The organism is Pseudomonas sp. SDO5271_S396 (assembly GCF_054071795.1).
Window position 1 is genome coordinate 1 of record NZ_JBSVWB010000028.1, and the last position, 55,039, is coordinate 55,039.

The window sequence follows — 55,039 nt, forward strand, 5'->3', positions numbered from 1 at the left end:
TACCGGCCTGTCACGCCGGGGGTCGCGGGTTCGAGTCCCGTCCGCTGCGCCATATCTGCTTCAAGGACCACTGAACGCCTTGAAGCACAAAGCAAGCCACAGGCAGCTTTGATCCGATAGCAAAGACCCTGGTCGAAAGACCGGGGTTTTTTGTTTCCGGGATTTGATCCTGAGATCACCTTGATCAGCAATGTGGGGGCGGGAGTTATGTGGGAGCAACTGACTTGATGATCGATCGTTCCCACGCGTGGGAACAATCAAATGTGGCAAGCTGTCGAGCCCCGGCGAGGCTGCGAAGGCAGTGGGTCAGGCGGTATCTGTGTCGGCTGTGCCGCCGTCTTCGCAGCGATGCGGCGACCCGACAAGCCAGCTCCCACATTGGTTCTCTATCGTTGGTGAGAAAGTGCTCGATGCGATGGCCCTGCTGATAGAGTTTCTTTGGCCACTGGCAACCTCTGTGGGAGCTGGCTTGCCTGCGATGGCATCACCGCAGTGTGACTAACACACCAAGGTTTCTGCATCGCGGGCAAACCACGCAACCCCCGTCCCAGGGTATGTTGGGGTCAGAAGCCCAGCTTATCGCGCAGTCCGTAGTACCAGGCTCCCAGCGCCGCAAACGGCGTGCGCAACAGTTGCCCGCCCGGGAACGGGTAGTGCGGCAGGTCGGCAAACGCATCAAAACGCTCTGCCTGGCCTTTGAGAGCCTCCGACAATACCTTGCCTGCCAGGTGTGTGTACGTCACGCCATGGCCGCTGCATCCCTGTGAGTAATAGATGTTGTCGCCCAGGCGGCCGACCTGCGGCAAGCGCGACAGGGTCAGCAGGAAATTACCGGTCCACGCGTAGTCGATCTTCACGTCCTTGAGTTGCGGGAACGCCTTGAGCATCTTCGGTCGGATGATCGCTTCGATATTCGCCGGATCGCGCGCGCCATACACCACACCGCCACCGAAGATCAGGCGCTTGTCGGCCGTGAGGCGGTAGTAGTCGAGCAGGTAGTTGCAGTCTTCCACGCAATAATCCTGCGGGAGCAGGGTCTTGGCCAGTTCATCGCCCAACGGCGCAGTAGTGATGACTTGCGTGCCGCAAGGCATCGACTTGGCCGCCAGCTCCGGCACCAGGTTGCCCAGGTAGGCATTGCCCGCGACGATGATGAACTTGGCCCTGACCTTGCCCTCGGCGGTGTGCACCACCGGGTTGGCGCCGCGCTCGATGCGCACCGCCGCCGATTGCTCGTAGATCGTGCCACCCAGGGACTCCACTGCCGCCGCTTCACCCAGCGCCAGGTTAAGCGGATGGATATGCCCGCCGCTCATGTCGAGCAGGCCGCCGACATAGTTGTCACAGGCCACCACCTCGCGAATGCGGCGTTCGTCGAGCAGTTCCAGTTGTGTGTGACCAAAGCGTTCCCAGAGGCGCTTCTGCGATTCCAGATGGCCCATGTGCTTGCTGTTAAGCGCTGCGAATACGCCACCGTCCTTCAGGTCGCACTGGATCTGATATTTGGCCACACGCTCGCGGATGATCCTGCCACCTTCGAACGCCATCTGCCCCAGCAACTGCGCCTGTTGCGGTCCGACGCTGCGCTCGATGACGTCGATATCACGGCTGTAGCTGTTGACGATCTGTCCGCCATTGCGGCCTGACGCGCCGAAACCCACCTTGGCGGCTTCCAGCACCGTCACGCGAAAACCGCTTTCCAGCAGGAACAGCGCGCTGGAGAGGCCGGTATAGCCAGCGCCGATGACGCACACATCGGTTTCAACCTCGCCTTGCAACGCCGGGCGTGGCGGCACCGCATTCGCGGATGCGGCGTAATAGGACTGGGGGTAGGGGGTGTTCGCCATCCTGGAACCTCTGTTTTATATTTTTTACGAGTGGCCCGATCCTACCTGAGTTGAAAATTGCCCGCCAGCCACCCGAAAAACACGGATGCACCTGCCGCAAATAAAAAATTCGCATATTCATAGGGTTAGCTGCAAAAAAGATGTTGACACCCCTCCGGAATTCCGTAGAATTCCGCCTCACAGCAGGCACGTAGCTCAGTTGGTTAGAGCACCACCTTGACATGGTGGGGGTCGTTGGTTCGAGTCCAATCGCGCCTACCAAACAAAATCCGCTCTGCTGGGCGGTCTGGAAGGGCTCACCGAAAGGTGGGCCCTTTTTTGTTGCCTGCGATTTGCAAGACAGTCATTCATTCTTCGCGAGTGATGTCGTGCATGGCTGAGTATCGTTCTGTCCCGGGGGAGGTCATGACGGTGTGCGGTATCAAAGACTAGTTTTCTGGCGCCTCTCTGGGTTTATTTTTGAGTTACAAGACGTTGATGGGGAGCGCTTTTAACCTCTGCTCCAACTCACCGCGTCTGCGTCACCTTCTTCAAAAACCTCGGCTGATCAGGATCGCGCCCGCGTGCCACGGCTAGTTGTGCGGCGTTCAGGTAAAAGCCCTGGATCATCGTGAACGGCTCCAGCAGTGGATGCGCGGTCGACACACTGGGCAGTAGCCCTTTGCAGGGGGTGCCGCGTGGCGCCACGACCAGTACCCGGGCACCGCGCGCGCGCATTTCGTCGGCGAACGCCAGGGTGCCGGGTTGTTCCGGACCGGACGGGGCGAAGACCAGCACGGGGTAGCCGGCTTCGATGATTTCCATGGGGCCGTGGCGCACTTCGGCGCTGGAAAATGCTTCGGCCTGGATGCCGGCGGTTTCCTTGAGCTTGAGGGCGGCCTCCTGGGCGATGGGCAGCGCGGCGCCTCGGCCGATGACGATCATTTTGTCGGCATTCGCCAGCACTTCGAGCATTGGCGCCCAGTCGCCAGCGGCGACGTCGCGCAGTTGCCCGGGCAGCTGTTGCAGGGCTGCGCTCAGGCCATTATCGAGGTCCAGCGCGTTGGCCAGATGGGCCACCACTTGCGCGCCGGCCATCAACATTGCCATGTAGCTTTTGGTGGCGGCCACGCTCTGCTCGTGGCCTGCGGGCAGCAGCACGGCATGATCGCTGGCAGCGGCCAGCGGCGAGTTGTCGGTGTTGACCAATGCCACCGACTGCGCGCCGCGCTGTTGCAGGTAGCGGACGCTGTCGATCAGGTCGGGGCTTTTGCCGGACTGGGAAAATGCCGCCACCCAGGTTTTTTTCAAGCGCAGCGGTGGCTGCTGCAAGCTGACCAGTGACAGCGGGATCGACAGGCTGGGCAGGCCGATCTGGCTCATCAGCGCATAGCCGAAATACGCCGCGGCGTGGTCCGAACTGCCCCGCGCCACGGTGATCACCAGCTCGGGTAGTGCCTGCGCCCATTGTTGGCTCAGGGTGCGCAGGGTCTGGTCATCGTCGAGCATGCGTTGCACGATCGACGGGATGGACAGGGTCTCACTCAACATGAACGACATGTTTGACTCCAGTAGCGTCAAGGGATTCGCCGGCGGCGAGCACTTGGTGGGCAATTGCGTTCAGCCCTGCTGCCTCCATGGCCATGCTCAAGGCGCCCCAGAGCGGCGCATCGTGGGTGAAATGGGCGGCAACGATGTCGGGCGGGAAGGGCACCACGCGCTGGATCAACTGCTCGATGACCGGCGCCAGTGTCGCCGCCTGACGGTACAGGCCGCCGCCGATGGCGATGCGCTCGACATCCAGGGCCACCGCCAGGTTGGCCACCTGCACCGTGCAGGCGGCGATACGCCGTTGCAGCGCCAGATTCACGACCGGGTCGGCGCTGGCGAACAGGTCCAGCGCCTGGTTGCCGTGCCCGAGCAGGTCGCTGGCCAATTGACCGAGGGCATTGCCCGAGAACAGTTCTTCCAGCGGCGCGTGGCCGTTCTGGTAAGTGGCCCATTGCTCGGGCTGCGCCGGATCGAGAAAGGGCGACAACAGGTAACCGATCTCCATGGCCGCGCCGTTGTGCCCGCGTACCAGCTTGCCATTGATAATGGCGGCGGCGGACAGGCCGGTGCCGAGGTTCAGGTAGAGCCCATTGTCGATGCCTGCCAGCGAACCCCAGCGGACTTCCGCCAGGGCGCCGGCCTTCACGTCGTTGTCGAGGTTCACGGCGATGTTGCCGAAGGCTTGGGCGATCAGCGCCTGCAAGTCCAGGCCCTCAAAGTCCGGTGTGTTGGGCGCCATCAGCAAAGCAGGGCCACGCACCACCCCGGGGAACACCGCGGCCACGCTCAGGACCTGGGCGTTGTCGAACTCGGCCACGCAATCGCGTGCCGCGCACAGGATACGTTCCAGCGCGGGTACGCCGGACAGGCCGTCGGAGTGGGTCGCCAGGATCCGCGTATTCATGCGCTGGCGGGCGGTGTCGTAGCAGGCGACCTGGGTCTTGGTGCCGCCCACATCGATGGCCAGCAACACGCCTCGCCGGGGTGTCGCAGCGCCCGTTGATTCCAAAGGTTCGTGCATTGCATTGATCACTTATTGAAAGGCCACAGCCGTTGGATGCGTGCCCAGAACAGATAGGCCACGCTGCCCGCCAGTACCCACACCAGCGACCACTGGATCGGGTAGGCGCCGGGCGCATTGTGGTTGGACGCCAGATAGATATAGACCCAACCCAGCAGCGCAATCACGGCAGGAATGGGGTAAAGCCACATTTTGTAAGGCCGTGCCAGGTGCGGCTTGGTTTTGCGCAGCACCAGCAACGACACGATCTGCGCAACGGACTGCACCAGGATCATCACAGTGGTCAGCAGTTGGATCAGCGTGTTCAGGTCGGTCAGGCGCCCGATCATGAACCCCACTGACGTCAGCAGCCCCATGCTCAGGATGCCCCAGGTGGGGAACGCGTGCTTGGGGTGGGTCTGGCTGAAGGCGTTGAAGAACACCTTGTCCTTCGCCGCTTCGAACGGCACGCGCGAGCCGCCCAGCAAGCCGGCGAATACCGAGGCGACAGCGGTGATCAGGATCAGCACGGTGACGATGCCGGCGGCGGTATTGCCCCAGGTTTCGCTGAGCACCACCGAGGCCACGGATTTGTAGGCGGCGGAGTCGGGATCGAGCATGCGGTGCCAATCCACCACGCCCAGCACGCTCACTTGCATCACCAGGTAGATCGCGAGGATGCCGATGATCGACAGAATGATCGACTTGGGAATCACCCGACCCGGCTGTTCGACTTCACCGGCCAGGTACGCCGAGGTGTTGTAGCCCAGGTAGTCATAGATGCCGATGGTCAGGCCGCCGGCCATGCCGAACCAGAAGCCGCTGTCGGCCAGGTTGAACGCGCCTTCGGGAAAGGTGAACGCCAGGTCGGCGTGGAAGTTCGACAGGGCGGCGGCGATCAGCGCGCCGATGCTCACCAGCATGATCACCCACAGCACGATGCTCAATTTGGCGATGGATTCGATCTTGCGCCAGAGCATGGCGACGATCAGCCAGATCACTGCCAGACCGATCAGGTTGCCGGCGGTAGGGCTCATGTCCGGCCAGAACCAGGTCAGGTATTGCACGAAACCGATGATGCCGGTGGACATGATCAGCGGAATAAACAACATCGCCGTCCACACGAACAGGAAAGGCAACAGCTTGCCGGTGCGTTTGCCGAACGCTTCACGCAGGTACACATAGGTACCGCCGGCTCCCGGCAACGACGCGCCGAGTTCGGCCCAGACCAGGCCGTCGCACAGCGCCAGCAACGCGCCGAGGATCCAACCCAGGTAGGCCTGGGGACCGCCCATGATCACGATCATGGCCGGGATGGTGATGAAGGGCCCCACGCCGCACATCTGGCTCATGTTCAGGGTGATGGCGGGGAAAAGGCCGATCTTGCGCTTGCCGTTGGGCAAATCCGGATCGACGGGTGTCAGCGTACTCATGGGGACGACCTCTTGTTCGGGCGACAGAAGCGAAGGGCAGTCAGCAAGGGGCATTCCGTGCCATCGAGGGTTCTGTCGACCCGTCATTGTTGTTATGGGACGTAACCGGTGTTCGCATTGGCTGCGGGACCGAGGCGCCTAGAAAACCACAGCACAAGTATTAATTCAACTTGATTTAATTAATCAAGGGCACGGATGATCGCCCCATGAAAAGTCCCCGGATCCAACGCACTGTCACCACCGGCACCAATGCCGAACACGCCCGCTTGCATAACCGCCGGGTAGTTCTCGAAGCCATCCGTCAGAACGGCCGCTTGACCCGCGCCGACCTCACGCGGCTGACGTCGCTGACGGCGCAGACCATTTCCAACATCGTCACCGAGTTGCAGGACGAAGGCATCTTGCTGGCCCACGCTGCCGAAAAGGGCGGGCGCGGCCAGCCGCCGGTACCCTTGTCGCTGAACCCTGAGGGCGGGTATTCGATTGGCATTCATGTGGAACAACACCGCATCATTGGTGTGCTGCTTGACCTGCTGGGCGAGACGGTGGGGCAGGTCAACCTGACAGTCAGCTATCCGACGTTCGAGCAGGCGCTGCCGCTGATGCTCGACACCGTGAACGGCTTTCGGCAGCAACGCCCGGCAGGGCGTTTCCTCGGCGTTGGCGTTGCCTTGCCCGGCCCGTTCAGTGTCGAAGGCATGACCGCAGTGGGTCCTACGGCAATGTCTGGGTGGGATGACCCGAACATCCCACAGCACCTGCAGCACGCCATCGGCCTACCGGTGCTGATCGAAAACGACGCCACCGCCGCCACCATGGGCGAGCGTCTGTATGGCCTTGCCAGCGACTTGAACCATTTTGTGCATTTGTTTATCGGCAGTGGGCTGGGCGCGGGCTTGTACCTGGATAACCGACTGTATTCCGGGCATTGGCACAACGCTGGTGAGATCGGTCACATGACGGTCATCCCGGGCGGCAAGACCTGCTATTGCGGCAATCAGGGTTGCCTGGAGCGTTACATCTCGATTGCCGCGTTGCTGGAACACCTGGGCTATCCCACCGAACATGACCTGCATGCCTGGGACGCCGAGGACCCGGCGCTCAACCAGTCCATCGAGCGCTGGCTGGACGAGGCCGCGCCAGCACTGCGCCAGGCCATCAACATTCTCGAGTCGGTGCTCGACCCGCAGACCATCCTGATCAGCGGCTTTCTGCCCGAGGCGTTGTTGGCCCGCCTGATCTCCCGGTTGGAGCCGCTGAGCCGTTCAATCAGCAGCCGCTCCGACCGCCGCTACCCGCGCATTCAAATGGGGACCGCCGGCCACGATGCGGTAGCGTTGGGGGCGGCGGCGTTGATGATCCTTGCGGAAATCAGCCCGGACTACGAGGCGCTGCTCAAGCCGGAGTAGGCCGGGCAAGTTTCAGTTGACCACCGTGATCGCGCCGATCGCAATGGCGACGACCAGCATCACCAAGACCGTGCCCACCGTCCATTTCAGCGATACGCGCTGGTTGTCGCCGTAGTCGATGTCCAGCAGCCCGCACAGCAGATAGGTCGACGCCACCAGCGGGCTGAGCAGGTGCACCGGTTGACCGATCAATGAGGCGATCGCCATTTCCTGCCCGTCGATCCCGTAATGCGCAGCGGTCTGTGCCCAGATGGGCAGCACGCCGAAGTAGAAGGCATCGTTGGACAACACGTAAGTGAACGGCATGCTCAGCAGCGCGGTAATCACCGACAGGTAGGGGCCGGACTGCTGCGGGAGGATTTCGATAAGGTTGTCGGAAATCGCCTTGACCATACCCGTACCGCTCATGATGCCGACAAAGATACCCGCCGCGAAAATCAGCAGGCTCACCGCCATGACGTTTTCCGCGTGCCGCGCGATCACTTCTTTCTGCTGCTTGAGGGACGGGAAGTTCACCAGGCACGCCAGGCCGAAAGCGATCATGAACAGAATCGGCAACGGCATCAGGTTGATCATCATGCAGGTGATCAGCGCCACGGTCAGTGCCACGTTGAACAGGAAGCGCGGGTCGTTCAGACGAACATGGGCGTAGCCCTTGAGTACCTCGTCGGCACTGATGTTCACCACGCCCAGGCGACGAAACTCCATGCGGCCCAGCCACCACGCCGCGAACAACACCCAAATGCCGCCGGCCAGCATGATCGGCACCATGGCGATGAACAGCTCGGTGATGTCCACATGCATTGCACCGGCGGCGCGGGAAAACGGCCCGCCCCAGGGCAGGATATTCATCACGCCGATGGCCATCAGCAGTACGGTGGCCATCACCTGCAGGCGAATGCCGGTCAGACGGTACAGCGGCAGGAAGGCAGCGGTGGCGATGATATACGTGGTGGCGCCATCGCCATCCAGGCCCACGCACAGGCCCAGCACGGCGGTGCCTACCACGATCTTGCGCGGGTCGCCCTTGACCAGGCGCAGGATCACTTTGATCAGCGGGTTGAACAGGCCGGCGTCGGTCATCATGCAGAAATACAGGATGGCGAACGTCAGCATGATGCCGGTGGGTGCCAGCATCTTCAGGCCGTCGTACATCATGCCGCCCAACTGCGGCGCGAAGCCCGCGAGGCTACCAAAGACAATCGGTACCAACAGCAGCGCCACCAGGGGCGACAGGCGCTTGCTCATGATCAGGTACATGAAGCAAACGATCATGGCGTAGCTCAGGAATATCAGCATGGGTATACCTTGTGGCGATCTTGTTGTTGTTCTATCAGATAGAACGCTATGCTTTCTGACAGAACAAATGTCGAGGTTAATTTCCTTGGTGTCAACTGAAGATTTTGCGTCCCTACCGTTGTTCAACCGGTGGAGCGCCTGTGTAGTCCGCGTAGGTTGCGCGGATAGGCGAAGGCGTTGACAGCTAAAAATTTGGCGATCATTATTTATTTCAGAACAGTGTTCTGTTGGATAGAACAATTATGAATCGACCGCAAAAGGCCCGGTGATGACCCCTGAAAAACCCATCGACATTCTGATCAGCGAAGTCGGCCCCCGCGACGGCCTGCAAAGCGTCAAGACCACTCTGCCGACCGAGTTGAAACTGCAGTGGCTGACCGCGCTGGCCGACAGCGGCCTGAGGGAAATCGAGATTGGTTCCTTCGTGTCGCCCAAGCTGTTGCCGCAAATGGCCGATGCCGCACAACTGGTGGTGCATATGCGTCAGCGTCCCGAGGTGTTCGTCACCGCGCTGGTGCCCAACCTCAAGGGGGCGCAGGCGGCGTTCGACGCCGGGGTGCAGAAAGTCACCCTGCCGATTTCCGTCAGTGAACCCCATTCCCTGAGCAATATTCGCAAGACCCATCTCCAGGTGTTCGAAGAAGTGCGCGCGGTGGTCGCGTTGCGTAACCAGCACTTTCCCCAGGTGGAGATCGAGGCAGGGTTGTCCACGGTGTTCGGCTGCACGATCCAGGGCGAGGTGCCCGAAGACGATGTCATCACCATGGCCTTGCGCATGGCCGAACTGGGCGTAGATGAAGTGGGGCTGGCGGACACTGTCGGCTATGCGAACCCGACTCAGGTGCGACGCGTGTTCACCCGCCTGCGCACTGAAATCGGCAGCAAGGCCGGCAGTGCGCACTTCCACAACACCCGGGGGCAGGGCCTGGCGAATGTGCTGGCGGCGCTGGATGTGGGGGTCACTACGTTTGATGCGTCGCTCGGTGGCCTGGGCGGCTGCCCGTATGCACCGGGCGCGTCGGGCAATATCGTCACCGAAGATCTGGTTTACCTGCTGGAGTCCATGGGCCTGCGCACCGGGGTAAACATCGACAAGCTGGTGGCTGCGCGCGAATGGCTCAAGCGCGGTTTGCCGGGCGAGCCGCTCTACGGGTTTATCCCCGACGCCGGCGTTGGCAAGAATTTCCATTACGCCGGAGGTGCCCGATGAACGCGTCGAATCAACCCGACCTGGGCCTGCCACTGGCCGGGATCCGGGTGATCGAGTTTGTGCACATGGTCATGGGCCCAACCTGCGGGCTGGTGCTGGCGGACCTCGGCGCGGAGGTGATCAAGGTGGAGCCGGTGGCCGAAGGCGATAATACCCGCCGGCTGACCGGCTCGGGTGCCGGTTACTGGATGACCTACAACCGCAACAAGAAAAGCTTCGCCGTGGACATCAAGAGCGAGGAGGGCATGGCGGCGGTGCGCAAGCTGATCGAGAGCGCCGATGTGGTCACCGAGAACTTCCGGCCCGGGGCCATGGATAAACTGGGCCTGGGCTTTGAGCAGGTGAAGGCGATCAAGCCCGACATCATCTACAGCTCGATGAAGGGCTTTCTGCCCGGCCCCTACGAACACCGCACCGCGCTGGATGAAGTGGTACAGATGATGTCCGGCCTGGCCTACATGACCGGGCCCGAAGGCCGGCCATTGCGTGCGGGGGCCTCGGTGAACGACGTGATGGGCGGCATGTTCAGCGCCATCTCGATCCTGGCCGCGCTGTGGCAACGCAAGGCCACGGGGCAGGGGCAATTTGTGCAGACCGGTCTGTTCGAGAACTCGGCGTTCCTGGTGGGGCAGCACATGATGCAAATGGCGACCACCGGCAAACCGGCGGCGCCGATGCCCAGCCGCTTGTCGGCCTGGGCGATCTACGACGTGTTCAACACCGCCGATGACCAGCAGGTGTTCATGGGCGTGGTGAGCGACAGCCAATGGCAGAGTTTCTGCGAGGTGTTTGGTTTCGCCCAATTGGGCAGCGACCCGGAACTGGCCCGCAACACCCAGCGGGTGCATGCGCGCGCGCGGATCCTGCCGTGGGTGCGCGAGCGCCTGGCCGGCCTGGACAAGGGGGTGATCATGGCGCTGTGCGAGCAGGCAGGCTTACCGTTTTCGCCGATCCAGCGCCCGGAAGACCTGTTTGACGATGCGCACCTGAACGCGTCCGGTGGCCTGGCACACCTGGTTCTGGAAAACGGTGATGAGGTGAAAGTACCGATGCTGCCTTTCGAAATGAATGGCCGGCGGTTCGATACGCGCCTGAATGTGCCAGCGCTGGGCAGCCATTCCCACGAAGTGCTCGAACAGCTCGGCTACAGCGTCGATGAGGTCGACGCGCTGCGCATGCGCGGGGTGGTTCGCTAGGGCGGCTGAAAAAGGGTATGTTACGGCCACCGAGCGTGACCCGCGCCTTGTCGCGACGGCATGAAGCCGTCGCCACCGCGGGCGATGAATACACAATGAGTGGCCATGAGTAACGAACCGCAAACCAGCCTTCCCGCCGAGGGCGGCGTCGCCGCCGTCGACCGTGCCTTTGCCATCCTTGCCGCTTTCGATCAGGAAAGCCTGAGCCTGGCGGAGATCGCACGGCGCACGGGCCTGTACAAAAGCACGATCCTGCGCCTGATCACGTCCCTGGAAAAAGCCGGTTTCGTGCGGCGCCTGAGTGATGGCCAATACTCGGTCGGGCCGGAACCGTTGCGTTTGTCGCAGCTGTATCAAGCGTCGTTCCGCTTGCGGGATGTGATTCATCCGCTGCTTGAGGCGATCACTGAGGAAAGTGGCGAAACGTCCTCGTTCTACGTGTATGAAAACGGCAGCCGTGTCGTATTGTTTCGGGTCGAACCCAAGCGTGCGGTGCGGGTGTCGGTACTCGAAGGCGCACGCTTCCCCCTGCATGCCGGCGCTTCCGGCAAAGTGCTGCGGGCATTCTCGCGCCAGGGTGACGCGGCACTGGAGCAGGAGCGTGAGCAACTCTGGGCCTGTTCGTTCGGCGAGCGCGACCCGGAGACCACGGCGGTGTCGGTCCCGGTATTTGCCATGGGCGGCGAATTGAAAGGGGCGCTGACCTTGTCGGGGCCTTCCGACCGCTTGCTCAAAGAGCATGTCCCTCACGTTGCCTCGATTCTGTTGCGCAATGCCATCATTGCCACCAGTGCTTTGGGAGGCAACAGCCGCGAACTGCGTGCGGCCCTGGACAACCTCAACCGCAGCTGACCCCCTTTTTGCGCCGGTTTTTCCGGCGCCTCTCGCTCACAAGATTTATTGGTGTGCAGCAACAATTTTTCTTGTTGGACACCTCCCGCCTGCAGGCAGCAAAGTTGCCGCCACTGACGCTCGACCTTCCGGGTCAACAATAAAAAACCGAGCCGACTGCACGCCCCATTTACGTTGTGAACCCCTTTGTTCACGTCCTGCCGTAATGGCGCCGCAGCGCGCACTCAAGGACCTTTTCGCCATGCAGACTGTTGTGAACCTATGGCCGCTGATCGGCGTGCTTGTGATCGTCGTTGGCTTTGTCTTGCGCTTCAATCCGTTGCTTGTCGTCACTGCTGCCGCCATTGCCACCGGGCTGGCCGCGCATTTCCCGCTGGAAAAGATCCTCGCCACCATGGGCGATGGTTTCCTTCAGACCCGTGCCCTGCAATTGATCTTGCTGTTGCCCCTGGCGGTCATTGGCCTGCTGGAGCGTCACGGGCTGCGCTTGCATGCGCAAAACTGGATCGCGCGTTTCGAGCGGGCCACGGTCGGACGCTTGTTGATCATGTACCTGTTCGTGCGCGAATCCACAGCAGCCATGGGCTTGACCAGCCTGGGCGGACATCCGCAGATGGTGCGCCCGCTGCTGGCGCCGATGGCTGAAGGCGCGGCGGAGAAACGCTTCGGCAAACTACCGGAAAAATTGCGCCACAAGGTGCTGGCCATGTGTGCCGCTACGGACAATGTCGGGCTGTTTTTTGGCGAAGACATTTTCGTCGCCTTTGGTGCGATCGCCCTGATGCACACTTTCCTGTTGGGGTCGGGAATCGATGTCGAGCCGCTGCACATTGCGGTGTGGGGCATTCCCACGGCGATCTGCGCGTTTATCATCCACGCGATTCGCCTGCACCGCTTTGACCGCAGGCTCAACCGTGAGCTGACGCCCGCTGGCGCTCCCGCCGTGGAGGCCGCGCAATGATCATTTCCATTCAATACCTGTACTGGCTGGCCGGTGTGCTGCTACTGATCACCGCCGGCATGATCCTGATGGACCGCACGCACCCCAAGCGTTGGTCCAGCGCGGTGTTCTGGCTGTTGTTCGCGATTCCGTTCCTGATCGGCGAGCGCTTGCCACCGGTGGCGATCGGCGCAGGTGTGGTGGTGATGGCGTTGATCGCCGGCCTGGGTGGCGTGGGCCGTGGTGCGCATGCCGAGCTGCATGACAAGGCGTCCCGCGCCAGCGCTGGCCGTCTGGGGCATAAATTGTTTATCCCGGCGCTGGCCATTCCGCTGACCACCGTGATCGGCTCGGTCTTGCTCAAGCACACCGAAGTCGGGGGTGTGCCACTGCTGGACCCGAAAAACACCACCTTCGTTTCCCTTGGCATCGGTTGCCTGATTGCACTCGGCCTGGCGTGCTGGCTGACTCGCGATACGCCGGTGCAAGCCTTGCGTGAATCCCGGCGCCTGACCGAAGCCCTGGGCTGGGCCATGGTGCTGCCGCAGATGCTGGCGATGCTCGGGTTGCTGTTCAATGAGGCCGGGGTGGGCACCGCCGTGGCGCACGTCACTACTACCTACATCAACCTGGATTTCAAGTTGGTGGCGGTGATGGTGTATGTGCTGGGCATGGCACTGTTCACAGTGATCATGGGCAATGGCTTTGCGGCGTTCCCGGTGATGACCGGCGGCGTCGGTGTGCCGGTGCTGGTCGGTATCTACGGTGGCAACCCGGCAGTGATGGCGGCCATCGGCATGTTCTCCGGCTATTGCGGTACCCTGATGACCCCGATGGCTGCCAACTTCAATATCGTGCCGGCGGCGTTGCTGGAGTTGCCGGACAAGAATGCGGTGATCAAGGCCCAACTGCCGACGGCGTTGATGATGCTGGTGGTCAATATCGTGCTGCTTTACCTGCTGATGTGAGGTCAGGATGCGAACGTTGCTGCTGACGGGCTTCGAGCCCTTTGATCAAGATTCGGTCAACCCCTCGTGGGAAGCCGTACGCTTGTTGGACGGTGTGCAACTGGCCGAGGGTGTGCAGATTGTTGCGCATTGTTTGCCCTGTGCCTTCTCGACAGCAGGGGAGCGCCTGGTTCAATTGATCGACGAACTGCGCCCCTCGATGGTCATTGCGACTGGTCTCGGGCCTGGTCGCAGCGATATCTCCGTGGAGCGGGTGGCGATCAACATCAACGATGCGCGCATTCCCGATAACCTGGGCGAACAGCCCGTCGATACAGCGGTGGTAGCCGGTGGCCCCGCCGCCTACTTCAGCACCTTGCCGATCAAGGCGATGGTCAAGGCGGTGCGTGAGGCAGGGGTTGCGGCGTCGGTTTCACAAACGGCCGGTACCTTCGTGTGCAACCAGGTGTTTTACCGGCTGCAACACCTGCTTGAAGGGACAGGCATACGCAGCGGGTTTATCCATGTGCCGAACTTGCCGGAGCAAGTGGGCCAATCGGCGCGGTCCTCGATGGCGTTGGATACGATGGTCGAAGGTTTGCAGGTGGCCGTGCGGGCAGCCTGGGAAACCGGCGTGGATGTGACTGAAGCGGGCGGGCAGGTCAGTTGATCTGCTGTCAGTCCTCCCGTCGTGGAAAGAACAGTTCGAAACACGTCACGCCCGCTTCGCTGCTCACGCTGTAACGCCCGTTATGCAATTGCATGATGGTGGCCACGATCGACAAGCCCAGCCCGTTGGATTGCGCCGAGCGCTCGCGTGATTCATCCACGCGGTAAAACCGCTCGAACAGTCTTGGCAAATGCTCTGCCGGAATGGTTTCGCCCTGGTTGCTGACCTTCAGGTGAATGCCCTCGGCATCGGGCATAGCCTGGATCAACAGTTCGGAGTCGGCAGCGCCATACTTGATCGCGTTCGCGCACAGGTTCGCCAGGGCGCGACGCAAGAGCATCGGCTCAGCCCAGATCACCCCGTCGCCTTCGGCGAGGATAGTGATGTTCACATCACTTGCCGGGCCCTCGAAGTAATCGGCCATGCGCTCCACCTCATCCGCGGCGTTCAGCTCCTGGCGTTGGCGCAAGGCGCTGGCCGGGTCGGTGCGGGCGAGGAACAGCATGTTGTCGAGCATGCGTGCCAGGCGCTCCAGTTCTTCGACGTTGGACGCCAGCAGTTGCTGATAGCTCTCGATGCTGCGGTTCTGTTGCAGGGCGACCTGGGTTTCCCCCAGCAAGTTGTTGATGGGGGTGCGCAGTTCGTGGGCCATGTCGGTGGACACCTGGCCCAGTTGCACGAACCCTTTGGCGAGGCGTTCGAGCATGGTGTTGAAGGAATCGATCATCGGCAGCAGTTCCTTGGGCGCGCCCTGGCCGTCGAGCCGTTCGGCCAGGTTGCCCACACCGATCCCCCGGGTGTGCCTGGCCAGGCGCCGCAACGGCACCAGCCCGCGATGCACCAGCAGATAACCCACCAGCGCGAGGATGACCGCCGCGATGCTGGCCAGGATAAAGACACTCAGGCGGTAACTGGCGAGCACGGCGGTGCGTTCGGTCATCAGGCGCCCGGTGGTGATTTGCAGGCTGCCGAGGTCACCGGAGTCGATGGAGGCCGCCACCGCGGCGAACGGTATGCCATTCTCACCGGTAAAGTGATGCACATCGGCAAACACCAGCTCGTGGTTCTTCGGCACGGCGGGCACACTCGGCAATTTCATGTTGCTGGGGTTCACCACCAGCAAAGGCGTTTTACCCGGGGCGGCAATGGTCAGTACCGACTCGCGGTTGCCCAGCATGTTCTGGAACAGCTCGGCCTTGGTCTTGATCAATTCCAGGGTGTTGCTGTCGTTGAGCAGGTTGCGCAGTTGGTCGATGCGATAGATCAGCGCAGCGTCGTCGCGCATGACCAGTTCACGTTCAAGCTCGCGGTACAGCGCCACGCCCAGGGTCGCGAGGAGGGCGAAGGCGAGCAGGGCGAAGATCATCGCCAGGCGCAGGGTCAGGGAATAGGGGCGGCGATTGTTCATGGCTGGGTATCGAAGCGGTAGCCAATGCCCCGCACGCTGTGGATCAACTTGAGCTGGAACGGGTCGTCGATCTTCAGGCGCAAGCGCCGTACGGCCACGTCCACCACGTTGGTGTCGCTGTCGAAATTCATGTCCCATACCCGCGAGGCGATCATCGAGCGCGAGAGCACCTGGTCCTGATGGGTGGCGAACAGGTGCAGCAAGGCGAACTCTTTGTTGGTGAGGGTAATGCGTGTTCCGGCGCGGGTGACGCGGCGCTTCAACACATCGATCTGCAGATCGGCGATCTGCAGTTGCTCGTCTTCACGGGTGGGGCCGCGACGAGTGAGGGTGCGCAAACGTGCCACCAGTTCGGCGAACGAGAAGGGCTTGATCAGGTAGTCATCGGCGCCCAGTTCCAGGCCTTTGATGCGGTCGGCGATGTCATCCCGCGCGGTGAGGAACAGCACCGGGGTGTCGGCTTCCTTGCGCAGACGTCGCAGCACTTCCCAGCCATCCATTTTCGGCATCATCACATCCAGCACGATCACGTCGAACGGCGTTTCCAGGGCCTGGTGCAAGCCGTCCACGCCATCGCGGGCCAGGCTCACCGAGTAACCCAGTTCCTGCAGGCCATTGAGCAGGTAATTGCCGGCCTTGGGTTCGTCTTCGACTACGAGAATGTTCATGGGAAGTGCCCTGGTTCTGTACGTGGCGCAAGTGTAGCCCGATCAATTGTCACTGGCGCAACCGATGCCTTGTACCTGGTAGTCCAGCACGTGCTCGCGGCCCTGATGGTCGAGGTAGTTGAGGCGGGCGGGGACGATGCCGCACTGGCCGTAGGTGTCGGTGCTCGACAGCACTTTGTCGATGTCCAGGTGCACGAAGAAGCCGGTCTTGTCGTGGATCACGTTCGTGGCCGGGGTGGTGTCGGCAGCGAAGGCGGAACCGGTGGCGATCAAAGCGGCGAAGCCCAGGGTAAACAGTTTCATGGTGGTCTCTCTCTTTAAGGGGTGGCTGCCAGGTCGTGGCAGTGAGTTCACGTTAACCAGCGGTACCCAACAGCCAACCAACAGGTTCATTACAAGTTCGTCATTCGGGGGATCAAGGCTGGCGACCGGATGCTTCGAGAATCAGGTCGGTGATTTCCTTGGCGTGGGACACCAGCGACAAGTGGCTCGAAGGCAGTTCGATGGTGCTGGCGTTCATGCGCTTGGCGAGGAAGCGTTCCAGGTCCGGGTTGATGGTCTGGTCGTTGCTCGACACGGCGTACCAGGACGGCTTGGTGTGCCAGGCGGCGTTCACGGTGCGACCGCTGAACAGGGTCTTGGCGATCGGCTGCTGCACGGCGAACAGTTGCAGTGCCTTGGTGCGCGGTACGTCGGCGGCGAAATATTTGAGGAAGGCGTCCTGGTTCAGCGTGAGGTAGCCGTCGTGCTCCTCGACACCGGCCCGCACGGGCATGGTCGGGTACTTGGCGGAGAGGGCGACGAAGTCTTCATTGGCATCCGGCGCACGGGCTGCGACGTAGACCAGCGAGCTGACTTTCGGGTTGACCCCGGCGTCGCTGACCACGGTGCCTGCGTAGGAGTGGCCGACCAGCACGGTAGGACCGTCCTGTTGATCCAGCACACGGTTGGTGGCGGCTACGTCGTCAGCCACCGAGGTCAGCGGGTTTTGTACCGCCGTCACATGCAGGCCGGCGGCTTGCAGGCGGGTGATCACTTCGGACCAGCTCGAACCGTCAGCCCATGAGCCGTGTACCAGCACGACGTTGTTGGCTTTGACCGGCGCGACAGTGCCGGCCATGGCGGTGCCGGTGCCCAGCATCAGCAGGCTGGCGGCGATCAGGCAGAGTTTGCTTGCAGGTTTCATGGAGCGGGCCCTTCTCATCTTAAGTGGGAGATTGCGTCAACCGTTGTGGGTGACTGACGCCGCCACTGTATGAAAGGAGGGTGCTGACAACGCTTACAGCTCCATTACAAACCTGTAATGCAATCGCCTCGACGGCGTCCCGGGTGGTCGCGTCGTTTACAAGCACCGACGTGATCCGTAGATTGCATCGAGCCCATCCCGTGTCTCCGCTCAAGAGGAAGCCCAGCAGTGTCCATCCCAGGTTCAGCCGTACTTGCCCAGCGTTACCGTGCCTTTCTGTTCGATATGGACGGGACCCTGCTCAATTCCATCGCCGCCGCCGAGCGGGTGTGGAGCACCTGGGCTGAACGTCATGGCCTGGATGTGCCCGCTTTCCTGAAGACGATTCATGGCGCGCGGGCCATCGACACCATCACCCGCCAGGCTTTGTCCGGTGTCGATCCCGAGGTGGAAGCCCAGTGGATTACCGAGGCGGAAATCAACGATGTGGAGGGGGTGGTGGCCATTCCTGGCGCTGTCGGATTTCTGAGGCAGTTGCCGGACGATCAATGGGCGCTGGTCACTTCGGCACCCCGTGAGTTGGCCTTGCGCCGACTGCAGGCGGCCGGCATCCATCCGCCGGCGGTCCTGGTGACCGCCGAGGATGTGGCCAGTGGCAAGCCCGACCCGGCCTGTTATGTGCTGGGGGCGCAACGCCTGGGCGTGCCGGTGCAGGATTGCCTGGTGTTCGAGGACGCGGGCGTGGGGATCCGTGCCGGGGAGGCGGCGGGTGCGGATGTGATGGTGGTGACGTCAACGCACCTGACGCCCATGGTCACCCGTCACCCCTCGATCGACGGGTACGAGCGGTTACAGGTCAAGCGCGACGAGGACGGCCTGCTGCGGCTGACACGCTGATACCAAACATTTGGACGCCATCATCCTTCGGGTGGCGTCTGTAACCGGTTGCTGCGCATGCCTTGGCGAGACAGCACCATCTCCCGCAGGATTTCATTGGCGAGGCGGGCAATCGCCTCGGCTCCCCGGTAGTGCGCGCGGACAATGCCGGTAATTGCGAAATGGTCGGTTTCCGGGCCACTGAGCATGGCCGAAAGCGTGCCGTCCGCATGCAGCGTGCAAGCAATTGTGTAGCTGGGCAGGCGAGCGGCCAGGGCCGATTCGATTTCGGATTTTGTAAGGGTGTCCATCTGCGCTAGCGCCTTTGACTGACCGTGCAAGCCCAAGCATAGATCTTGCCGCAGGGCTGTAAATACCAGTAATCCGGTAGTGGATTTTGCAGTGTCAGTCATCGCATTGAATGGCGGGACAAGTTTCTGCCGTCAGGGCAGTTTCGTCTTGCCGCGAAGATGAGGCCTTGTTCTGGTGGTTGAAGTGCGAGAGGACGAAAGGTTTTCGCCAGCCGTTACAGTGAACGAAAAGGCTGGCTACTGAGAGGGGTATTAAGGCGTCTGGTTTTTATCCGGGGCAGTCAGACCGGCCTGGATGCGTTGGTAGATTTCCTCGCGATGCACGGCAACACTCTTGGGGGCGTTGATGCCGAGTCGTACTTGATTGCCGTTGACGCCCAGAACGGTGACTATGATGTCTTCACCGATGTTTATGCTTTCACCAAGTTTGCGGGTGAGTATAAGCATGGACTTCTCCTTGATTACTTTTAAGGACACATGTTTCAGACAGGGCAGATGTCAGATGTGTGTAGCTTACTGCTAAGCGCTTCCCTGTGACTGCCTCCTTTAGGACGCATAGAGGCGGCATTAATTCCCATGGCGGCATCATACAGGTCTGCGATACATCATTCGCATTGTTTAAGCGAACGTTTATGACGGCCAGAATAGACAGTGGATGATAAAGTCGCCTCTTTATCCTCAAAGGAGCAGGGCAGTGCGTAAAGTAGCGGTGGCAATTGCGGTGTTGGCGTTGGCCGGTTGCGGTGAAGGAAAGCCGGTCGATGCCCCCAAGGCCAAGCCTGTCGTGACGGATAGCCAGCCCCAGAGCGGTACGATCGCCGCACAGGAATGGGACGTGCGGGTGGGCCCGCCTGACCACAAATTACAGGCGATCACCGACCTCACGGCCTGGTTGCTGGAACATGGTTTCAATTTTTATATCGTAAAAGTCGATGGCAAGGACGAAGTGCTGTTGGGGCCGTTCGCAACCAAGGCTGAAGCCGAAGCCAAGCAGGCGCTGCTCAACGAGAAGATGGCTCGCGCCAAGAAAACCGACACCGAGTCGCAGGTGATCGAGCACAAGGCTGCACAGTAACAGGCGGAATGCGGGCGCAAACCGCGCCCCTGTTCAACCGCAGGCTTTCAGATCCACCGGGCCGACGAACGCATTGCCACGTCCCATCACGCAGGCCACGGTCTGGTTGCGCTGGCGTTCCCAGGCCTGCACGGGATAAGTCTTGTCCCAGGCTTCGTAAAGTTGACGATCCTGTTTCGACAGGCGCAGGCCGTATTGTTTGCTCATATAAAAATACGTTCGCGCGATCATGCCTCGGATGGACGGGCGCGGCATGACCTTCTTGGCCTTGAAGTCCACCTGGGTCAGGCATGAGCCGTATTGCCCACGCTGCACCGGCAACCAGCCAAAACTGAAATTGTTGCGATCGCCGTTGACCTCGCCGATGCTCGGCACCAGGTTATGAAGGTCGGCTTCGGCGCGCTTGAATACCGTGTCATGGCGTGTGCAGTTCTTGCGTCCACCGTCTTGCCAGCATTGGCGCTGGTGCCCGATCTGCCAGGCAGGGACGATATGCTCCCACTCGATACGAGCCGCGCGGTTGGCGTTCTTGCGTGGGACGTAACCGCAGGCTTTCAAGTCCACCCGATTGCCGGTGTATTTGCAGCCGCAATAAAACTCCGTGGATTGTGGCGCGTAGAGTTTCCAGGCGATTTTCTTGGCTTCGCTGAACGTCTGTGGGGCCTGGGCTTGGGCGGTAACGGCAAAAAACATACAACACAGTGCAATGAAACGGGCAGTCATTGAATCAGTCTTCCTTCGGCACAACCCAGAAAATCTGTACGCCACCGTCGTCCCGATAGGCGAGGGTCACGTTGTCGTTCTCCGCAATTTCCTCGAGCAAGCGCTCCCATTCATCCTCAGGCTCGTCGGGTAAACGGAAGAGCAAGGCTGCCTTGGCTTTCTGGGCGTTGGTCGAGTTGATGATCTTTTGCACACGAATGGCCAGGCGCTCGTAGGCATCAGGCGGGGTTGGCGCTACGGAAGAGGACGTTGGCACGGAATATTCCTTAGTAAGCTGTACGTGCATACAGTATTTAACTGTAGGCGATTTCGCAACTGCTTAAAATTCAAGGGATAGGTCTGACAGCAGATTGGGGGCAGGGTGTAGGCAGGAGGCGCATCGGGGGAAGGGGTAGAGGCGGTTGAATCCGCCTCTACCGGTGTTTCTTGAGGAATCAGTATTCCCAGAACATCCGCTGCAGCTCTTTGCTGTCCTGGGTCTTGGTCAGGGCGACCATTGCCAGGATGCGGGCTTTCTGCGGGTTCAGGTCATGGGCGGCGACCCAGTCGTACTTGTCGTCAGGCTGCTCGGCGTTGCGCAGGACGAAACCGCCCGCATTCACGTGGGAGGAGCGAATGATCTGCACGCCCTGTTTGCGCAGTTCCTGCAGGGCCGGTACGACCTTGGACGAAACCGAGCCATTGCCGGTGCCGGCGTGGATGATGGCTTTGGCACCGCCCTGGGCCAGGGCCTTGACGGCGGTGTCGCTCACGTTGCCGTAGCCGTAGGCGATTTCGACGTCTGGCAGGCTCTTGATGGTCTTGATGTCGAACTCCGAATCCAGAGTGTGGCGCTTGGCGGGCAGGCGGAACCAGTAGGATTTACCTTCGACCACCATGCCCAGCGGGCCCCATGGGCTTTTGAACGCTTCGGTCTTGATGTTGATCATCTTGCTGACGTCACGACCCGACTGGATCTCGTCGTTCATGGTCACCAGCACACCCTTGCCGCGTGCATCTTTGCTGCCGGCCACGGCCACGGCGTTGTAGAGATTGAGCATGCCGTCCGCCGACATGGCGGTGCCTGGGCGCATGGAGCCGACGACGATGATCGGTTTGTCGGTTTTTTCCACCAGGTTCAGGAAGTAGGCGGTTTCTTCCAGGGTGTCGGTGCCGTGGGTAATCACGATGCCGTCCACGTCCTTGCTGTCAGCCAACTCAGCCACGCGACGGCCCAGTTGCAGCAGGTTTTCGTTGTTGATGCTCTCGGATGCAATTTGCATCACTTGTTCGCCGCGTACGTTGGCGATCTGGCTAAGCTCAGGAACACCGGCGATCAATTGTTCGATGCCGACCTTGGCCGCCTGGTAAGTGGCACTGTTGGCTGCGCTGGCGCCAGCGCCAGCGATGGTGCCGCCGGTGGCAAGAATCACCACGTTGGACAATTTGGTCTGGGTTTGAGCTTCTTTTGCCTGTGCGGCAACGGGGAACAGCAGCAGGAGGGCTAACGCGCCCGGAACAAAGGACTTCAGTGCAGATTTCATTATTTTTCTCTCTGGTTTTTGATGAGTGCTGTTGCAGGTTCATCTAGAACGCCCGGGCGGTTCTGAACGCCGCGAGGTGCAGTGTGAGAGCAGGATCTGTACCAGTCTGAGGGAACGTGGGGGTTGTATTTAAATTATTGATTTTTAATGTTTATTTTTATTTTTAATCAGGGGCTCGGTACACGGGTGTCCGGCATTCCGAACATTGGGCGACATCCCGTTCGGTCAACCGAAAAAATGATGGAATAACCTTGGGTGATCCGAGCGTAATGGTGCTGACATCTGTCGTTTTAGAGAGTTAGGGAAGTACGCGGTCCGTGGTTGAATTCCTACGACAGGTCTCGGCGGCTGGCGCAAGAGGGCTTTGATGAAAGTCGTTTTTCTACCGTTGACAAATCTCGACAAGGTTCTCATAGTTTGCTTAACGCAAACGTTTGCGAGATGTTTCACGACGCTCTCTTGGCGTATCGTGACCTCTCGTATCAGCCACCCGGGTGGGAGGGCTGCCGAAGTCTCTCGGTGCAAGCGTTGCTCACAATAATCATAAGATCGGAGTGAACCCATGAAGCTGCCATTTGCCGGACGTCTTCTTGCTGTTGCTATGCTTGCTGCCGCATCCGCTGCCCTGCCTCTCTCCTCTGCGTTCGCTGATGACGCCGCCGCCAAGCCCAAGGTCGGTCTGGTCATGAAATCCCTGGCCAACGAATTCTTCGTCACCATGCAGGACGGTGCCAAGACGTATCAGAAAGAACATGCTGCCGACTTCGACATGATCACCAACGGGATCAAGAACGAAACCGATACCAGCGCGCAGATCGACATCGTCAACCAGATGATCCTCGCGAAAGTGAACGCGATTGTCATTGCGCCTGCCGACTCCAAGGCGCTGGTCACCGTACTGAAGAAAGCCTCCGACGCCGGTATCAAGGTCGTCAACATCGACAACCGTCTCGATCCGGACGTGTTGAAAAGCAAGAACCTCGATATTCCCTTCGTAGGCCCTGACAACCGCAAAGGCTCCAAGCTGGTGGGCGATTACCTGGCCAAGCAACTGACGGCGGGTGACAAGGTCGCCATCATCGAAGGCGTGCCGACCACCACCAATGCCCAGCAGCGCACTGCGGGCTACAAGGATGCGATGGATGCGGCTGGCATGAAGATCGTTTCCACCCAATCCGGCAACTGGGAAATCGACCAGGGTCAGAAGGTCGCCTCGGCCATGCTGAGCGAATATCCGGACCTCAAAGCCCTGCTGGCCGGTAACGACAACATGGCCCTGGGTGCGGTCTCTGCCGTGCGTGCGGCAGGCAAGGCGGGCAAAGTGCTTGTGGTCGGCTACGACAACATCGAAGCCATCAAGCCGATGCTGCAGGACGGTCGTGTCCTGGCGACCGCCGATCAGGCGGCTGCCCAGCAAGCCGTGTTCGGTATCCAGAATGCGCTGAAGCTGGTCAAGGGTGAGAAAGTCGATGCCAAGGATGGTGTGATCGAAACGCCGGTCGAACTCGTCCTCAAGAAGTAATCCTGGCAGCACCCAACAGCGCCCGCTCGTCCTGAGCGGGCGCCTGGAGATTTTCCTATGTCATCTTCCGCCCCGAACGCTGTCCTCTCGGTCAGCGGTATCGGCAAGACCTATGCCCAACCGGTTCTGTCCGACATCACCCTGACGCTCAATCGCGGAGAAGTGCTGGCGCTGACCGGTGAGAACGGCGCAGGTAAAAGCACGTTGTCGAAGATCATTGGTGGGCTGGTCACCCCGACCACCGGGCACATGCAATTCAACGGTCAGGACTACCGTCCCGGCAGCCGTACCCAGGCCGAAGAGCTGGGTGTGCGCATGGTCATGCAGGAGCTCAACCTGCTGCCGACGCTGACGGTTGCCGAAAATCTGTTCCTGGACAACCTGCCCAGCCATGGTGGCTGGATCAGTCGCAAACAGCTGCGCAAGGCCGCGATCGAAGCCATGGCCCAAGTCGGTCTGGACGCGATCGACCCGGACACTCTTGTTGGTAGCCTAGGCATCGGTCACCAGCAGATGGTCGAGATCGCCCGCAACCTGATCGGCGATTGCCACGTGTTGATCCTCGACGAACCCACGGCCATGTTGACCGCCCGTGAAGTCGAGATGCTGTTCGAGCAGATCACCCGCCTGCAGGCCCGGGGCGTGGCGATCATCTACATTTCACACCGGCTGGAAGAGCTGGCCCGTGTCGCCCAGCGCATTGCGGTATTGCGTGACGGCAAGCTGGTCTGCGTCGAGCCGATGGCCAACTACAACAGTGAACAGCTCGTCACCTTGATGGTGGGACGCGAGTTGGGTGAGCAGATCGATCTCGGCCCGCGCACTATCGGTGGCCCGGCCTTGACGGTGAAAGGGTTGAGCCGCTCGGACAAGGTCCGCGATGTGTCCTTTGAAGTGCGCGCCGGCGAGATTTTCGGCATTTCCGGCCTGATCGGCGCTGGCCGTACCGAATTGTTGCGCCTAATCTTCGGCGCAGACCCTGCCGACAGCGGCACCGTCGCGCTCGGCTCGCCGGCCCAGGTAGTGAGCATCCGCTCGCCGGTGGACGCGGTAGGGCATGGCATTGCCCTGATTACCGAAGACCGCAAGGGCGAAGGCCTGCTGTTGACCCAGTCGATCAGCGCCAATATCGCCCTGGGCAACATGCCGGAGATTTCTGGCGGTGGCGTGGTGAATAGCCGAGACGAAACCGCCCTGGCCAAACGCCAGATCGATGCGATGCGTATCCGCAGTTCCGGACCGGCGCAATTGGTGTCCGAGCTGTCGGGTGGCAATCAGCAGAAAGTGGTGATTGGCCGCTGGCTGGAGCGCGACTGCTCGGTGATGCTGTTCGATGAGCCGACCCGGGGCATCGACGTGGGCGCCAAGTTCGACATCTATGCCTTGCTCGGCGAGTTGACCCGCCAGGGCAAAGCGCTGGTGGTGGTGTCCAGTGACCTGCGAGAGCTCATGCTGATCTGTGACCGCATCGGCGTGTTGTCCGCAGGGCGCCTGATCGAGACGTTCGAGCGCGACAACTGGACTCAGGACGAATTGCTTGCTGCCGCCTTTGCCGGCTATCAGAAACGTGATGCGCTGCTCAATGACGCAGTGCTGAGGGATACCCCATGAAAACCACTACTTCCCCCGGCAAGGCTGGCGGCAATTTCTACGGCCTGGGCACTTACCTGGGCTTGGCGGGCGCCTTGCTCGCGATGATCGCGCTGTTCTCTGTGCTCAGCGATCACTTCTTGTCCTACGACACGTTCAGCACGTTGGCCAACCAGATCCCCGATCTGATGGTGCTGGCGGTGGGCATGACCTTCATCTTGATCATCGGCGGCATCGACCTGTCGGTGGGCTCGGTGCTGGCGTTGGCAGCCTCGGCGGTCAGCGTGGCGATCCTTGGCTGGGGCTGGAGCGTCCTGCCGGCCGCTGTGCTGGGCATGGGGTGCGCGGCGTTAGCCGGTACCATTACCGGTTCGATCACCGTGGCCTGGCGCATTCCGTCGTTCATCGTCTCTCTGGGTGTACTGGAAATGGCCCGGGGCGTGGCGTACCAAATGACCGGTTCGCGCACCGCGTATATCGGTGATTCGTTTGCCTGGCTGTCCAACCCGATTGCCTTCGGCATTTCACCTTCGTTCATCATTGCATTGCTGGTGATCATCGCCGCTCAATTGGTGTTGACCCGTACTGTATTCGGTCGTTACCTGATCGGTATCGGTACCAATGAAGAAGCGGTGCGCCTGGCGGGGATCAATCCCAAACCCTACAAGATCCTGGTGTTCAGCCTGATGGGACTGCTGGCCGGTGTGGCGGCACTGTTCCAGATCTCGCGCCTGGAAGCGGCGGACCCGAATGCCGGTTCCGGCCTTGAGCTGCAAGTCATCGCGGCGGTGGTGATCGGCGGGACCAGCCTGATGGGTGGACGCGGCTCGGTCATCAGCACCTTCTTCGGCGTATTGATCATTTCGGTACTGGCTGCAGGCCTTGCGCAGATCGGTGCCACGGAACCCACTAAACGCATCATTACCGGTGCCGTGATCGTGATTGCCGTGATTCTCGATACTTACCGCAGCCAGCGCGCCAGTCGGCGAGGCTGAATCATGGCAACGATCAAGGATGTGGCAGCGCTTGCGGGCATCTCTTACACCACGGTGTCTCACGTGGTGAACAAGACGCGTCCGGTCAGTGAACCGGTACGCATCAAGGTCGAAGCGGCGATCAAGCAGCTCGACTACGTGCCCAGCGCCGTCGCCCGCTCGCTCAAGGCCAAGACCACGGCCACCATCGGCTTGCTGGTGCCCAACAGTCTCAACCCGTATTTCGCGGAACTGGCCCGAGGGATCGAGGACTACTGTGAGCGTAATGGCTACTGCGTGATCCTGTGCAACTCCGATGACAACGCCGAAAAGCAGCGCAACTATCTGCGCGTGTTGCTGGAGAAACGCATCGACGGCTTGATCGTGACCTCGGTAGGGGGTGATGACAGCGGGCTTGCGGTCGGCCTGAGCGCGGTGCGCACGCCCATGGTGATTGTCGACCGCGCGCTGGATGGCATCGACGTGGACCTGGTGCGTATCGACCATGAAGAGGGCGCCTATCTGGCGACTCGTCATCTGCTCGAGCTGGGCCACCGCGATATCGCGTGCATCGGTGGCCCGGGTCATACCCGGGTCGCACAAATGCGTCTGGCAGGGTATCGCCGGGCACTGCGGGAGGCCGGCGTCGAAGTGCTCGCCAACCGCACCGAAGAAAGCGATTTCACCAGCACGGGCGGTTACGCCGCCGCCGTGAAGTTACTGGCGCACAACCCGCCAAGCGCGATTTTTGCCTGCAACGACATGATCGGTTTCGGCGTGCTGCGTGCCGCGGCCGAACGTGATCTGCGCGTACCCGACGAGCTGTCGGTGATCGGCTTCGATGACATTCAAATGGGCCGTTATGTCTACCCGGCGCTGACCACGGTCGGGCAGTCGATCGTGCAGTTGGGCGAGACGGCGGCCGAGCTTTTATTGCGACGAATCGCCTCCCCGCAGATAGCAGTCGACCAGCGTATCGTGACGCCTAGCATTGTGTTGCGTGAGTCCACTGCACCGTTCGCGAGCGTGTTGGCCCGATAGCGCACAACCGAATTGATGAGTACTGATGTATGCCAGCAAAAGTAGTGGTAATAGGCAGTCTGAACATGGACCTGGTGACCCGCGCCAGCCGTCTGCCCCATGCCGGTGAAACCCTGATCGGCCAATCGTTTTCCACGGTACCCGGCGGCAAGGGCGCCAATCAGGCGGTGGCGTCGGCGCGGCTGGGGGCTGAAGTCGCGATGGTCGGCTGCGTCGGCACGGATGCCTATGGCAGCCAGTTGCGTGATGCGCTCTTGGTGGAGGGCATCGATTGCCAGGCAGTCAGCACCGTAGAGGGCTCCAGCGGCGTGGCGTTGATCGTCGTGGATGACAGCAGTCAGAACGCCATCGTGATTGTTGCCGGCAGTAATGGCGAGCTGAAACCGGCTTCATTGCAAGCATTCGATGCCGTGTTGCAAGCCGCCGATGTGATTGTGTGCCAGCTGGAAGTGCCGATGGAAACCGTCGGGTATGCACTTGAACGCGGTCGTAGGCTGGGCAAAACGGTGATTCTCAATCCGGCGCCTGCCAGTGGTCCTTTGCCTGCCGGTTGGTACGCGTCCATCGATTACCTGATCCCCAACGAAAGTGAAGCCACGGCGTTGAGTGGCGTGACGGTCGACTCCCTCGATAGCGCCCGTTTAGCCGCTACGCAACTGATCAAGGCGGGGGCGCGCAAAGTCATCATCACCCTGGGTGCCGAAGGTGCGTTGTTCGCTGACGGCAAAGGGTTCGAGCATTTGTTGGCACCCAAGGTCAAGGCGGTGGACACCACCGCTGCCGGTGACACCTTTGTCGGTGGTTTTGCCGCCGCACTGGCCAGCGGCCAGAGCGAAGCGGAGGCCATTCGTTTCGGCCAGGTCGCGGCGGCGCTGTCGGTCACCCGTGCCGGCGCGCAACCCTCCATTCCCTCGCTGCACGACGTACAAGGTTTTGTGTCCCCATGAAAAAGACCCCGCTGCTCAATATTGCCCTCTCGCGTGTGATTGCCTCCTTGGGGCACGGTGACATCCTGGTGATCGGTGATGCCGGTCTGCCGGTGCCGCCGGGTGTCGAATTGGTCGATCTGGCCCTGACCCAGGGCATCCCCGACTTCATCAGTACCTTGCGTATCGTGCTGAGTGAGATGCAGGTGGAAAGCCACTGGCTGGCGGAAGAAATCCTGCTCAAGCAACCGCCGGCGCTGACGGCGCTCAATACCCTGACAGAGCAGGCGGCCTTGGGTGAGCGGCGTCTGGTCAGTCATGAGGAGTTCAAACAGCTGAGCCGCAAGGCGCGCGCCGTGGTGCGCACAGGTGAGTGTCAGCCTTATTGCAATATTGCGCTGGTGTCCGGCGTAACCTTCTAGAGTTTCCCAATGACAAGGAGTGTTTCATGCAACGTGGTCTCCCAATCCTGCGAAATCTGTTTCGGAGTGTCTTGCTCATGTCCGCGCTCACAGCCGCAAGCGCCCAGGCAGCGGAAAAAATCGACCTGATCATCGACACCGATCCTGGTGCCGACGATGTGGTGGCTTTGCTGTTCGCCATGGCTTCTCCGGAAGAGTTGAACATCCGCGCGCTGACGACCGTTGCCGGCAATGTGCGCCTGGACAAGACTGCGCGTAACGCGCGCTTGGCCCGTGAGTGGGCAGGGCGCGAAGATATCCCGGTGTATGCCGGTGCCTCAAAACCGCTGTTGCGCCAGCCGATCTATGCCGAAAATATCCACGGCAAGGAGGGTATTTCCGGCGTCACTGTGCATGAACCGAAAAAGGGCCTGGCTGATGGCAATGCGGTTGACTACCTGATCAGGACTCTCACGGCTGCCAAGCCCCATAGCATTACGCTCGCCATGCTCGGCCCGCAGACCAATCTGGCGCTGGCGTTGACCCAGGCCCCGGAAATCACTCAAGGCATCAAGGAAGTGGTGGTGATGGGCGGTGCACACTTCAATGGCGGCAATATCACGCCGGTTGCGGAGTTCAACCTGTTCGCCGATCCGGTGGCGGCGGAGATTGTGCTCAAGAGTGGCGTCAAGTTGACCTACCTGCCGCTGGACGTGACCCACAAGGTGTTGACCAGCGAGGCGCGTCTGAAACAGATCGCCGACATCAAGAACAATGCGAGCAAGGTGGTGGGCGATATTCTCAACGAATACGTCAAGGGTGACATGGAGCACTACGGTATTCCGGGCGGCCCTGTGCATGATGCAACGGTCGTTGCCTACCTGCTCAAACCTGCACTGTTCAGCGGTCGCCAGGTCAACGTAGTGGTGGATAGTCGTGAAGGTCCGACCTTCGGGCAGACCATCGTCGATTGGTACGATGGCCTGAAGCAGGAAAAGAATGCGTTCTGGGTGGCGGACGGCGACGCTCAGGGCTTCTTTGATTTACTGACCGAGCGTCTGGCGCGCCTGAAGTAAAGCGTTCACCGGTTGGCGTTCGCCGATCGGCTCTTATTCGCGCTCGGGGTCGTGCACCCCCATGTGATCGGCCGGGTATTTCTCGAATACCTGGCCGATGAACGCCTGGGCAGCCTGGGTGCCGAGTTCCTTGACCAGCAGGTCGATACCGATGATCGCCAGTTCTTCCGGGCTTCCGGGGCTGTAGGAGCTTTGTCCCTGGGGCCACTTGGCTTTGATGTCGGCTTGGAGCGTTACGGTGGTCATGGAGGTCTCGCGGGGTAGAAAGTACTGTGGGGCGCTCTGGAGCGCGGCTCTTACTCTGGCAGTTAACCATTTTGCGCGGCGTTTGGCACTGCTACTTAGGCATCAGGAAAGGGCTGTGCGACACTGTCCGTCCGTTCAATTGCCGAGAGCGCCGTGTGCAAATAGATCTGAATGATCCCGAGAGCCTGACCCTGACCGCCGTGCGCCAGTTGCTTGCCAGTGCCAGTGACGACGAACATGCCCAGTTGCGCGTGACCAAGGCTGGCATTGCCTATATTTCCAGCGGCAGGATGGTCGGTGGTGTAGAGATCGATGGTCTGCTGTTTCGCTTGGAAACATGGGCCAAAGGCTCGGGTTATGTAGGCAACGTGGCCGCCAGCGATGAAGTCTGGGTCACGCAGGTTTTCAATGCACTGAAGCAGAACTGGCCGACGCCGTCGTCTAACTACATCGATATCTACTGAGCCTGTTCATATCTGGTCACGATTGCCCGGGCGAATGCCTGTCGAGAGTCAGGCAGACTTGCCGGCGGCGGTTAACGTCTTGAAACCAATCCGCCCAATCGCTGTCGCACGATCTCTGTCCATTTTTATCATAGGAGGCTTCATGCCTTGGAAGCTCGCATCATTCGGTACTTTGTTGGCGGCACTCGCATTGGCGGGTTGCAGCACCCCGGGTACCTCTGAGCCAGCCAAAGACGCCGCCGTGGCTGATGCCGGCCATAGCCGTTGTGAGTCGAAGGCCGCCGAATTCACCGTTGGCCAGAAAGCTTCGCCCCAGTTGCTGGAGCAGGCCCGCACCCGTGCCGGCGCGCAGAACGCACGCATCCTCAAGCCCAACGACATGATCACCCTGGAGTACCGCTCCGACCGCCTGAACCTGAACACAGATGACAACCTGGTGATCACGCGGGTCAATTGCGGTTGAGTCTTTCAGGGCTTTTGTAGCTCCCATAAAAAACCCCGTCACATGGACGGGGTTTTTTTAGCTCGGCGGAGAATTACTCGCCGCGAACCTGTGCAGCTTGCATACCCTTTTGGCCTTTCTCAGCCACGAAGGAAACGGTTTGGCCTTCTTTCAGGCTTTTGAAACCGTCGCTTTCGATAGCTTTGAAGTGTACGAACAGGTCGTCACCGCCACCTTGAGGAGTGATGAAGCCGAAGCCTTTTTCATCGTTGAACCATTTAACGGTGCCGGTTTGGCGATTAGACATGGTGTATCTCCAAGAAACATATATTTTCAGTAGTGCTGTGCTGCTCAGGCCAACTGGGCACACCGGGCTATCATAGTCGAAATGTTCGGCTTGGGAGCCCCCCCAAGGCATTGTTTGCTAATCAATAGCGTTGCGTTTAACGCTGAGGTCGGCTGAAAGCCCCGGCCTACGGGGCTTTCACACGAAATATATGCTGTTAAAAAAAGCCGTAAAAGCTGCGTAATTTGTGAGAAATGGCAGTTTTCGAGCTGCTTTTCAGCGAAGCGACCGTCTGATCAAGGGTGGAAACTAGTTTTTTTGCACGACCTTGCAGGACGAAATTGCCGATACCGCTTTGTTTCTAAGGTCGGGACTGGCGTTGGGGTTGGTCATCAATTCCTTGATTTCCGCAGTGCTCAATTCGGCGTTGATCTTGTCTGCACCGCACTCACAATGCTGTTTGGCAATCTTTGCGGCATCTTTGCTTTTGATTTGCTGCTGCGCGGCGCCACTGCAATCCTTGATGAAAGAGTCCCGCGCGCCGGCAGGCCAGTTCGACGGGGCTGCTGCCTGCGCGCCAAGGGAAAGCAGGGTCAGGGAAGCTGCGAAGGCGAAAGTCGAGGTAAAACGCATCATGGGGATGCTCCTTTGGGTCGGGGACGAACGGCAATTCTCAGTGGGTTTGAGGCAGTGCGTACAGCTCAAGTTCACTTTTGCAGCTATAAAGACCGCAATCGATGATTCATAGCGTAGCGTCGAACCGACGACCGTTCATCTGTGCTAGCATCTTTCGCCTGGCTATTTCCCGGTGTGCCATTTGCCGCCGTGCCAGATGCTTGTGTTCACTCCAGTCACTCTGGTTCGATTATCGGTTGGCCGAAAGGCTCCTGCCGCTGTAAGGCAGGCGTTCATCACTGAACGGCCTGGTGTTGGATCTTGTACTGGCTCATCCCAACCCACGTGACCTTTGGTAGGGGTCACCACTAGGAGAGGAGGCGCCATGCCAACTATTACTCTTCCCGACGGCAGTCAACGTTCATTCGATCATTCGGTTTCCGTAGCCGATGTCGCCGCGTCCATTGGTGCAGGCCTGGCCAAGGCCACCGTGGCCGGCAAGGTCGACGGCAAGCTGGTGGATGCCAGCGACCTGATCACCGGTGACGCGAGCCTGCAGATCATCACGCCCAAGGATCAGGAGGGGCTGGAGATCATCCGCCACTCTTGCGCGCACTTGATTGGCCACGCGGTCAAACAACTGTACCCAACCGCGAAGATGGTGATCGGCCCGGTCATCGACGAAGGCTTCTATTACGACATCGCCTATGAGCGTCCTTTCACCCCGGACGACCTGGCCGCGATCGAAGCGCGTATGCACGAGCTGATCGAGAAAGACTACGACGTGATCAAAAAGGTCACTCCGCGTGCTGAAGTGATCGACGTGTTCACTGCGCGCGGTGAGGACTACAAGCTGCGTCTGGTGGAAGACATGCCTGACGAGCAGGCCATGGGTCTGTATTACCACGAAGAGTACGTGGACATGTGCCGTGGGCCGCACGTGCCGAATACGCGCTTCCTCAAGTCGTTCAAGTTGACCAAGCTGTCCGGCGCCTACTGGCGTGGCGACGCGAAGAACGAACAACTGCAGCGTATCTATGGCACGGCCTGGGCTGACAAGAAGCAACTGGCTGCCTATGTCCAGCGCATCGAAGAAGCTGAAAAGCGTGATCACCGCAAGATCGGCAAGCGCCTGAACCTGTTCCATCTTCAGGAAGAAGCGCCGGGCATGGTGTTCTGGCACCCTAACGGTTGGACCCTGTACCAGGTGCTTGAGCAGTACATGCGCAAGGTGCAGCGTGAAAACGGCTACCTGGAGATCAAGACTCCGCAGGTCGTTGACCGCAGCCTGTGGGAAAAGTCCGGGCACTGGGCGAACTACGCCGACAATATGTTCACCACCGAGTCGGAAAACCGCGACTACGCCATCAAGCCCATGAACTGCCCGTGCCACGTGCAGGTGTTCAATCAGGGCCTGAAGAGCTACCGCGAGTTGCCGATGCGCCTGGCCGAGTTCGGTGCCTGCCACCGTAACGAGCCATCCGGGGCGCTGCACGGCATCATGCGCGTGCGCGGCTTTACCCAGGACGATGCTCACATCTTCTGCACCGAAGAGCAGATGCAGGCCGAGTCCGCCGCATTCATCAAGCTGACCATGGACGTCTACCGCGATTTCGGTTTCACCGATGTTCAGATGAAATTGTCCACTCGTCCGGAAAAACGCGTCGGTTCCGACGAATTGTGGGATCGCGCCGAAGCTGCACTGGCCGCAGCGCTTGACAGTGCGGGCCTTGCGTACGATCTGCAGCCAGGCGAAGGCGCGTTCTACGGTCCGAAGATCGAGTTCTCGCTGAAAGATTGCCTTGGCCGCGTCTGGCAGTGTGGTACCCTGCAGCTCGATTTTAACCTGCCGATCCGTCTGGGCGCCGAATACGTGTCCGAAGACAACAGTCGTAAACACCCGGTGATGTTGCACCGGGCGATCCTCGGTTCGTTCGAACGGTTTGTCGGAATCCTGATCGAGCACTATGAGGGCGCGTTCCCTGCATGGCTGGCTCCGACTCAGGCAGTGATCATGAATATCACTGATAAACAGGCAGATTTTGCGGCTGACGTTGAAAAAACTCTCAATGAAAGCGGATTTCGTGCCAAGTCTGACTTGAGAAATGAAAAAATCGGCTTTAAAATCCGCGAGCATACTTTGCTCAAGGTTCCCTATCTTTTGGTTATCGGAGATCGGGAAGTCGAGACGCAGACTGTCGCTGTGCGTACCCGTGAAGGTGCAGACCTGGGCTCGATGCCCGTCGCCCAATTCGCGGAGTTCCTCGCGCAAGCGGTTTCCCGGCGTGGTCGCCCAGATTCGGAGTAATTACTATTAAGCGTGATATGAGACAAGATAAACGAACTGCACCGAAAGCCCCGATCAACGAGAATATCTCGGCACGCGAGGTTCGGTTAATTGGCGCTGACGGCGAGCAGATTGGCATCGTCTCGATTGATGAAGCGCTTCGAATTGCTGAAGAAGCCAAGCTGGATCTGGTGGAAATTTCCGCCGATGCAGTGCCACCTGTTTGTCGGGTGATGGACTACGGCAAGTCGATTTTCGAAAAGAAAAAGCAAATTGCTGCTGCGAAGAAAAACCAGAAGCAAGTGCAGGTTAAAGAAATCAAGTTTCGTCCAGGGACGGAGGAAGGGGATTACCAGGTAAAACTGCGCAACCTGGTACGTTTCCTGAGTGATGGGGACAGGGCCAAGGTATCCTTGCGATTCCGCGGCCGTGAGATGGCCCACCAGGAGCTGGGGATGGAACTCCTCAAGCGGGTTGAAGCTGACCTGCTCGAGTACGGTTCGGTCGAACAGCATCCTAAGATGGAAGGACGCCAGCTGATCATGGTCATCGCCCCGAAAAAGAAGAAGTAATCAACAGGGCACGGCAGGCCTTCTGATTATGTTTATCAACTGAATGCGGAGTATCCGAACATGCCAAAGATGAAGACTAAAAGTGGTGCTGCTAAGCGGTTTCTGAAAACTGCTAACGGTATCAAGCACAAGCACGCTTTCAAGAGCCACATCCTGACCAAAATGTCGACCAAGCGTAAGCGTCAACTGCGCGGTAGCAGCTTGCTGCATCCGTCTGACGTGGCAAAAGTCGAGCGCATGCTGCGCCTTCGTTAATTTTTGGATCAAGAATAGAGGAAGTAACTCATGGCTCGTGTAAAGCGTGGCGTCATTGCCCGTAAACGTCACAAAAAAATTCTGAAACTTGCTAAAGGCTACTACGGCGCGCGTTCACGCGTATTCCGTGTTGCCAAGCAAGCGGTAATCAAGGCAGGCCAATACGCCTACCGTGACCGTCGTCAGAAAAAACGTCAGTTCCGCGCTCTGTGGATCGCTCGTATCAACGCTGGTGCTCGTGTTAACGGTCTGTCCTACAGCCGTTTCATCGCTGGCCTGAAAAAAGCGTCCATCGAGATCGACCGTAAGGTTCTGGCTGATCTGGCAGTGAACGAAAAAGCGGCGTTTGCTGCGATTGTCGAGAAAGCTAAAGCCACCTTGGCTTAAGTACCCCCGACAGTCACCCTGGGTCACTCCTGTGGCCCAAGGTGTTAAACGTCATAAATAGGGGAAGAGCCTTCAAGCTCTTCCCCTATTTCGTATCTGGAGTCTGTACATGGAAAACCTGGACGCGCTCGTCGCTCAAGCTCTTGAGGCTGTGCAAAGCGCTGAAGATATCAATGCCCTGGAGCAAATCCGGGTTCACTACCTTGGCAAAAAGGGTGAATTGACTCAGGTGATGAAGACCCTGGGGAATTTGCCGGCTGAAGAGCGTCCGCAAGTCGGCGCGCTGATCAACGTCGCCAAGGAGCGTGTCACAGAGGTTCTCAATGCGCGCAAGGCGTCGCTCGAGGAGGCCGAACTTGCGGCCAAACTCGCCGCCGAGTCCATTGACGTGACCCTGCCGGGTCGCGGCCAGACCTCGGGCGGCCTGCATCCGATCACCCGGACTCTGGAACGTATCGAGCAGTTCTTCACCCATATCGGCTACGGCATTGCCGAAGGTCCTGAGGTCGAAGACGATTATCACAATTTCGAGGCACTCAACATCCCAGGCCACCATCCGGCCCGGTCGATGCATGACACCTTCTATTTCAACGCCAACATGCTGTTGCGCACCCATACCTCGCCGGTACAGGTCCGCACCATGGAAGCAAACAAGCCGCCGATCCGCATCGTCTGCCCAGGCCGTGTGTACCGCAGCGACTCCGATATCACCCACTCGCCGATGTTCCATCAGGTCGAAGGCCTGCTGGTTGATCGCGATATCAACTTCGCCGACCTCAAAGGCACCATCGAAGAGTTTCTTCGCGTGTTCTTCGAGAAAGAGCTGGCGGTGCGTTTCCGTCCATCGTTTTTCCCGTTCACCGAGCCGTCCGCCGAAGTCGACATGGAATGCGTGATGTGCAGCGGTAAAGGTTGCCGCGTCTGCAAGCAGACCGGCTGGCTGGAAGTGATGGGCTGCGGCATGGTTCACCCCAACGTGCTGCGCATGTCCGGCATCGACCCGGAAGAGTTCTCGGGCTTTGCCTTCGGCATGGGGGTCGAGCGTCTGGCCATGCTGCGTTACGGCGTGAACGACTTGCGTCTGTTCTTCGACAACGACTTGCGGTTCCTCGCGCAATTTCGCTAGTCGTAACGAATCTTTAGGAGAGCAGGATGAAATTCAGTGAACAATGGCTGCGCGGCTGGGTAAGCCCGCAGGTAGATCGTGACGCGCTGGTGGCCCGTCTGTCGATGGCAGGCCTTGAGGTCGACAGCGTCACCCCGGCTGCAGGTGTTTTCAGTGGCGTGGTGGTGGGCGAGGTGTTGAGCACCGAGCAGCATCCCGATGCTGACAAATTGCGTGTGTGCCAGGTCAGCAATGGTTCGGAAACTTTCCAGGTCGTGTGCGGAGCGCCCAATGTGCGTCCGGGCCTGAAGATCCCTTTCGCCATGATCGGCGCCGAGCTGCCCGGTGACTTCAAGATCAAGAAAGCCAAGCTGCGCGGCGTCGAGTCCAACGGCATGCTGTGTTCCCAGGCCGAGCTGCAAGTTGGCGAAGGTAACGATGGTCTGATGGAGTTGCCGACCGACGCGCCGGTAGGTCAGGACATCCGTGTTTACCTGGAGTTGGACGATGCCAGTATTGAAGTCGACCTGACACCGAACCGCGGTGATTGCCTGTCGCTGGCCGGTCTGGCCCGTGAAGTGGGCGCGTTGTACAACGCCGCGGTCACCCGTCCAGTGGTTGCCGCCGTACCTGCCGTGCACGACGAAGTGCGCCCGATCGACGTGCTGGCCCCCAATGCGTGCCCACGTTACCTTGGTCGCGTGATTCGCAATGTCGACCTGTCCAAGCCGACGCCGCTGTGGATGGTCGAGCGTCTGCGCCGTGCCGACGTACGCAGCATCGATGCTGCCGTCGACATCACCAACTACGTGATGCTGGAGCTGGGTCAGCCGCTGCATGCTTTCGATCTCGCCGAAATCAACGGTGGCATCCGCGTGCGCATGGCGGAAGAGGGCGAGAAACTGGTATTGCTCGACGGCCAGGAAGTCAGCCTGCGTGCCGACACCCTGGTCATCGCCGATCATTCCCGCGCCCTCGCGATTGCTGGCGTAATGGGCGGTGAGCACAGCGGCGTGTCCGCCACCACCCGTGATGTGTTCCTTGAGAGCGCGTTCTTCGATCAGATCGCTATCGCCGGCAAGGCCCGTTCCTATGGCTTGCACACCGATGCATCGCATCGCTACGAACGTGGCGTGGACTGGAAGCTGGCCCGTGAAGCCATGGAGCGCGCCACTGGCCTGCTGCTGGAAATCACCGGCGGCGAAGCCGGCCCGATCACAGAGACCGTGAACGAACAGTTTCTGCCATCCGTTGCGCCGATCACCTTGCGCGCCAAGAGCGTTGAGCAAATGCTCGGCCTGGTGATCGAGCCTGCTGAAATCGAGCAACTGTTGTCCGCCCTTGGCTTGGCTATTTCCGCCAGCGGGGAAGGGCAGTGGCAGGTTGAAGTGCCAAGCCATCGCTTCGATATCAGCCTGGAAGTTGACTTGATCGAAGAGCTGGCTCGTCTGTACGGCTATAACCGTCTGCCGGTTCGCTACCCGCAAGCACGCCTGGCGCCGCAACCCAAGGCCGAGGCGCGTGCGCACCTGCCGGAACTGCGTCGTCTGCTGGTTGCCCGTGGTTATCAGGAGGCGGTGACTTACAGCTTCATCGACCCGAAACAGTTCGAACTGTTCAACCCGGGCGTTGAGCCGCTGCTGCTGGCCAACCCGATCTCCAACGACATGGCGGCCATGCGTTCGTCGCTGTGGCCAGGCTTGGTAAAAGCCTTGTCCCACAACCTGAACCGCCAGCAAGACCGTGTGCGCATGTTCGAAAGCGGCCTGCGTTTTGTCGGTCAGCTGGACGGCCTCAAGCAGGAGCCGATGCTGGCAGGTGTGGTCTGCGGCAGCCGTCTGCCTGAGGGCTGGGCCCAGGGCCGTGATGTGGTGGATTTCTTCGACGTCAAGGCCGACGTGGAAGCCGTGCTGGGTTTTGCCGGTGCCTTGGATGATTTCACCTTCGTTCCAGGCAAGCACCCAGCGCTGCACCCAGGCCAGACCGCGCGCATCGAGCGTGAAGGCCGTTTGGTGGGCTTTGTGGGTGCGCTTCACCCTGAGCTGTCGAAAACCCTCGGTCTCGACCGTCCGGTCTTCGTTTTCGAGCTGGTCCTGGCTGAAGTGGCATCGGGCAAAATGCCCAAATTCAGCGAGTTGTCGCGCTTTCCTGAAGTGCGCCGCGACCTGGCGCTGATCGCCGATCGTGACGTGGCTGCCACGACTGTTCTGGATGTAATCCGTGAAAATGCAGGGGAATGGCTGACAGACCTCAGGCTATTTGACGTCTATCAGGGTAAAGGCATTGATCCGCATAGAAAAAGCCTTGCAGTTGGCTTGACCTGGCAGCATCCATCGCGCACTCTTAATGACGATGAGGTGAATACCACGACACAAAATATCCTCACCTCGCTCGAACAAAGGTTGAACGCCACGTTAAGGAAGTGACGTATGGGGGCTTTGACGAAAGCTGAGATGGCGGAACGTCTGTACGAAGAGCTGGGTCTGAACAAACGCGAAGCCAAGGAATTGGTCGAGCTGTTCTTCGAAGAAATTCGGCACGCTCTGGAAGACAACGAACAGGTCAAATTGTCCGGTTTCGGCAATTTTGACCTTCGGGACAAACGCCAGCGGCCTGGCCGCAATCCAAAAACGGGAGAAGAAATCCCGATCACGGCTCGCCGTGTGGTCACCTTTCGTCCAGGGCAGAAGTTGAAGGCCCGAGTTGAGGCTTATGCTGGAACCAAGTCATAACGACGAACTACCCGTCATCCCGGGCAAACGCTACTTCACCATTGGTGAAGTCAGCGAGCTGTGTGCGGTAAAACCGCACGTGCTGCGCTATTGGGAGCAGGAGTTTCCTCAACTCAACCCCGTCAAACGCACCGGAAACCGCCGGTATTATCAGCGCCAGGACGTGCTGATGATCCGGCAGATCCGTGCGTTGCTGTACGACCAGGGGTTTACCATCAGCGGCGCGCGCCAGCGCATGTCCGGTGATGAAGCCAAAGACGACACCACCCAGTACAAACAACTGATCCGCCAGATGATCTCCGAGCTCGAAGATGTACTCGTGGTTCTCAAGAAGTAATTCAGGCTTTTAAAATACTTCCACATTTCAAAAGCTTGCGGTATATTCCCGTTCGCTTCGTTACGAAGCGAACCCAGTAACACGCCTAGTCGGGGCGTAGCGCAGTCCGGTAGCGCACTAGCATGGGGTGCTAGGGGTCGAGTGTTCGAATCACTCCGTCCCGACCATATTCTTCAGTGACTTAGGCCAATGCTCACAGCATTGGCCTTTTTCATGCGCGTAACTTTTGCGGGACTTCTCGTTTTTCGTGCATGCTCCTCGTCCGGGTCGTCAGTCCCACACCTTGCTAACCCTACCGTTCGCGGCCTCAATCGGATGCCCGAGTTCGAGGAGTACAGGTGTTGCCCGCTATTGCTGGCAAGCAATTGCCCCTCTCCACAACAAGCGTTTATGCGCCTGTTGTTCATGGGGGCAATGGAACGTATGCTCGGAGCCCGAATTTTATCTGGGCATAGAGACTCACACCCTTCGAGGGACACAGCCATGCAAAAACACGTCGGTAATTCAGGTCTGTTCAAGGCTTCTTCGTATCACTGCATCACGCTTCTGGGTGGCGGCATCGCCATGTGGGAGCTGAAAAATATTGCTCTGAATACGAAGGAATTTTTGATATGTCCAAAGAACTACTCGGAGTTTCTGCTCTAGGGCTGATGGTGTTGGGTGAGTTTTGTGCAATTTACAGTGAGGTAGTCACTGCAAGGCTTGCCCAGACAGGGAGTGGCTCATGGGAAGGGTTCATACTTCCTGTTGTGCTGATGTGTTTTGCAGGTGGGTGCCTGCTGGGCGCTTACTGGCTGGGATACGTTGCTGTCGGTGATATCTGGATAGTCACTGTGGTTTCAGTCACCTCTTTGTTGCTGCTTGAGCCTGTAGTGGTCTGGGCTCTATTTCACGAGGCACCGGGACGTGGGGCACTTATCGGGTTCGTCCTGGGTGCTTTGGGAATGCTTTCCACTGTACTGCTTTAACTCAAACCCCTGGCCCAGCCATCAAGCGCTGGGTCGGTTCACCCAAGTCGCATCCCTGGAAAATTCTTCGCGCCGTCACTTGGTGTTCTCCAGCCTGGTCGGCAGCACCAACGCGAGTCATGTTTGCGTTTCGCTGGAATCCCATTACGACAATTGGCCGGGCATCGAGTCATCACTGACTCGGGCCGGAGAGGCTGTTGCGCGCTCCGCGGTCTTCAACATGATGTACGTCACATTGCCCAAGGCGACACGTTCATTCAGGGATAGTGAATTTCTTCTTGAATCGATCGTAGAGTGCGGAGATTAAAAATGCTGATAACAGCCGATCAAATCCAACAAATCCTTCCCCGCTCCAGTAACGAGGCCTGCCGTTACATCGACCCACTCAACGTGGCCATGGCGCGCTTCGGCATCGATACCCCGCTGCGAGCCGCCGCCTTCATTGCACAGGTAGGGCACGAGTCGGAACAATTGCGCGTGGTGGTGGAAGACCTTGACTACAGTGCAGAGGCCCTTTTGGCGAGCTGGCCGTCCCGCTTTGACGCGGCGTTGGCTGAGCGTGTCGCGCGCAACCCCGAAGCCATCGCCAACATTGCTTACGCCTCCCATTTGGGCAACGGCCCGCAGGCGTCAGGCGATGGTTGGAAATACCGGGGACGTGGGTTGATCCAGATCACGGGGCTCTGCAATTACAAGTCGATTGGCGATGCCCTGGGTCTTGATTTGCTGACCCATCCGGAGCTACTCGAACAGCCGGAAAATGCCGCCTTGTCGGCAGCGCGGTTCTGGAGCGTCAACGGTTTGAATGAGCTGGCCGACCTCAATCAGCTCCAACCGATCACAGAGAGGGTCAATGGTGGGCTCAACGGTGAATCCGATCGGCTCGCACTGTATCGACACGCCTTGGCGGTACTGGCCTGAAGGGAAGCCAAACGTTCCCTTATCCCACGCTGCTGTGTTCCTTGAGCGTTCGATATCCCGGTTGATAGCGAAGGTTATATTCATCAGCCTAATGCGGGATTTTTCCTACAGCTTGCGCGAGCGTCCACTCATTAGCCTCCACGTTTTGAATTCACTGGAGGAGTCTCATGATGACAAAGCGTCTTGCTGCCGAATTTCTCGGCACGTTCTGGCTGGTGTTGGGTGGCTGCGGCAGTGCGGTGCTGGCCGCCGCGTTTCCTGAACTGGGCATCGGTTTTGTGGGTGTGTCGCTGGCGTTTGGCTTGACGGTACTGACCATGGCATATGCGATGGGGCATATTTCCGGCGGCCATTTCAACCCGGCGGTCACCATTGGCCTGTTGGCCGGTGGGCGTATCGAGCTGAAGGATGTGGTGCCTTACATCATCAGCCAAGTGCTGGGTGCCATTGCTGCGGGGGCTGTGTTGTATTTTATCGCCAGCGGCAAGGCAGGCTTCGATGTGACCGCGGGTTTTGCCACCAATGGCTATGGCGAGCATTCACCTGGTGGCTTCACGTTCCTGTCGGTGGTGGTCACCGAATTCGTGCTGACCGCGTTTTTCCTGTTGATCATTCTGGGGGCCACCGATAAAAAAGCACCGGCCGGTTTTGCACCCATCGCCATTGGCCTGGCGCTGACCCTGATTCACTTGATCAGCATTCCGGTGAGCAATACTTCGGTCAATCCGGCACGCAGCACCGGTGTAGCGTTGTTCCAGGGCGACTGGGCGGTTTCCCAGTTGTGGGTGTTCTGGGTGGTACCGTTGCTCGGTGGCGCTGTCGGCGGCCTGGTACATCGTTGGCTGCTGGCGTCGAAGCACTGACGTTTTTTTAGCCCGGGGGCGAAGAGCCTGTCCCTTTTTTTCACTTCGTCGGTCATTCCAGGCAAGTGAATAAAATCGAGAGCTTCCCCCCATGTCCGCAGTCCTCCCGTTACGCTTACGCCCGCTACTCAACCTGAGCCTGCTGCTGAGCCTCAGTGCCAGCCCGCTGTTCGTCCCGGCCAGCCTGGCCGAAGACTCCGCCACCCGGCGCAGCTATCAGGTTCCGGCTGGCAGCCTCGGCGCAGCGCTCACCCGCTTCGCCGGGCTGGCGGAGGTCAGCCTGTCGGTGGACCCGGCGCTGGTCAGCGGGCGTAGCAGCACGGGGTTGTCGGGTGAGTTCGCCGTGGAGGAGGGCTTCGCGCGTTTGTTGCAAGGCTCGGGCCTGCAATTGCAGGTCATGGGCGAGCGGGCCTATGGGTTGGTGCCGGTGCCCCAGGGCGGCAGCCTGCAGCTCGCGCCCACCGCCATTGTTGGCACCACCGGCCTGGCCGAAAGCGACAGCTACGCCGGCGGCCAGGTGGCGCGGCGTGGCTCCCAGGGTCTGCTGGGCACCCGGGATTTCATGGAAACGCCCTTCAGCATCACCACCTACACCCAGGAAACGGTGAAGAACCAGCAGGCCCGCACCCTCGGCGACCTGATCGCCAGCGACCCTTCGGTGCGCGCCACCAACCCGGCCGGCGGGCGCTACGAGCAGTTCACCATTCGCGGTTTCAGCCTGTTCAACAGCGATGTGGCCTACAACGGTCTGTACGGCGTATTGCCCACCTACACCATCGATATGGAAATGGCCGATCGCGTCGACATCCTCAAGGGCCCGACCCAGTTGATCAACGGCATTTCGCCCCGTGGCAGCGTCGGCGGCGGCATCAATGTGGTACCCAAGCGCGCTACCGACACCCCCATCACCTCGTTGACCGGCAGTTGGGCCTCCGGCAGCCAGGCCGGTGGTGCGGTGGATGTGGGGCGGCGTTTCGGCGAGGGTAATCAGTTCGGCCTGTGCTTCAACGGCGTGAAGCAGGCCGGCGACACCGAGTGGGATCACCAGACCGTCGACCGTGAAATGGCCGTGCTCGGCCTGGATTTTCGCGGCGAGCGCCTGCGCCTTTCCACCGACATCGGCCGCACCGAGCGTGACACCGATGCGCCCCAGGAGCGCGTGCAGGTCGGTCCGAATGCCCGGGTGCCGAGCGCCAACGCTGTGCATCGCAACTATGCGCAACACTGGAGCAAGGCCAGCACCCACGACACCTTCGGCACGCTCAATGGCGAGTTCGACCTCAGCGACAACGTGATGCTGTATGGCGGCGTGGGTGCACGCAAAAGCAACCATGACTTCCTGCGCCACGCCGTGTCCGTCACCAACAACGCCGGGGATTTCAGTGTGCAGCCCCGGGACTTCACCCGCGACGAGAACGTGCGCACCGCCACCGCCGGCGTGCGCAACTGGTTTCATACCGGGCCCGTCAGCCATGAAATCAACCTGGCCGCCAGCTACTTCTACATGGACTTCGAAAACGGCGGCGCCCGGTATGCGGCGGCACCGAGCAACCTCTACAACCCGGTGCAAACGCCGACACCCTCGCGGCCAACCCGTTTTGACTCCAGGGTCTACACCGAAAACCGCTTCAGCGGCGTGGCCCTTTCCGACACCCTGGGTTTCTTCGATGACCGCCTGCTGTTGACCCTCGGCGCGCGTTGGCAGCGTGTGAAGGTGGACGACTGGGCGGACGGCATCAAAGGTGACACCGCCTACGACGAGGAAAAAGTCTCGCCCTCCGGCGGCCTGCTGTTCAAGGCCACCGACACATTGTCGCTCTATGCCAACTACATGGAAGGGCTGAGTCAGGGCAAGATCGCGCCCTCTACCTCAGTCAATGAGGACGAAATCTTCCCGCCCTTCATCAGCCGTCAGGTGGAAGTGGGTGCCAAGTATGACGCCGGCGCCTTCGCGGTCACGGCAGCGCTGTTCCGCATCAAGCAGCCGGCCTATGAAACCAATGCCACCTCGCGGGTATTCGGCCCCAACGGCAAGCGGCAGAACCAGGGCGTGGAACTGAGTCTGTTCGGCGAACCACTCAAGGGTTTCCGCCTGCTGGGCGGGGTGATGTACATCGACAGCGAATTGACCCACACCACCAACGGCACTTTCGACGGCAACCGTGCGCCGGCCACACCCAAATACAACGTCAACCTCGGCGCCGAATGGGACGTGCCCACCCTTGAGGGACTGACCCTGACCGGCCGGGGCATCTATTCCAGCTCGCAATACCTGGACCAGGCCAACGTCAAGCAAATCGATGCCTGGAATCGCATGGATGTGGGCGCGCGCTACGGGTTCAAGGTCGACGACAAGCACGTCACCCTGCGGGCCAACGTCGAGAACGTCGCGAACAAGCGTTACTGGAGTTCTGCCGGCGCCTCGGATGACAGCGAACCGGGCCTGACCTTGTCGACACCCCGCACTTATTTGCTCTCCGCAACGGTCGACTTCTGAGTGCGTACAGAGGGCGCTGATAAAACAGTGCCGTAATTGTCAGGGGGATGGGTAAAGTTTCACCCTTGAATAATCAGCGAAGTGGCTAATTGCAACTAACGAATAGTCCGATAGGGGTGCGGGCTGCTCTAAATCAGTGCATGCACCGGGAAACCGGGACAGCCATCGCCTATTCTTTTCAGTTTGTTTCCTTAATTCAGGAACTAGCGTTACAACTTCCAGTCGATAACCCGAGTCAACTTCGGCTGCGGCATAGCGAACTAATGGCACTGTATCTACAGTGCCATTAGTTGCAATTAGCCATACTTTCGCGCAACCAGACACCCCCACACCATGTCGTCATTGCCTATCGATGCCTGCCATCTGCAGATCCCGCACACCGATCAAGTGTGCGCGTGGTTGATGCAGCACGCCGGGTTGAAAACCCTCGACCTGGAGCGCGCCCGGCGTTTATCCACCGAGGGGGGCGACCTGCTGGGCTTGCTCACGCGCCTGGGGCTGGTCTCCGAAGTCGAACTGGCCCGTGCCTGGGCTGCGCTGCTGGGCGCGCCGCTGCTGCTGGCCGACGCCGCGCCGCCTGTGCTTGAGCCCCTGCCGGTGTTGAGCGAGCGTTTCATGCGTCACTACCAGGTCGTGCCCATGGGCTGGAACGGTGATGGCCTGCGTGTGCTGGCGGCCAACCCGGCACAGGCTTATCCGTTCCAGGCGTTGGCCTATGCCTGCGAAGTACCGGTGTGGCTGGCCGTTGGCCCGCGCACGGAAGTCGACACGCTGATCGAGCGCTATTACGGCCAGGGGCGTTCGGCCATGGGTACCCTGATCGAAAACCTCGATGAGCAGGGCGGCTCGCTGGAGGACATCGAACACCTCAAGGACATGGCCTCGGAAGCGCCGGTGATTCGGCTGGTCAACCTGATCCTGCAACGTGCCGTGGAACAGCGCGCCTCGGACATTCATATCGAACCCTTCGAGAACCAGCTCAAGGTGCGCTACCGCATCGACGGCGTGCTGCATGACGCCGAGGCTCCGCCGGCGAGCTCGTCGGCGGCGGTGATCTCGCGGGTGAAGATCATGGCGCGCCTGGACATCGCCGAACGGCGCCTGCCCCAGGACGGGCGCATCATGCTGCGCATCCAGGGCAAGGAATTGGATTTGCGCGTGTCCACGGTGCCCACCAGCTTCGGCGAATCGGTGGTGATGCGCCTGCTCGACCGCCAGACCGTGCAGTTCGACTTCCCCAGCCTGGGTTTCGACGGCCAGCGTCTTGCCGCGTTTCTGGACCTGCTGGAACGACCCCACGGCATCCTGCTGGTCACCGGGCCCACCGGGTCCGGCAAGACCACCACGCTCTACACCGCACTGTCGCGGCTCAATACCGCCGAACGCAAGATCATCACCGTGGAAGACCCGGTGGAATACCAGCTCGAAGGCATCAACCAGATTCAGGTCAAACCCGCCATCGGCCTGGACTTCGCCGGTGCGCTGCGTTCCATCGTGCGCCAGGACCCGGACGTGATCATGATCGGCGAAATCCGTGACCTGGAAACCTGCCGCATTGCCATCCAGTCGTCCCTCACCGGCCATCTGGTGTTGTCCACCTTGCACACCAACAGCGCCGCCGCCAGCATCACGCGCCTGCTGGACATGGGCGTGGAGAGCTACCTGATCGCCTCGACGGTCAGCGGCATTCTTGCGCAACGCCTGGTGCGACGCCTGGACCCGGCCACCCGCGTCGCCTTCGAAGCACCACCGGAACTCATCGCGGAGCACGGTCTGGATCGCTTCACCGAACAACGTCCGATCCTGCTCTACCAGGGCGCCTATCACGGCCGCAGCGCCATCACCGAATTGCTGGTGATGAACGACGATCTGCGCAGCCTGCTGATGCGCCACGCCGACGCCGCCACCCTGGAACAGGCCGCGCGCCGAAGCGGACTGCGCACCCTGTATGAAGACGGTTTGCGCCAGGCGCTGGCAGGCATCACCTCCCTGGAAGAAGTGCTGCGCGTCACCCGTGGAGAGGGCGGGTGAGCCTGTTCAAATTCCGCGCCCTGGACAGCCAGGGGGTGACCCAGCAGGGCACGCTCGAAGCCAGCGACCAGGCGGCCGCGATTGCGGTTCTGCAACAGCGCGGCTGGTTGTTGTTGCACATCGAAACGGCAGGCAGCTCCCTGCTGCGCAGCACGCGCAAGCCATTGCAAGGCGCGACATTGGTGAGTTTCACCCAGCAACTGGCGACGTTGCTGGGGGCGGGACAGCCGCTGGAGCGCTCCCTGGGCCTTCTGCTGCGCCAGCCTGGTCAACCCCGGGTTCGCGCGCTGATCGAACGCATCCGCGATCACGTCAAGGCCGGCAAACCCTTGTCGGTGGCGCTGAGCGAGGAGGGTGACAGCTTTTCCCCGTTGTACCTGAGCATGGTGCGCGCCGGTGAAGCCGGTGGCGCGCTCGAAAGCACCTTGCACCAACTCGGTGACTATCTGGCCCGCAGCCAGTTGCTGCGGGGTGAAGTGACCAACGCGTTGATCTATCCGGCGTTCCTGGTGGTCGGTGTGTTGGGTTCCCTGGTGCTGTTGCTGGCGTACGTGGTGCCGCAATTCGTGCCGATTTTCCAGGACCTGGGCGTGCCGATTCCACTGATCACCGACGTGATCCTGGCCCTCGGTGAGTTCCTTGGGCATTACGGCCTGCTCGTCTTGGGCGCTTTGATCGTCGCCGTCTGGGCGCTGCTCGCCAGCCTGCGGGACCCGCGCCGCCGGGAGCGGTTCGACCGGCATCTGCTGGGCATTCGCGTGACCGGCCCGCTGCTGCAACGGGTCGAGGCGGCGCGGCTGGCGCGCACCCTTGGCACCTTGCTCGGCAATGGCGTGGCGTTATTGCCGGCGCTGGTGATCGCGCGGCAAGTCTGCACCAACCGCGCCCTGCAGGCCCAGGTAGCGACGGCGGCGGAATCGGTCAAGGGTGGCGGCACCCTGGCCAGTGCCTTTGGCGTACAGCCGTTGTTGCCCGACCTGGCCCTGCAAATGATCGAGGTCGGTGAGCAAGCCGGTGAACTGGACAGCATGCTGCTCAAGGTCGCCGACATTTTCGACATGGAAGCCAAGCGTGGCATCGAGCACCTGCTCGCCGCGCTGGTGCCCAGCCTGACCGTGGTCATGGCAGTGCTGGTGGCGGTGATCATGCTCGCCATCATGCTGCCGCTGATGAGCCTTACCAGCCATATATGAAGGAGCCTGCGCCATGAACCTCTCGCGCCGCCAACGCGGTTTTACCTTGCTGGAAATGCTTGCGGTGATCGTGCTGCTGGGCATTGTCGCGACCATCGTGGTGCGCCAGGTCGGCGGCAACGTGGACAAGGGCAAATATGGCGCGGGCAAGGCCCAGTTGGCCAGCCTGAGCATGAAGGTCGACAGCTATGCCCTGGATATCGGCTCACCGCCCAATAACCTGCAGCAACTGGTGGACAAGCCGGCGAACGCTTCCAGTTGGGCCGGCCCCTATGCCAAACCCTCCGACCTCAAGGACCCGTTCGGCCACGCCTTCGGTTATCGCTTCCCCGGTGAGCATGGCGCCTTTGACCTGATCTTCTACGGCCAGGACGGCCAACCGGGCGGCGAAGGCTACAGCGCCGACCTGGGCAACTGGGAGTAAACCGGTCATGGCCCAGCGCGGCTTCACCTTGCTGGAAATGCTGGTGGTCATCCTGTTGATCGGCCTGGCTGCCGGGTTGCTCGGACTTGGGGTGCGCCAGGGATTGCAGGTGGCCCTGGAGCGGCGCGTGGTCGGGCAGATGGTCGAGGCGCTGCGCGCGACACGGGCTGACGCGATCATTGGCGGCCAGGCGGCCCGCACCGAATTCGACCTGCACAACCTGACATTCCAGGCCCCCGGGCGCGCGACGCAACAGTGGCCGCGACAACTGCGTGTCACCCTGCACACGGCCGACCAGTTGGGCTCGGCCATCGAGTTCTACCCCGATGGCAGCTCCACCGGCGGCAACCTGCTGGTGGCCAACGGTAGCCGGCGTTGGCGCATCGATATCGGCTGGCTCACCGGCAGCGTGCAGTCCAGGGCGCTGCCATGACGCGCGAAAAGGGATTCACCCTGCTCGAAATGCTCGCCGCCCTGACGCTGATGGCGGTGTGCAGCACGGTGTTGCTGGTCGCCTTCGGTCAGAGCGCCCGTTCCTTGGCGCAAGTGGCGCGCAGTGACCGACTCACCCACGCGGCCCTGACGATTTTCGATCAGCAAGCGGCGGGGCGTTTGAGCAACGGAGTCACTCAAGGCGAACTGGATGGCGTGCACTGGCAACTGACCAGCACCCGCCAGCAGCCACACCTGTTTCGCCTGGACTTGAGCCTGCGCGAGGGGCTCCACGAGGCCCGTTTCAGTACCTTGAAGGCGCGGCTGTGAAGCGCGCCGAGCAGGGCTTCACCTTGCTGGAAATCCTCGTGGCGCTGAGCCTGCTCAGCGTGTTGCTGGTGCTGGTGGGCGGCGCGTTGCTGGGGACCAATCGTGCGGTGTCCAAGGCTCAGGGGTACACGGTGAGCCTGGATGAAGTGCGCGCAGCGCAACAGTTTTTGCGCACGGCCATCAGCGAGGCACTGCCGTTGGTGGTCGAAGACGACGATCACCCGATGGAGGGTTTTTTCAACGGTACGGCTGAGCAACTGCAATTCGTCTCGACCCTGCCGGGTGTACTCGGTGGCGGCATCCACCGGTTTTGTGTGCAGCAGGTCGACCAGGACTTGCAAGTCTCGTTCTCCCACCGCGAACCGCAAGTACTGCTCAGAAACCTCGGCGGCGTGCAGTTCAGTTATCGCGGTGTGTCGCCGCTGGGCCAGCCCACCGGCTGGCTCAGCGAATGGCCGTGGCCCAGGCGGCTGCCCCAGGCCGTGCGTATTGCCACTGCCGTCAACGGCCCCGTGCCGTGGGTCACCCAAGTGATCGCCCTGCGCTTGAATCTGTCGGGCGGGAGCGTGGAGGAATGACACGTCAGCGCGGCGCCGCGCTGTTGCTGGTGCTGTGGGCGCTGGCGTTGCTCAGTGTGCTGCTCGGCGGTCTGGTCGGTTGGGTGCAACTGGAAAGCCGCCAGGCCCTGTGGTTGCGCCAGCACACCCAGACCGTGCTGGCCGCCGAAGCCGGCATCGCGCAGGTCATGGCTGACCGGCGCTGGGTCGCGGATGGCCGGGAAATGGCACTGACCTTTGATGACGCGCAACTGCACGTCAGCCTGCGCAGCGAGCGCGGCAAGCTGTACCTGATCAACGCCGACGGGCAGGACTTCATGCACCTGGCCCTGGCCTGCGGCGCCACACCGGCCCAGGCCAGCCAGTTGGCCAAGGCGCTCGACACGCGGCGCAACCAGGGCGCGGCACCGTTTCGGGTGCTGGAAGAACTGCGCCCATTGCCCGGCATGAGCCAATCCCTCTACAGCCGCCTGCTCCCGGAACTCACCTTGTGGAGCGACCTGGACCGCCCCGATCCCGCGTTCGCCAGCCCCTTGATGCGCCAGGCATTGAACCTGCCGCAGGCGCACGCCGAAGGTTCCGACCCCGGCGTTGTGCTGATGGTCGACAGCCGCGCCGAGCGCCCGGGCGGTTATCGCGCGCACCTGCAAGTCACGGTTTTACTGAACCCCACGGAGGACAGCGCACAACCCTATCGGGTGTTGCGTTGGCAAGAATGAATCGACTCGAACCCATCGCCCGGCAGTGGCGCGGCAGCCTGTTGCAGCAGGCATGGCGCCTGTGGCTCGTCGAACTGCGCGGGTGCCTGCCTGGCTGGCTGGCACTGCGCGAGCCAGCGGAGCAGATACACCATTGGCCGTTGAAGGAACCGGTTGCAGCGGGCAGCGCGCGCCAGGTGCTGTCCCTGAACCGCGACGCGGTGCTGCTGCAAACCGTGCAATTGCCCCTGGCCGCAGCGCGTAACCTCACGGCGGTGGTGGGGTATGAGTTGGACCGCTACACCCCGTTCGACGCCGACCAACTGTATTTCGTCGCCCGCCAGGAGCATCGCACGGCGGACCACCTGGATGTGATGCTGGTGGCGATCCTGCGCGAACGCCTGGACCGGATCCTCAGCGACTGCGCCGTACTCGGCCTGCGTCCCCACCGGGTGGATGTGGCCGGACTGGGCATCGACCTGCTGCCGGCACCGTTGCGCCCGCGTCAACGCTCGGCGGGCAAAGGCTTGCAGCGCAGTCTGCCGTGGCTGTGTGGCGCCTTGCTGATCACCGCGATGTTGCTGTGGCTCAACGACCGCCAGCGCGTGCTCGATGCCATGCAGGCCACCGTCCAGCAGCAAAAAGCCCAGGTCGCCGAGGTGCACGCTTTGCGCCAGCAACTGCTCAACACCCGTGGCGCGGCGCAGTACCTCAACCGGCGCAAACTGGCGCAGCCTCCCCTGGCCGCGCTGCTCAATGACCTTACTACCTGCCTGCCCGCCGACACCTGGCTCGACCAACTGGACGTCAAAGAGGGCGAGATCACCTTTTCTGGCCAGAGCGCCAAGGCCAGCGCGCTGATTACCCGGATCAAAAGCTGCCAGCGCCTGGAAAATGCCCAGTTCGAAGGGGTGATTCAACCTGATGCGCGCACCGGCAAGGACCAGTTTGCCTTGCGCGCCCACCTGCGTCAGGAGGCTGCCGATGCGCCGCACCCTCACACCCCGTGAACGCCGTGGCGGGGCCTTGCTGGTCCTCGCGGCAGTGGTCGGCGCGGCGTACTGGCTGTTGATCGACAGCTGGTTCGCCGGACCGCTGCGCGCCATGGGCGAACAGGCCGAACTGTTGCGCGAACAGCAGCAACGCTACGCCGGCGTGTTGCGCCAGGGCGATGCTCTGCGCCAGCAGCTCGAACAGGCTCGCCAGGACCCGGCCAGCAGCACCAGTCTGTTGCCGGGGGATGACCCCGACGTGGTCGCCGCCGATCTGATGCAACGCCTTGCCGACCTGATCAACAGCCACGCCAACCTCGGCGGCGGGTGCAGCCTGACCCAGCGCAAACCCATCACCGCCGAGCAGGATGATGGCGAGCCGTATCGCCAAGTGAAGGTCAGCCTGACCCTCGACTGCGCCATCGAACCTCTCGAAGCGGTGCTGCACGAACTCGAATACCAGCCGCCGTTTCTGTTCGTGGACGAGTTGCGCATTCGCCGTGGCCGCGAGGCGCCCGTCAGCGGCGGTGCGGGCAAGCTGGTGGTGCACCTGCTGGTGCGTGGCTACCTGCAACCGCAGGTGGCGCGATGATCGGTGTGTTGCGTCCCCTGGAGTGGGGCCTGCTCGGCCTGGCCGCCGGGCTGGGCGTGTTGATGGCGGTGATCCTCAGCAGCCTCGGCGATGAGCCGCAATGGTTGCCCGAGCCGACTGGCGAAGCGCCTGTTTCCGCGCGGGTGCAGGTAGCCCCCAGCGTACCGTTGCAGGCGCTCGCCACCACATGGCAAGCGCCCTTGTTCAGCCCGGATCGCAGCCCCGACCGCCTGAGTGGCAAGGCCCAGGCCACGCGCCTGGCCAACCTGACGCTCAGCGGGATCATGATCACCGGAAACCTGCAAATGGCAATGCTCAAGCAGGCCGACGGCAAGACCCTGACCTTGCGACTGGGCCAGACGCTGCCCAATGGCTGGCGCCTGGAACACCTCACCCCGCAATCCGCCCGTTTCGCCCTGGATGGCCGCAGCCAAACCCTGGGCCTCTACGCCAAGCGTTTGCCGCCGCCGTCCACCCGACCCCCGACTACTTTGCCCCGCGAGCCCCTCCCTTGATCGATCTGCGCGTTTCCACGTTTTGCCTGGCCACCGCCCTTGCCCTGGGTGGCTGTGGTGCCTTTCCCGACCGCCTCGACCCGGACGAAGACCTGTTGCACGAAGCCCTGCAAGGTACCGGCGCACAACGTCCGCCGAGCGAGCCAACCGTAGCGCCCGGCCCCGCGCCGGCAATCAAGACACCTGCGCAGCGCCAGTTGATTCGGGGCAACCAACAGTTCGTGCGCACCTCCGGCGCAGGCGCTGAACCGAAGGCGCAAGAGGGCGACATCGTGTTCAATTTCGCCGACCAGCCCATCGAGGCGGTGATCAACAGCGTGATGGGCGACCTGCTGCACGAGAACTACAGCATCGCCCAGGGCGTGAAGGGCAATGTGAGTTTTTCCACCTCAAAACCGGTGGACAAACAACAGGCCCTGTCGATCCTTGAAACCCTGCTGTCCTGGACCGACAACGCCATGATCCGCCAAGGCCCGCGCTACGTGATCCTGCCGGCCAGCGAGGCGGTGGCGGGCAAGCTGGTGCCGCAGATGCACGTGGCCCAGCCTTCCAGCGGGCTGTCGGCGCGGCTGTTTCCGCTGCGCTACATCTCGGCCACCGAAATGCAGAAACTGCTCAAGCCGTTTGCCCGCGAGAACGCCTTCCTGCTGGTGGACCCGGCGCGCAATGTCCTGAGCCTGGCCGGTACGCCGGACGAACTGGCCAACTACCAGGACACCATCGACACCTTCGACGTGGACTGGCTCAAGGGCATGTCGGTGGGCGTATTCGGCCTGCAACGCGCCTCGGTGGCCGAATTGATGCCCCAGCTGCAAGCCCTGTTCGGCCCCGACAGCGGCGTGCCTCTGGCGGGGATGTTGCGGTTCTTGCCGGTGGAGCGGACCAATTCGGTGGTGGCGATTTCCTCCCAGCCGCAGTACCTGAGCGAAGTGGGCGACTGGATTCGTACCATCGACGAAGGCGGCGGCAACGAGCCGCAGATGTATGTCTACGACGTGCGCAACATGAAGGCGTCGGACCTGGCCAAGTACCTGCGGCAAATCTACGGCACCGGCGCGATCAAGGACGACACGCCTGCCAGGGTCGCGCCGGGGCTGCGCACCACCACGCTGTCATCGCTCAACACGTCAGGCGTGCAGAACACGCCGCCGGTGCCCCGGGAGGAGGCGCCCGAGGTGGAGGATTCGCCCGAAGCCGCGCCGACCAACATCCTGGAAGCGGGCACCCGCATCACCGCGCAGAAGAGCAGCAACCAGTTGCTGGTCCGCACCCGTCCGGCGCAGTGGAAAGAGATCGAAGCGGCGATCAAGCGCCTCGACAACCCGCCGCTGCAAGTGCAGATCGAGACGCGCATCCTCGAGGTCAAGCTCAGTGGCGAGCTGGACCTTGGCGTGCAGTGGTACCTGGGCCGTCTGGCGGGCAATTCCGCCAGCACCACTGTGGCCAACGCTTCCGGCAGCCAGGGTGCGCTGGGGGGTGGCGGAGCAGGGCTGGGGGCGACGGATTCACTGTTTTATTCCTTCGTCAGCTCCAACCTGCAAGTGGCGCTGCATGCCCTGGAAAAAAACGGTCGCACCCAGGTACTGTCGGCCCCGTCACTGGTGGTGATGAACAACCAGCCGGCGCAGATTCAGGTGGGCGACAATATCCCGATCAACCAGACCACGGTCAATACCGGCGACGCCGACACCACCCTCAGCAGTGTCGAATACGTGCAGACCGGCGTGATCCTCGACGTGGTGCCGCGCATCAACCCGGGCGGCCTGGTGTACATGGATATCCAGCAGCAGGTCAGCGACGCCGAAAACCCTGCGGCCAACAGCGACACCCCGGTCAACCCGCGCATCTCCACCCGCTCGGTATCGACCCAGGTCGCCGTGCAGAGCGGCCAGACCGTGTTGCTCGGCGGCCTGATCAAACAGGACAACGCCGACAACGTCAGCGCCGTGCCCTACCTGGGCAAGATCCCCGGTTTGCGCTGGCTGTTCGGCAACACCAGCAAGTCCAAGGACCGTACCGAGCTGATCGTGCTGATCACGCCAAAGGTGATCACCAGCAGCAGCCAGGCGCGCCAGGTGACGGACGATTACCGCCAGCAGATGCAGTTGCTGCGGCCGGGGCAGTAAGCGGTTTAAGTCTTCGAGGGGTTCGATAAGTGGGCGGTGCGCCTGAAAAAAGATCAGGCGGCAGTGGCGCCTGCATCGTCGAGCCGAGCCATGATCGCGTTATCCAGTTCTGCCCGGAAAGCTTCAAGCGCGGTACGTGGCGGTTCCTCCGGGGAGCCCTGGAACGCTTCCATCACCGCCAGGAACTCTGCCACCGCCGGTGTGCTTTGGCACAGGCTTTCCTTGCCGGCGATTTTGCACAGCAAGTGGGTGCACAAATGCCGGCCCTGGTCGGTGATGCCATTGAAGGCGCTCAAATAGCCGTGGTTGGATTCGATCCGAAAGAAACGCACATGCTCGTTGTAGTCGTGGTACCGGGGATGAAAAAAGTGTGCCGCCGCCGCCGGTTGCGGATAGTGGGGATGGTGCGCTGCGAATCGGCCCCAATCGTCTTTTTTCTTCAGCTCGTTGCAGTGGTAGCACGACAGCGCCAGGTTCCAGAACTGCAAGGCGAACTGTGGGTACGTGCTTTTGGGCAGGATGTGTTCGATCGGGCTGGC

59 protein-coding genes and 2 tRNA genes (1 of these 61 cut by a window edge) are annotated in these 55,039 nt (G+C 60.8%); 43 read left to right on the forward strand and 18 right to left on the reverse strand.

Annotated elements, in window-relative coordinates; all coding sequences use genetic code 11:
- Nucleotides 1-563: 563 nt before the first annotated feature.
- Nucleotides 564-1,847 carry an NAD(P)/FAD-dependent oxidoreductase gene (locus ACW9IN_RS18615; protein ID WP_457367268.1) on the reverse strand — a complete coding sequence of 428 codons (1,284 nt, stop codon included), beginning with the start codon at nt 1,845-1,847 and terminating at the stop codon, nt 564-566.
- A gap of 184 nt (nt 1,848-2,031) precedes the next feature.
- Between ACW9IN_RS18615 and ACW9IN_RS18620 the strand changes: the two genes are divergently transcribed.
- Nucleotides 2,032-2,108, forward strand: a tRNA-Val gene (locus ACW9IN_RS18620).
- A gap of 246 nt (nt 2,109-2,354) precedes the next feature.
- Here the strand turns inward: ACW9IN_RS18620 and ACW9IN_RS18625 are convergent.
- From ACW9IN_RS18625 to ACW9IN_RS18635, 3 genes are read right to left on the reverse strand one after another with little or no spacing between them, the layout of a single operon-like run.
- The gene (locus tag ACW9IN_RS18625; RefSeq protein WP_457367269.1) at nt 2,355-3,386 is read right to left on the reverse strand and encodes an SIS domain-containing protein; all 1,032 of its coding nucleotides are present in this window, start codon (nt 3,384-3,386) and stop codon (nt 2,355-2,357) included.
- A complete protein-coding gene (locus tag ACW9IN_RS18630) occupies nt 3,367-4,398 on the reverse strand; it encodes an ROK family protein (protein WP_457367270.1) in 1,032 nt (343 codons plus the stop codon). The genes ACW9IN_RS18625 and ACW9IN_RS18630 overlap by 20 nt, the downstream gene beginning before the upstream one ends.
- An 8-nt stretch (nt 4,399-4,406) precedes the next feature.
- Nucleotides 4,407-5,810, reverse strand: a complete 1,404-nt coding sequence (locus tag ACW9IN_RS18635; RefSeq protein ID WP_457367271.1) for an APC family permease — start codon at nt 5,808-5,810, stop codon at nt 4,407-4,409.
- A gap of 206 nt (nt 5,811-6,016) precedes the next feature.
- Between ACW9IN_RS18635 and ACW9IN_RS18640 the strand changes: the two genes are divergently transcribed.
- On the forward strand, nt 6,017-7,219 hold the full coding sequence (locus tag ACW9IN_RS18640) for an ROK family transcriptional regulator (RefSeq protein ID WP_457367272.1): 1,203 nt from the start codon (nt 6,017-6,019) through the stop codon (nt 7,217-7,219).
- Between the two features lie 12 nt (nt 7,220-7,231).
- Here ACW9IN_RS18640 and ACW9IN_RS18645 read toward each other — a convergent pair whose 3' ends face one another.
- Nucleotides 7,232-8,518 (reverse strand): CitMHS family transporter, encoded by a 1,287-nt coding sequence (locus tag ACW9IN_RS18645; RefSeq protein ID WP_457367273.1) that lies wholly within the window; start codon nt 8,516-8,518, stop codon nt 7,232-7,234.
- Between the two features lie 268 nt (nt 8,519-8,786).
- Between ACW9IN_RS18645 and ACW9IN_RS18650 the strand changes: the two genes are divergently transcribed.
- From ACW9IN_RS18650 to pcp, 6 genes are all read left to right on the forward strand, one after another.
- Nucleotides 8,787-9,728: a hydroxymethylglutaryl-CoA lyase gene (locus tag ACW9IN_RS18650; RefSeq protein WP_457367274.1), complete on the forward strand. Its 942-nt coding sequence runs from the start codon at nt 8,787-8,789 to the stop codon at nt 9,726-9,728.
- Nucleotides 9,725-10,924 carry a CaiB/BaiF CoA transferase family protein gene (locus tag ACW9IN_RS18655; protein WP_457367275.1) on the forward strand — a complete coding sequence of 400 codons (1,200 nt, stop codon included), beginning with the start codon at nt 9,725-9,727 and terminating at the stop codon, nt 10,922-10,924. Before ACW9IN_RS18650 ends, ACW9IN_RS18655 begins: the two co-directional genes overlap by 4 nt.
- Nucleotides 10,925-11,029: 105 nt before the next feature.
- Complete coding sequence (locus ACW9IN_RS18660; RefSeq protein WP_457367276.1) at nt 11,030-11,776, forward strand: IclR family transcriptional regulator; 747 nt, start codon at nt 11,030-11,032, stop codon at nt 11,774-11,776.
- 241 nt (nt 11,777-12,017) lie between these two features.
- Nucleotides 12,018-12,737 carry a DUF969 domain-containing protein gene (locus ACW9IN_RS18665; protein WP_457367277.1) on the forward strand — a complete coding sequence of 240 codons (720 nt, stop codon included), beginning with the start codon at nt 12,018-12,020 and terminating at the stop codon, nt 12,735-12,737.
- Nucleotides 12,734-13,684, forward strand: coding sequence for a DUF979 domain-containing protein (locus tag ACW9IN_RS18670; RefSeq protein ID WP_457367278.1), 951 nt, complete (start codon nt 12,734-12,736; stop codon nt 13,682-13,684). Before ACW9IN_RS18665 ends, ACW9IN_RS18670 begins: the two co-directional genes overlap by 4 nt.
- A gap of 7 nt (nt 13,685-13,691) precedes the next feature.
- On the forward strand, nt 13,692-14,333 hold the full coding sequence (gene pcp, locus ACW9IN_RS18675) for a pyroglutamyl-peptidase I (protein WP_457367279.1): 642 nt from the start codon (nt 13,692-13,694) through the stop codon (nt 14,331-14,333).
- A 7-nt stretch (nt 14,334-14,340) separates the two neighbouring features.
- Here pcp and ACW9IN_RS18680 read toward each other — a convergent pair whose 3' ends face one another.
- From ACW9IN_RS18680 to ACW9IN_RS18695, 4 genes are all read right to left on the reverse strand, one after another.
- The gene (locus ACW9IN_RS18680) at nt 14,341-15,741 is read right to left on the reverse strand and encodes a heavy metal sensor histidine kinase (protein WP_457367280.1); all 1,401 of its coding nucleotides are present in this window, start codon (nt 15,739-15,741) and stop codon (nt 14,341-14,343) included.
- Nucleotides 15,738-16,409: a heavy metal response regulator transcription factor gene (locus ACW9IN_RS18685; RefSeq protein ID WP_457367281.1), complete on the reverse strand. Its 672-nt coding sequence runs from the start codon at nt 16,407-16,409 to the stop codon at nt 15,738-15,740. Before ACW9IN_RS18685 ends, ACW9IN_RS18680 begins: the two co-directional genes overlap by 4 nt.
- 42 nt (nt 16,410-16,451) lie before the next feature.
- Nucleotides 16,452-16,712 carry a DUF2790 domain-containing protein gene (locus ACW9IN_RS18690; RefSeq protein ID WP_457367282.1) on the reverse strand — a complete coding sequence of 87 codons (261 nt, stop codon included), beginning with the start codon at nt 16,710-16,712 and terminating at the stop codon, nt 16,452-16,454.
- A gap of 112 nt (nt 16,713-16,824) precedes the next feature.
- Nucleotides 16,825-17,595, reverse strand: a complete 771-nt coding sequence (locus tag ACW9IN_RS18695) for an alpha/beta fold hydrolase (RefSeq protein WP_457367283.1) — start codon at nt 17,593-17,595, stop codon at nt 16,825-16,827.
- Between the two features lie 228 nt (nt 17,596-17,823).
- On the opposite strand from ACW9IN_RS18695, the gene ACW9IN_RS18700 reads away from it, so the two are divergent.
- Nucleotides 17,824-18,492: an HAD-IA family hydrolase gene (locus ACW9IN_RS18700; RefSeq protein ID WP_457367284.1), complete on the forward strand. Its 669-nt coding sequence runs from the start codon at nt 17,824-17,826 to the stop codon at nt 18,490-18,492.
- Nucleotides 18,493-18,512: 20 nt separating this feature from the next.
- Here the strand turns inward: ACW9IN_RS18700 and ACW9IN_RS18705 are convergent, their stop codons facing one another.
- The gene (locus ACW9IN_RS18705; protein ID WP_457367285.1) at nt 18,513-18,782 is read right to left on the reverse strand and encodes a hypothetical protein; all 270 of its coding nucleotides are present in this window, start codon (nt 18,780-18,782) and stop codon (nt 18,513-18,515) included.
- A 252-nt stretch (nt 18,783-19,034) separates the two neighbouring features.
- Complete coding sequence (csrA, locus tag ACW9IN_RS18710; protein WP_457367286.1) at nt 19,035-19,229, reverse strand: carbon storage regulator CsrA; 195 nt, start codon at nt 19,227-19,229, stop codon at nt 19,035-19,037.
- A gap of 247 nt (nt 19,230-19,476) precedes the next feature.
- Between csrA and ACW9IN_RS18715 the strand changes: the two genes are divergently transcribed.
- Nucleotides 19,477-19,857 (forward strand): SPOR domain-containing protein, encoded by a 381-nt coding sequence (locus ACW9IN_RS18715; RefSeq protein ID WP_457367287.1) that lies wholly within the window; start codon nt 19,477-19,479, stop codon nt 19,855-19,857.
- Nucleotides 19,858-19,890: 33 nt separating this feature from the next.
- Here ACW9IN_RS18715 and ACW9IN_RS18720 read toward each other — a convergent pair whose 3' ends face one another.
- The 3 genes from ACW9IN_RS18720 to ACW9IN_RS18730 all read right to left on the reverse strand — a co-directional run bounded on the left by ACW9IN_RS18720 (nt 19,891) and on the right by ACW9IN_RS18730 (nt 22,103).
- Nucleotides 19,891-20,580: an endonuclease gene (locus ACW9IN_RS18720; protein ID WP_457367288.1), complete on the reverse strand. Its 690-nt coding sequence runs from the start codon at nt 20,578-20,580 to the stop codon at nt 19,891-19,893.
- A gap of 4 nt (nt 20,581-20,584) precedes the next feature.
- Nucleotides 20,585-20,836: a DUF1654 domain-containing protein gene (locus ACW9IN_RS18725; RefSeq protein ID WP_457367289.1), complete on the reverse strand. Its 252-nt coding sequence runs from the start codon at nt 20,834-20,836 to the stop codon at nt 20,585-20,587.
- A 178-nt stretch (nt 20,837-21,014) separates the two neighbouring features.
- On the reverse strand, nt 21,015-22,103 hold the full coding sequence (locus tag ACW9IN_RS18730; protein ID WP_457367290.1) for an asparaginase: 1,089 nt from the start codon (nt 22,101-22,103) through the stop codon (nt 21,015-21,017).
- Between the two features lie 562 nt (nt 22,104-22,665).
- Here ACW9IN_RS18730 and ACW9IN_RS18735 point away from each other — a divergent pair.
- The 7 genes from ACW9IN_RS18735 to ACW9IN_RS18765 are packed head-to-tail and all read left to right on the forward strand — an operon-like array spanning nt 22,666 to nt 29,633.
- A complete protein-coding gene (locus tag ACW9IN_RS18735; RefSeq protein WP_457367291.1) occupies nt 22,666-23,625 on the forward strand; it encodes a substrate-binding domain-containing protein in 960 nt (319 codons plus the stop codon).
- Between the two features lie 57 nt (nt 23,626-23,682).
- Complete coding sequence (locus ACW9IN_RS18740) at nt 23,683-25,236, forward strand: sugar ABC transporter ATP-binding protein (protein ID WP_457367292.1); 1,554 nt, start codon at nt 23,683-23,685, stop codon at nt 25,234-25,236.
- On the forward strand, nt 25,233-26,210 hold the full coding sequence (locus tag ACW9IN_RS18745; RefSeq protein WP_457367293.1) for an ABC transporter permease: 978 nt from the start codon (nt 25,233-25,235) through the stop codon (nt 26,208-26,210). The genes ACW9IN_RS18740 and ACW9IN_RS18745 overlap by 4 nt, the downstream gene beginning before the upstream one ends.
- A 3-nt stretch (nt 26,211-26,213) precedes the next feature.
- Nucleotides 26,214-27,230 carry a LacI family DNA-binding transcriptional regulator gene (locus tag ACW9IN_RS18750; RefSeq protein ID WP_457367294.1) on the forward strand — a complete coding sequence of 339 codons (1,017 nt, stop codon included), beginning with the start codon at nt 26,214-26,216 and terminating at the stop codon, nt 27,228-27,230.
- A 29-nt stretch (nt 27,231-27,259) separates the two neighbouring features.
- Nucleotides 27,260-28,177, forward strand: coding sequence for a ribokinase (rbsK, locus tag ACW9IN_RS18755; RefSeq protein ID WP_457367295.1), 918 nt, complete (start codon nt 27,260-27,262; stop codon nt 28,175-28,177).
- Complete coding sequence (rbsD, locus tag ACW9IN_RS18760; protein ID WP_457367296.1) at nt 28,174-28,578, forward strand: D-ribose pyranase; 405 nt, start codon at nt 28,174-28,176, stop codon at nt 28,576-28,578. Before rbsK ends, rbsD begins: the two co-directional genes overlap by 4 nt.
- 26 nt (nt 28,579-28,604) lie before the next feature.
- Nucleotides 28,605-29,633 (forward strand): nucleoside hydrolase, encoded by a 1,029-nt coding sequence (locus ACW9IN_RS18765; protein WP_457367297.1) that lies wholly within the window; start codon nt 28,605-28,607, stop codon nt 29,631-29,633.
- Nucleotides 29,634-29,666: 33 nt separating this feature from the next.
- Here ACW9IN_RS18765 and ACW9IN_RS18770 read toward each other — a convergent pair whose 3' ends face one another.
- Complete coding sequence (locus tag ACW9IN_RS18770) at nt 29,667-29,879, reverse strand: hypothetical protein (RefSeq protein ID WP_457367298.1); 213 nt, start codon at nt 29,877-29,879, stop codon at nt 29,667-29,669.
- Nucleotides 29,880-30,034: 155 nt separating this feature from the next.
- Here ACW9IN_RS18770 and ACW9IN_RS18775 point away from each other — a divergent pair, with 155 nt between their 5' ends.
- Both ACW9IN_RS18775 and ACW9IN_RS18780 read left to right on the forward strand, forming a co-directional pair.
- Nucleotides 30,035-30,343: a hypothetical protein gene (locus tag ACW9IN_RS18775; protein ID WP_457367299.1), complete on the forward strand. Its 309-nt coding sequence runs from the start codon at nt 30,035-30,037 to the stop codon at nt 30,341-30,343.
- A gap of 142 nt (nt 30,344-30,485) precedes the next feature.
- Nucleotides 30,486-30,806 carry an I78 family peptidase inhibitor gene (locus tag ACW9IN_RS18780; RefSeq protein WP_457367300.1) on the forward strand — a complete coding sequence of 107 codons (321 nt, stop codon included), beginning with the start codon at nt 30,486-30,488 and terminating at the stop codon, nt 30,804-30,806.
- A 73-nt stretch (nt 30,807-30,879) separates the two neighbouring features.
- Here the strand turns inward: ACW9IN_RS18780 and ACW9IN_RS18785 are convergent, their stop codons facing one another.
- Together ACW9IN_RS18785 and ACW9IN_RS18790 are read right to left on the reverse strand one after the other, a co-directional pair.
- Nucleotides 30,880-31,092 carry a cold-shock protein gene (locus tag ACW9IN_RS18785; protein WP_003234260.1) on the reverse strand — a complete coding sequence of 71 codons (213 nt, stop codon included), beginning with the start codon at nt 31,090-31,092 and terminating at the stop codon, nt 30,880-30,882.
- Between the two features lie 288 nt (nt 31,093-31,380).
- Entirely contained in the window at nt 31,381-31,707 is a 327-nt protein-coding gene (locus ACW9IN_RS18790) for a hypothetical protein (protein WP_457367301.1), read from the reverse strand.
- A gap of 364 nt (nt 31,708-32,071) precedes the next feature.
- Between ACW9IN_RS18790 and thrS the strand changes: the two genes are divergently transcribed.
- The 24 genes from thrS to gspD all read left to right on the forward strand — a co-directional run bounded on the left by thrS (nt 32,072) and on the right by gspD (nt 54,500).
- Nucleotides 32,072-33,994, forward strand: a complete 1,923-nt coding sequence (gene thrS, locus ACW9IN_RS18795) for a threonine--tRNA ligase (RefSeq protein WP_457367302.1) — start codon at nt 32,072-32,074, stop codon at nt 33,992-33,994.
- Nucleotides 33,994-34,545 carry a translation initiation factor IF-3 gene (infC, locus tag ACW9IN_RS18800; protein ID WP_457367338.1) on the forward strand — a complete coding sequence of 184 codons (552 nt, stop codon included), beginning with the start codon at nt 33,994-33,996 and terminating at the stop codon, nt 34,543-34,545. Before thrS ends, infC begins: the two co-directional genes overlap by 1 nt.
- A 60-nt stretch (nt 34,546-34,605) precedes the next feature.
- Nucleotides 34,606-34,800, forward strand: a complete 195-nt coding sequence (rpmI, locus tag ACW9IN_RS18805; protein WP_002553160.1) for a 50S ribosomal protein L35 — start codon at nt 34,606-34,608, stop codon at nt 34,798-34,800.
- Nucleotides 34,801-34,830: 30 nt separating this feature from the next.
- Nucleotides 34,831-35,187 carry a 50S ribosomal protein L20 gene (gene rplT / locus ACW9IN_RS18810; protein WP_002553161.1) on the forward strand — a complete coding sequence of 119 codons (357 nt, stop codon included), beginning with the start codon at nt 34,831-34,833 and terminating at the stop codon, nt 35,185-35,187.
- 109 nt (nt 35,188-35,296) lie between these two features.
- Complete coding sequence (gene pheS, locus ACW9IN_RS18815) at nt 35,297-36,313, forward strand: phenylalanine--tRNA ligase subunit alpha (RefSeq protein ID WP_457367303.1); 1,017 nt, start codon at nt 35,297-35,299, stop codon at nt 36,311-36,313.
- Between the two features lie 26 nt (nt 36,314-36,339).
- Nucleotides 36,340-38,718, forward strand: a complete 2,379-nt coding sequence (pheT, locus tag ACW9IN_RS18820; protein ID WP_457367304.1) for a phenylalanine--tRNA ligase subunit beta — start codon at nt 36,340-36,342, stop codon at nt 38,716-38,718.
- 3 nt (nt 38,719-38,721) lie between these two features.
- Nucleotides 38,722-39,024 (forward strand): integration host factor subunit alpha, encoded by a 303-nt coding sequence (gene ihfA, locus ACW9IN_RS18825; RefSeq protein WP_002553164.1) that lies wholly within the window; start codon nt 38,722-38,724, stop codon nt 39,022-39,024.
- Nucleotides 39,005-39,361 carry a MerR family transcriptional regulator gene (locus ACW9IN_RS18830; protein WP_003174972.1) on the forward strand — a complete coding sequence of 119 codons (357 nt, stop codon included), beginning with the start codon at nt 39,005-39,007 and terminating at the stop codon, nt 39,359-39,361. The genes ihfA and ACW9IN_RS18830 overlap by 20 nt, the downstream gene beginning before the upstream one ends.
- A gap of 90 nt (nt 39,362-39,451) precedes the next feature.
- A tRNA-Pro gene (locus ACW9IN_RS18835) sits at nt 39,452-39,528 on the forward strand.
- A gap of 483 nt (nt 39,529-40,011) precedes the next feature.
- A complete protein-coding gene (locus ACW9IN_RS18840; protein ID WP_457367339.1) occupies nt 40,012-40,329 on the forward strand; it encodes a hypothetical protein in 318 nt (105 codons plus the stop codon).
- 309 nt (nt 40,330-40,638) lie between these two features.
- Nucleotides 40,639-41,250, forward strand: coding sequence for a glycoside hydrolase family 19 protein (locus ACW9IN_RS18845; RefSeq protein WP_457367305.1), 612 nt, complete (start codon nt 40,639-40,641; stop codon nt 41,248-41,250).
- Between the two features lie 167 nt (nt 41,251-41,417).
- Nucleotides 41,418-42,113 carry an aquaporin Z gene (gene aqpZ, locus ACW9IN_RS18850; protein WP_457367306.1) on the forward strand — a complete coding sequence of 232 codons (696 nt, stop codon included), beginning with the start codon at nt 41,418-41,420 and terminating at the stop codon, nt 42,111-42,113.
- A gap of 91 nt (nt 42,114-42,204) precedes the next feature.
- Nucleotides 42,205-44,610 carry a TonB-dependent siderophore receptor gene (locus ACW9IN_RS18855; protein WP_457367307.1) on the forward strand — a complete coding sequence of 802 codons (2,406 nt, stop codon included), beginning with the start codon at nt 42,205-42,207 and terminating at the stop codon, nt 44,608-44,610.
- Nucleotides 44,611-44,943: 333 nt separating this feature from the next.
- Complete coding sequence (gene gspE, locus ACW9IN_RS18860; RefSeq protein ID WP_457367308.1) at nt 44,944-46,641, forward strand: type II secretion system ATPase GspE; 1,698 nt, start codon at nt 44,944-44,946, stop codon at nt 46,639-46,641.
- The gene (gspF, locus tag ACW9IN_RS18865; protein WP_457367309.1) at nt 46,638-47,834 is read left to right on the forward strand and encodes a type II secretion system inner membrane protein GspF; all 1,197 of its coding nucleotides are present in this window, start codon (nt 46,638-46,640) and stop codon (nt 47,832-47,834) included. The genes gspE and gspF overlap by 4 nt, the downstream gene beginning before the upstream one ends.
- 13 nt (nt 47,835-47,847) lie before the next feature.
- Nucleotides 47,848-48,258, forward strand: coding sequence for a type II secretion system major pseudopilin GspG (gene gspG / locus ACW9IN_RS18870; protein WP_457367310.1), 411 nt, complete (start codon nt 47,848-47,850; stop codon nt 48,256-48,258).
- 7 nt (nt 48,259-48,265) lie between these two features.
- A complete protein-coding gene (locus ACW9IN_RS18875) occupies nt 48,266-48,691 on the forward strand; it encodes a prepilin-type N-terminal cleavage/methylation domain-containing protein (protein ID WP_457367311.1) in 426 nt (141 codons plus the stop codon).
- Nucleotides 48,688-49,020, forward strand: coding sequence for a type II secretion system protein (locus ACW9IN_RS18880; RefSeq protein ID WP_457367312.1), 333 nt, complete (start codon nt 48,688-48,690; stop codon nt 49,018-49,020). Before ACW9IN_RS18875 ends, ACW9IN_RS18880 begins: the two co-directional genes overlap by 4 nt.
- Nucleotides 49,017-49,598 carry a prepilin-type N-terminal cleavage/methylation domain-containing protein gene (locus tag ACW9IN_RS18885; protein WP_457367313.1) on the forward strand — a complete coding sequence of 194 codons (582 nt, stop codon included), beginning with the start codon at nt 49,017-49,019 and terminating at the stop codon, nt 49,596-49,598. The genes ACW9IN_RS18880 and ACW9IN_RS18885 overlap by 4 nt, the downstream gene beginning before the upstream one ends.
- A complete protein-coding gene (locus tag ACW9IN_RS18890) occupies nt 49,595-50,296 on the forward strand; it encodes a type II secretion system minor pseudopilin GspK (RefSeq protein ID WP_457367314.1) in 702 nt (233 codons plus the stop codon). The genes ACW9IN_RS18885 and ACW9IN_RS18890 overlap by 4 nt, the downstream gene beginning before the upstream one ends.
- Entirely contained in the window at nt 50,293-51,285 is a 993-nt protein-coding gene (locus ACW9IN_RS18895) for a type II secretion system protein GspL (RefSeq protein WP_457367315.1), read from the forward strand. Before ACW9IN_RS18890 ends, ACW9IN_RS18895 begins: the two co-directional genes overlap by 4 nt.
- Complete coding sequence (gene gspM / locus ACW9IN_RS18900) at nt 51,260-51,859, forward strand: type II secretion system protein GspM (RefSeq protein WP_457367316.1); 600 nt, start codon at nt 51,260-51,262, stop codon at nt 51,857-51,859. The genes ACW9IN_RS18895 and gspM overlap by 26 nt, the downstream gene beginning before the upstream one ends.
- Entirely contained in the window at nt 51,856-52,374 is a 519-nt protein-coding gene (locus ACW9IN_RS18905) for a hypothetical protein (protein WP_457367317.1), read from the forward strand. Before gspM ends, ACW9IN_RS18905 begins: the two co-directional genes overlap by 4 nt.
- A gap of 5 nt (nt 52,375-52,379) precedes the next feature.
- Nucleotides 52,380-54,500, forward strand: coding sequence for a type II secretion system secretin GspD (gene gspD, locus ACW9IN_RS18910; RefSeq protein WP_457367340.1), 2,121 nt, complete (start codon nt 52,380-52,382; stop codon nt 54,498-54,500).
- A gap of 53 nt (nt 54,501-54,553) precedes the next feature.
- Here the strand turns inward: gspD and ACW9IN_RS18915 are convergent, their stop codons facing one another.
- Nucleotides 54,554-55,039 carry the 3' portion of an HNH endonuclease gene (locus ACW9IN_RS18915; RefSeq protein WP_457367318.1) on the reverse strand. The gene runs 297 nt beyond the window's last position, so the window shows 486 of its 783 coding nt (coding positions 298-783); its start codon lies off the right edge, out of view; it ends in the stop codon at nt 54,554-54,556.

Bases quoted from the DNA above. Each gene is read 5' to 3' on its own strand.
- ACW9IN_RS18615 (WP_457367268.1), bottom strand. From the start codon at position 1,847: ATGGCGAACACCCCCTACCCCCAGTCCTATTACGCCGCATCCGCGAAT.
- ACW9IN_RS18625 (WP_457367269.1), bottom strand. From the start codon at position 3,386: ATGTCGTTCATGTTGAGTGAGACCCTGTCCATCCCGTCGATCGTGCAA.
- ACW9IN_RS18630 (WP_457367270.1), bottom strand. From the start codon at position 4,398: ATGCACGAACCTTTGGAATCAACGGGCGCTGCGACACCCCGGCGAGGC.
- ACW9IN_RS18635 (WP_457367271.1), bottom strand. From the start codon at position 5,810: ATGAGTACGCTGACACCCGTCGATCCGGATTTGCCCAACGGCAAGCGC.
- ACW9IN_RS18640 (WP_457367272.1), top strand. From the start codon at position 6,017: ATGAAAAGTCCCCGGATCCAACGCACTGTCACCACCGGCACCAATGCC.
- ACW9IN_RS18645 (WP_457367273.1), bottom strand. From the start codon at position 8,518: ATGCTGATATTCCTGAGCTACGCCATGATCGTTTGCTTCATGTACCTG.
- ACW9IN_RS18650 (WP_457367274.1), top strand. From the start codon at position 8,787: ATGACCCCTGAAAAACCCATCGACATTCTGATCAGCGAAGTCGGCCCC.
- ACW9IN_RS18655 (WP_457367275.1), top strand. From the start codon at position 9,725: ATGAACGCGTCGAATCAACCCGACCTGGGCCTGCCACTGGCCGGGATC.
- ACW9IN_RS18660 (WP_457367276.1), top strand. From the start codon at position 11,030: ATGAGTAACGAACCGCAAACCAGCCTTCCCGCCGAGGGCGGCGTCGCC.
- ACW9IN_RS18665 (WP_457367277.1), top strand. From the start codon at position 12,018: ATGCAGACTGTTGTGAACCTATGGCCGCTGATCGGCGTGCTTGTGATC.
- ACW9IN_RS18670 (WP_457367278.1), top strand. From the start codon at position 12,734: ATGATCATTTCCATTCAATACCTGTACTGGCTGGCCGGTGTGCTGCTA.
- pcp (WP_457367279.1), top strand. From the start codon at position 13,692: ATGCGAACGTTGCTGCTGACGGGCTTCGAGCCCTTTGATCAAGATTCG.
- ACW9IN_RS18680 (WP_457367280.1), bottom strand. From the start codon at position 15,741: ATGAACAATCGCCGCCCCTATTCCCTGACCCTGCGCCTGGCGATGATC.
- ACW9IN_RS18685 (WP_457367281.1), bottom strand. From the start codon at position 16,409: ATGAACATTCTCGTAGTCGAAGACGAACCCAAGGCCGGCAATTACCTG.
- ACW9IN_RS18690 (WP_457367282.1), bottom strand. From the start codon at position 16,712: ATGAAACTGTTTACCCTGGGCTTCGCCGCTTTGATCGCCACCGGTTCC.
- ACW9IN_RS18695 (WP_457367283.1), bottom strand. From the start codon at position 17,595: ATGAAACCTGCAAGCAAACTCTGCCTGATCGCCGCCAGCCTGCTGATG.
- ACW9IN_RS18705 (WP_457367285.1), bottom strand. From the start codon at position 18,782: ATGGACACCCTTACAAAATCCGAAATCGAATCGGCCCTGGCCGCTCGC.
- csrA (WP_457367286.1), bottom strand. From the start codon at position 19,229: ATGCTTATACTCACCCGCAAACTTGGTGAAAGCATAAACATCGGTGAA.
- ACW9IN_RS18720 (WP_457367288.1), bottom strand. From the start codon at position 20,580: ATGACTGCCCGTTTCATTGCACTGTGTTGTATGTTTTTTGCCGTTACC.
- ACW9IN_RS18730 (WP_457367290.1), bottom strand. From the start codon at position 22,103: ATGAAATCTGCACTGAAGTCCTTTGTTCCGGGCGCGTTAGCCCTCCTG.
- ACW9IN_RS18735 (WP_457367291.1), top strand. From the start codon at position 22,666: ATGAAGCTGCCATTTGCCGGACGTCTTCTTGCTGTTGCTATGCTTGCT.
- ACW9IN_RS18740 (WP_457367292.1), top strand. From the start codon at position 23,683: ATGTCATCTTCCGCCCCGAACGCTGTCCTCTCGGTCAGCGGTATCGGC.
- ACW9IN_RS18745 (WP_457367293.1), top strand. From the start codon at position 25,233: ATGAAAACCACTACTTCCCCCGGCAAGGCTGGCGGCAATTTCTACGGC.
- ACW9IN_RS18750 (WP_457367294.1), top strand. From the start codon at position 26,214: ATGGCAACGATCAAGGATGTGGCAGCGCTTGCGGGCATCTCTTACACC.
- rbsK (WP_457367295.1), top strand. From the start codon at position 27,260: ATGCCAGCAAAAGTAGTGGTAATAGGCAGTCTGAACATGGACCTGGTG.
- rbsD (WP_457367296.1), top strand. From the start codon at position 28,174: ATGAAAAAGACCCCGCTGCTCAATATTGCCCTCTCGCGTGTGATTGCC.
- ACW9IN_RS18765 (WP_457367297.1), top strand. From the start codon at position 28,605: ATGCAACGTGGTCTCCCAATCCTGCGAAATCTGTTTCGGAGTGTCTTG.
- ACW9IN_RS18770 (WP_457367298.1), bottom strand. From the start codon at position 29,879: ATGACCACCGTAACGCTCCAAGCCGACATCAAAGCCAAGTGGCCCCAG.
- ACW9IN_RS18780 (WP_457367300.1), top strand. From the start codon at position 30,486: ATGCCTTGGAAGCTCGCATCATTCGGTACTTTGTTGGCGGCACTCGCA.
- ACW9IN_RS18785 (WP_003234260.1), bottom strand. From the start codon at position 31,092: ATGTCTAATCGCCAAACCGGCACCGTTAAATGGTTCAACGATGAAAAA.
- ACW9IN_RS18790 (WP_457367301.1), bottom strand. From the start codon at position 31,707: ATGATGCGTTTTACCTCGACTTTCGCCTTCGCAGCTTCCCTGACCCTG.
- thrS (WP_457367302.1), top strand. From the start codon at position 32,072: ATGCCAACTATTACTCTTCCCGACGGCAGTCAACGTTCATTCGATCAT.
- rpmI (WP_002553160.1), top strand. From the start codon at position 34,606: ATGCCAAAGATGAAGACTAAAAGTGGTGCTGCTAAGCGGTTTCTGAAA.
- rplT (WP_002553161.1), top strand. From the start codon at position 34,831: ATGGCTCGTGTAAAGCGTGGCGTCATTGCCCGTAAACGTCACAAAAAA.
- pheS (WP_457367303.1), top strand. From the start codon at position 35,297: ATGGAAAACCTGGACGCGCTCGTCGCTCAAGCTCTTGAGGCTGTGCAA.
- pheT (WP_457367304.1), top strand. From the start codon at position 36,340: ATGAAATTCAGTGAACAATGGCTGCGCGGCTGGGTAAGCCCGCAGGTA.
- ihfA (WP_002553164.1), top strand. From the start codon at position 38,722: ATGGGGGCTTTGACGAAAGCTGAGATGGCGGAACGTCTGTACGAAGAG.
- ACW9IN_RS18830 (WP_003174972.1), top strand. From the start codon at position 39,005: ATGCTGGAACCAAGTCATAACGACGAACTACCCGTCATCCCGGGCAAA.
- ACW9IN_RS18840 (WP_457367339.1), top strand. From the start codon at position 40,012: ATGGTGTTGGGTGAGTTTTGTGCAATTTACAGTGAGGTAGTCACTGCA.
- ACW9IN_RS18845 (WP_457367305.1), top strand. From the start codon at position 40,639: ATGCTGATAACAGCCGATCAAATCCAACAAATCCTTCCCCGCTCCAGT.
- aqpZ (WP_457367306.1), top strand. From the start codon at position 41,418: ATGATGACAAAGCGTCTTGCTGCCGAATTTCTCGGCACGTTCTGGCTG.
- ACW9IN_RS18855 (WP_457367307.1), top strand. From the start codon at position 42,205: ATGTCCGCAGTCCTCCCGTTACGCTTACGCCCGCTACTCAACCTGAGC.
- gspE (WP_457367308.1), top strand. From the start codon at position 44,944: ATGTCGTCATTGCCTATCGATGCCTGCCATCTGCAGATCCCGCACACC.
- gspG (WP_457367310.1), top strand. From the start codon at position 47,848: ATGAACCTCTCGCGCCGCCAACGCGGTTTTACCTTGCTGGAAATGCTT.
- ACW9IN_RS18875 (WP_457367311.1), top strand. From the start codon at position 48,266: ATGGCCCAGCGCGGCTTCACCTTGCTGGAAATGCTGGTGGTCATCCTG.
- ACW9IN_RS18880 (WP_457367312.1), top strand. From the start codon at position 48,688: ATGACGCGCGAAAAGGGATTCACCCTGCTCGAAATGCTCGCCGCCCTG.
- ACW9IN_RS18890 (WP_457367314.1), top strand. From the start codon at position 49,595: ATGACACGTCAGCGCGGCGCCGCGCTGTTGCTGGTGCTGTGGGCGCTG.
- ACW9IN_RS18895 (WP_457367315.1), top strand. From the start codon at position 50,293: ATGAATCGACTCGAACCCATCGCCCGGCAGTGGCGCGGCAGCCTGTTG.
- gspM (WP_457367316.1), top strand. From the start codon at position 51,260: ATGCGCCGCACCCTCACACCCCGTGAACGCCGTGGCGGGGCCTTGCTG.
- ACW9IN_RS18905 (WP_457367317.1), top strand. From the start codon at position 51,856: ATGATCGGTGTGTTGCGTCCCCTGGAGTGGGGCCTGCTCGGCCTGGCC.